Genomic DNA, 57,671 nt, shown 5'->3' on the forward strand with positions numbered 1-57,671 from the left:
AAAAGTATAATCTATTTGGTCAAAGCTAAGCGATTTTGTACCCGCCCAGATTCTATTTAATTTTTTCTACTTTCCCCTTGCAAATTGCAATTGCGAGTGTTGCATAGTAGTTATATGTAATATTTATACCTCTTCCTGTTTTATTTTGAGTGGTTATCGCCTCCTCTTTTATTGGCTATGACCAAATAATGTTTCCAGCAACGCGAGCAGTGCCATAGATAATTGGAATTGCTTTGCCATAAGTTGAGGTTTGAACTTGCAGATTTTTCAGCCTCGCCTCATGCGTTATCTTTTGCTCGGCATCAAGACCAAATATTGCATTATCAAGCTGTGCACCAAGCAGAGCACCGAGTTCTGAGCCGACAATCTGGCCAATTGGACCAAAAATACTGCCCGCTTTACTTAAAATTGATGATAAAATTATTGTAGACATAATATTCTCCTTTTTGATAGATTATTTTGAATTTTTGAAAGAAGATCCCAGACTGGGATGAAATTGGGACCTACTATATAGTAGTGTCATGCGACTGGTATCCAGGAAAAAAAGGATGTCATCCGAGTAGCTGACACTGGGATCAATTGTTCTTTATTTCTGGATTCCAGAGTCACGCGCTGGAATGACATTAAATGATTTTTCTTTGAATTTGAGTTATGCAAGCAGCCCCTTTGTTGTCATGCAAGTAGCCCCTTCGATGTCACCCGAGTAGCCCTCTTTCTGTCATCCCAGTGCTTGTGACACTGGGATCCAGCCTTTCTTACCAACAAAAAACTTGGCATAACTTGCGTGCTCAAAAAATTCCTGGATTCCAGCAGGCTTTGTTGCATCACTCTTCGGATAATAGGTAACGTGGAATAAATTCATGAAGCTATCTCAAATTTAGCCATGCCTATATCAGTAAATTTGTTAAGCAAATAACACTTGAGTAGCAGTTCTCTCTCACGATTAACCTCAGATTTGTTTCTAAAACTAAACCCAAATGTTTGCTTCAGTCGCGAGAAAAAACTTTCTATATAAGATCTCTTCCCATAATTTATCTCTTTTTTCCACCTCTTCATACCATCTTCATCATATGACTTTATGAGCTTGATTGTAGAATTTCTCTCATCCATATAATCCAACTTTGGATGCTCTATTGCATTATTTTGCGGAGGAATCCTTGTCTTTATGTCAAGCTCATCGCACAGTTTGTATAACTTCTTTCGATTATATGCCCTGTCTGCATATAGTGTACTTATATTATATTTAACATCAATCCTTGCAATAAGATCACATGCTCCATAGTGGTCAGAATAAACTCCGCCACTGTATTTTGCTGCTATAACTTTTTTGCTACCTATCTCTAGCATTACATGCAGTTTTCTTGTTTGCTCATAGCAGCGATACTTTCTATCTGTACCATTTGCCTTGCTATGACCTGGAATATTATTGTAGATCAGTACTATCTATGGCAATCTCAATATCTTCTGTATTATTTTTATCATGTCTTCGATCATTAATTTTGATGTTAAGTTTTTTAAGCCTTCTTGAGGCCTGGGAATAGCTAATAACTTGCAAGTTTTTCCTTACTTGCTCAAGGTACCCTGCTATAAATCCCGCTGTTTGTCTCAGATCTATTCTAAATAAATAAGTTATTATGTGAACCAGAATCACGACCTTATCGCTATAAATATAGTTGCCACCAGCCATTTTTGGACCTTTTTCGTACCAATTTTCTATGGCATCATTGACGTAATAAAAAATATTTCCCCTCTCTTGGAGAAATTTGTTATATTCATGGCAGTTACTGACTCTCATTTTTTGTGGCATATTTTTCTTTAGTAGGTTAAATGCTTGTCTTATAGTGAATTTTGTCAGTAACTGCCAGTTCTTTTTATTTGACCTATGCAACAAAGCCATTCCAGTGTCACGCACTGGAATGACATGATTCGAATTGTGTCACTTGCATGGCGTCATCCCAGACTGTGTAGTAATTCTCTTTATTCCTCGATTTGCCGCTTACTTCCTCGAGAAGATACATCACTCAATGAAGAGCTTACTGATGAACTTCTAGATAAGCTTCCAGATGATAGCCTTATATCCTTGTTTTTAGTTTTTCCGTTACTATGTTTCTTATCTAGCTCATCTTTTATGTTATGCTCCTTTTTGAAATTTTTACAGAAAGTGCGAAGATATTTTATTTCGCCTTCCTTTTCTGTAGTTTCGTTTATTTTATTGATTAAGCAAATCAGATTTGCCATTGCGAATCCCTTACTAGCCTGTACAAGAATTTTCATATCGCTATCTTTTAATTTTTCGAGCCGTTCTTGTAATATTTTTTGACGTGTATCGTCTTTATCCAGCCCAGGAACCTCAATACACTCCAAACGATCACCCCTAATAAGCGCAGGATCTAAATGATTCTTATGATTAGTTGCAGCAACTACCGTTATATTTTTTGAGGATAAAAACTCTCCATCCAATTTAGTGAGTAAATGAGTTAAAGGTCCTGCATTTTCAATGGAAGTGCGCTTTTTGCCAATGCCGTCAATCTCATCTATAAAAATTATACACGGACTGTTTGCCTCTGCTTTCTCAAAAACCTGATCTATATTTGATTGATTAGACAAGCAAGATGCAGAAACAGACATAAACGCAAACAGAGATTTAGTTTGATTTGCAATTGCCTTACTAATACTAGTCTTACCAGTTCCTGGTGGACCGTACAAGAGATATCCTCTGCCTTGTAACTTACAAATCCCTTTCAATTTTTCTTTTATGTTATTTGGTAATATAATATCACTAAATGTTGTATTCCACCCTCTTTCTTCACCTTTTGCATAAAATTCCATACTCAACTTTTCTTCTACTTCATCTATTGCAGTACTATTAATTAACTGTGCAGAAAGGTCACCAACCACTTTTTCTAACCCCTCCACTTTATCTTTCGTTACAAAACTATCTGAAATTCTCTCGACTTTTTTTTCTAGATCACTAAGCTTCTTTTTATTTTCTTTAGCCTCTTCATTCTCTAATTCTTCTTTACTTGACTCTTTATTTAGCTCTTTGACTTCAGCTTTCGAGTTTTCTTGAGATTTTTTACTTTGCTCAATCATTTTATATGAAAACACAATTACTACTGCAGAAAGCGCAAACAAAATAAAAATAACAGGGGGAGCTATATTTAAAGCTGCAACTGAAGATAAAAATGCAACGTAAGGAGCTACAGCAAAAACTCCAGATGTAATTAATGTAAGAGAAGCAATAGCACCAGCTATAAAAAAAGGTATATTAGCTCTACTAGACATATTTTAGCTTATAAACAGTGAATTTATAAATAATACATTTAAAGAGTACAAGCTTTTCATAGTAAAGCAAGACTAACTAAAGAGATAACTCAAGGTGTCCTTAATCAATCTATAATCGAGGTATTATGCAGTATTAAGATATAAGATGGTATGTTGTATTTTTAATTCAGTGTTCTTTTTCTTTCATTCCAGGGTACTGGAATGATAGATGCTATGATAAGAAATTCAATAACTTAAAGTAGGTAATTAAAGCCTCTAATTAAGATCTAAATCTATAGTTATTATAAGCAACACTAAAGAAGTGCGGAAGTAAAAAGTTACGAAAGAGCATTATGTATACGTATGCTTTGTAGATCTACACTTTGCCACCCTTCTGTTAAGCTTTGCCTCCCTTCCATTACGTTTTGTCGCTCTTTTATTTCTTTTATTTCGTTATCGAATTTTGACATTAGATATTTAGCATAACCAGATGTTAATGCTGTTGATGCAGATACAGCTATTGCTGCCGTAACAGATGTTAATGTAATTTCCATTGTCTCGGTTATAAAAAGCGTCGATGTTACAAAATTCCCTAACATGGCAACTAAGCCACCAACAACTACACTACCTTGAACTACTTTATTTTTTAAAAACCCTTTTATACTCTCTACCGTATCTTCTTGGTGATTTATAATGGCATAATACAAAGGAGTTTTCTGCAAACTATCTTTTTCATAAACATCTGCACCTCTGTCTAGTAGAGCATCTACTATCTCTAAATAGCCATTTTTAGCAGCATAATGCAAAGGAGTACTACCATTTCTATCTTTTACATGAACACTTGCGCCTTCAGCTAACAGAGCATCTACTACCTCTACATGGTTACTTAAAGTAGCATAATGCAAAGGAGTACTACCATTTTCATCTTTTACATTAATATCTGCACCTGTTTTTAGTAGAACATTTACTACATCTATGAGTTCATATATAGTAGCATAATGCAAAGGAGTACTACCACCTCTGTCTTTTACATTAACATCAGCACCTTTTTTTAGTAGAGCATTTACTACACCTACACATCGACTATAAACGGCATGATGCAAAGCAGTCTCTCTATTTTCACCTTCTACATGAACATCCGCATGCCTATCTAATAAAACATTCACTAAATCCTTACAGCCAGCTGCTGCAGCTGCAATTAATAATGTAAATTCGGCATCAGGATCACTTTGGATGAATCTATGATTTATACTAAAATTTTTATTTTCCCACTCTTGATACGCTATTGTATCTTCCCTTCGCAATACTTCTTTTATTTTATTAATTACGTTATCTTTATTTACACTTGCATCTTTATCAATTGCACTTAATATCTTTTTCAGATTTTCAAAATCCATCTTTACCTCCTATAACTTTACGTTGCAGTTACTACACAATTACAAACAAAAGTAAACACATTTTTGGAAATTATTTAGAAAAAGAATCCATTAAAAAAGTCAGTGATTTGCAATAAATAACTTCTAAGAAACTTCCCCTATCAGCTCATCTTTTTTTATCAGGATATAACCAAATTCATTGGCTTTTTTACCCAGATTCTTTACTACTCTTTCCTTATATAACTTTTCATAATAATCCATTCCTTTTTCTACATATTCTTGTCCACATTTCAGCATTTGATAAAAAATACATGCTAATTTTCTTGCTGTAGCAGTTATTGCTTTTGGTGCTCCCAATCGATTTTTCAATCTTCTACAGTACGCACCTAATGCACTTTTACTGTGCAACATAGAATAACCAGCAAGTCGAAAAGCATTTGCAGCACGGTTAATTACTTTACGAGTTCCACTTCTAATCACTCTTTCTCCTGTAATCCTATTAAATGGACATAATCCCAACCAAGAAGTAAAATGTTTTTCTGATGGCCATTTATTAGCATTAAGACCAACTTCTGAGAGGATGGTCTGTATATTTGATGTATTAAGCCCTGGAACTTTGGTGAAATCCATGCCAGTTATTCGATACAATTCTTCGTGTGCAGCAAAGTTTGGTTTGTTTCCTGCAGACCTCTTTACTTTACTGCATTGCTTATTTTCATTTGATCTTGTTTCAAGTGTTTTATAATAGTTTTCCATACTTTTATCACATTCTTTTATTTGCTCTTGAAAAAAAGTATATGCTTCGTATTCTTGCTTTAATGTAAACAAATGCTCTTCTCTATAGTCACCTGTTAGTGCTTTTGCTATGGTTGATCTGTCATTTTTTATTCGTCTATCACTCAATTCAGCCAATCTATTAGAGTTTCTTTCACCCGCAATTATTGCTTTAATGATTCGCATACCAGTTACACCTGTAATATCACTAATAACCTTGTGTAATTGAATGTTCATTTGAATTAATGCTTTTTGCATACGTTGAGTGTGTACAGCTGCACTTTTTATCAGGTTGTCATGTTGTCTATTATAACCACGTAGTACACAAATTTGGTTATCAGGCCTAAATGATCCTTGAAGTAACCCATAGCTATGTAATTGCTGTAACCACTGGCAATCTTGAACGTCTGATTTTCTTCCAGGTACATTTTTTACATGTCGTGCATTTACCAGTTTAACTTCGAATCCATATGATTCAAGTATTTGAAACAAAGGAATCCAATATACTCCTGTTGATTCCATGGCTATCGTTCTAACTTCACACTTTTTCAACCACTTTGCTAGGTTATGAAGATCTACTGTAAAGCACCCAAATTTTTGAACGCGTTGTTTATCTCTCCCTTCTGGTACGCATGCATAATGTACAGATGAACCAATATCAATCCCTGCTGCATTAGGATTCACTACTTCTAATTTACTTTTTGCTTTTGCCATATAAAATCCCTTATATATACCTTATAATGAAGAAGTGCTTTAGCTTGGGGCGGTTATATTACACAATCTTCTAAACGAGGTAGCTAAGAAGCTCCATCAATGGTTTGACCGTCCCTTCCAAAATCATACTGATCCACGGGCATTTATTGCACCATTGCGAACTCGATTATAACTGCAGAAGCACTTCTTCATAAAATTATATCCAAAAATTACTGCAATGTGCATTAGGACGTTTCTTTCTGGTTTAACAGATTTTGTCTGTTCCGGTGCTGATCCACTTGCTTTTGACTATTTTCTTTGATTTTTTGCTTTCTGGTTTTTCACTTAAACTATTCCATTTACTCTCTGGCCAACGATCAATTCCAAGCGCAATAGATGCTGCTCTCGCATAAATTCGGCAATCCAGTACTTCATTTCTTTCTCTTACCTTCTGCCACTCTTGTTTGGTGTATCCTTTTACCACTTTGCTGACTAATTGCTCTGCTGTTAGCTGCTTAAAATATTCAGGTGCATATTCGGGAAAATGACAATATCCTGCTGGAGCTTCTTCACCTTCTTTTAAAACATTAAGTAATTGAAAAAGCTCTGACTTTAATATCGATACTCCTACTGGCCATAGCTTTATTCCTCTCTTTAGCTTTTGACCACCAACTGTTATATCTACTCTACTTGGGCTGCTAAGTGGCACTAGTGCTTTATTTACACCTTTTACTGCCATTACTCTTCCAGAGCCTTGATGACTCCTTACCCAATTATACACTTCCTGCGTTGCATACCCTGCATCAACCGCCATCATACTTATCATATATTCAAGACCATTTTCACCAATAAAATGATGATTGAGGAGCTCCGAAAGCTTTCCCCATACTTCTCCTCCTCCTGTATCTCCTTCAAATACTCGGTAGTCTATTGACCAACTTTCACGGCTTTTTCCCCATGCTACAACTTCTACTTCTAAACGATCTTTTTGAACATCAACACCTGCAGTAAGTACCACTTCTCTCTTAGGTACTGTGCCTACGGGAAAAAATTCTCTTCTGTTGAATAATTGCTTCCAGTCTGGTACTTCTCCCTTATCTACCCAGGTTTCTCCAAGCGTTGTGTTGATCCAAACTTTCAGTAATTGTTCACTTTCTTTGGCATGGAGAAAATCTTCTACTGCTTGAGTCCAGCTATACCAGCCAACTGGACTATAAAGACTTGAAAGATGAAATCCTTTTTTCTCACCTTTCATTGGATTTGTAGCTCTCCATTCTCCACGCTCAAGCATCTCTGTCTTTTGATGATTTTCTATCTTTTCACCACATTCTATACATATATAGTGTGCTGTACTTGGATTTTTATCTTCCCATTTTATTTGTGACCATTTTAGAACTTGATAGTAATTACAATGCGGACATGGTACAAAAAAATATCTCTTATCTGTTGCTTCAAACTCCTTCTCAATTCTGCTTATTCCATGAATCGTTGGTGTCGATACTAAAAAAATCTTTCGCCTTGCAAATGTATTAGTTCGAGCAATACTGAGCAGTACTGGATCTCCTTCTCCTCCTGAATCTCCTGGATACGCGTCTATCTCATCAAGAAAGAGATACTTTACTGGCATAGATCTCAGTGCTACACTGCTATTTGCTCCAGTTATTACTACTATTCCACCTGGAAATTCCTTACTTTGTACAGTATTGCCTGAATCTCTTGATCTTGGGTCTTTTACTTTACTTTTTAAACATGGTGTACTTTCAATCAGTGGCGCAAATCTTCCTTTTGACCAACGCTTTCCCATTTCAACTGTTGGCTGTACTACTAGCATTGGTCCTGGTGTTTGATCGATGATATAGCCAATCCAATTGTTGCCAGCTTCTGTTCCCCCAATCTGCGCTCCTTTCATGAATACTACTTTTTCTGCAGGTGAAGATGGAGAAAGTGAATCCATGATCTCTTTAAGGTATGGTGTTCTCTCTGTTCTCCATTTACCTGGCTCTGATGCTGCAGTTGGCGCTAAAACTCGATACTCATTCGCCCACTCTGATACTTTAAGGTGCGGATCTGGCCTTAAACCTTCAGAAAAAGATGTAGCGTATATCATATTGCTAGCTCTTCACCATCATTAGATGATACTTCAACATCACTTAAAATAGAACTGCACTCACTTGTTTTCTCACTTTCGAGTTCAATAAACATTTTCTTTTCAAGTGCTTCTTCTATATACTTCTGAATTAAATTACTCATTATTATTGCAGCTATGAGCGCAACTATTCCCACCATTACCGCAGCTATAATGTTAGGGTAAATTCCTACTATCGCTATTGCGCATATTGTTATAGTGACACAGATGATATTGGTATATTTCTTTATTTTTTTGTCTGCTATTTTCCTTTCTTCAAAATATTTATTGCTCAATAAATGAAATGTTGGAAAGTTCTTCTGTCTTCCAAATAACACTATTTCTTTCTCTTTACTCAGTAGTTCTATTAATTTTGCATTGTTCGTTATTATTGCATACTGAAAAACATCCGTGGCATCTGCTCCTCTCTTTAGCAACAACTTTACTACGTTAAAGTGACCATGCTTTGCAGCAACATAAATTCCCGTTTTTCCACTCTCATCTACAGCATCTATTTCAACTCCTTCACCAAGAATACCGTCTATTAGGTCTTCATATCCTTTTCTGGCAGCTAAATCTTGCTAAAATCTTTACTATATCTAATCTATTTGCTTCTTTTGCATAACAAAATGGTGTCTTGCCATTATCATCCTTAATTAAAGGATCTATATCTTCTCGCGTTAGTAAGACCTCTATTGTTTTAAGTCTTTCAGCGTAATGTAGTGGTGTTTTATTTTCATAGTCTTGTAAATTAACTCCAGCATTAGGAACATTTATTAAGCATCTTACAATATCTAAACATAAGTCTCTTTCGTCGTAATTACTGCCACTTATAGCTACGTGCAAAGGAGATAATTTCATTGCATTTCTGCCGCTACCAGCTATATTGACATTCGCACCAAGATTTGAAAGTAATTTTACTACTTCTAGCTTCTTGTTGTTTACTGCATAATGCATTGCTGCATGATTTCTCACGTCAAGAACATCTTTATCCGCATTTCCTTCTCTAATTAAAATTTCTACTATTTCTTCATGTCCAGCTCCTGCTGCTAAGTGTAATGGGGTATGTAGTAGAGCATTCTGTTCATTAACATTAACCCCTTTGTCGAGTAAAAACCTTACAGCATTTGCTTCATTCAACATCGCAGCTAAATGAAGTAAGCTATCTTTCTCTGATCCGTATTTGTGATTGATTAGTGCTTGTAATATTTCTTCTCTTGCACAAGAGAGCGCACTTTTACCATCATCATCAGTAATTAGTGGATTAATATTTTTCCTGTTCAGTAAGAGCGCAACCATGCTAAGCTCGTTAATTTCTACTGCATAATGTAATGGTGTTTTTCCGTTTAACCCTCTGACATTAACATCCACTCCAGGTTGATTAATGAGACACTTTATTAATTCTAAAACAGACATTATAAAAATTTAGCGTTAGATAATTCTTGGAGTGAGTTTGTAATCTCTTCAGTTAGCGTCTTATGAATCTTTTCAGTGTCACTCAGTGATGCAAGTAGTGCTGAAACTCTATTTGGAATATTAAGCAAATTATTACGGACAACTCTTGCTACATTAAATGCTTCGTTTTTCACTTCCTCTACTGCTACAAGTTCTCCTATCTCAGCCTTAGCTTTTGCCTCAAGCAGTTTACCACGTTCCATTTCATTTTTTATTCGCGTTTTTAGCAACATCGTGGAAAGGTTACTTGTATTTTCGTTTTCTGGATTTTTCCTCCTCAGTGGCTGACTTGGATCTCTTATTGCTGCTACCGCTTCATTTGCTTGTTCTCTATTGATCAAACCATCCTCCAACTCAACTATTCCTTTTTTTACTAAATAACAGACATATTGCTTTGAAACTCCTATCTCTCTTGCCCATTCCGTTTGTGTGATTTTTTCCACTCTTTTCCTCCTCTCTTTTTGCTCCTTTTTACGAATTTTCTTCTTGAATTTCTGCAAAAGTTTTACCAGTACCAGAAAGAATTGCCTCCCTACCTGTGTATATTTGCCAACGTTTTATGGTGACATCTACAAATTTTGAATCTAGCTCTATTGTTCTGCAAATTCTTCCTGTTCTCTCACATGCAATTAGTGTGCTGCCAGAACCACTAAATGGATCAAGTACTATGTCTCCTGATCTGCTGCTGTTTACTATTGCTTTTTCCATTAGCTCTACTAGCTTCATCGTTGGATGTAGTGTATTGTGTGTTGGCTTATCATAAAACCACAGATCACTTTGATTTCTACCTCCATGCCACTCACGTTTATTGCCGCTTTTCCATCCATAGAGCATTGCTTCGTATTGTCTTTGATAATCAGACCTGCCTAGCGTAAAGTGATTCTTTGCCCAAATGATAAATGTTGACCATTTTCCTCCTGCTTCCTCAAATGCTCTTTGCAGCGTTGAAAACTCTGATGATGATATGCAGATGTAAATTGCTCCTTTCGTATATGCTAAAATATGGGAACAGATGTCATAGAGAAAAAGCTCATACTTTTCACCTTGATTATCATTTAATATCTTTTTGTCTTGGCTATTACCATAATCAACGTTATATGGAGGATCACAAACAGTAATGTCTGCCATTTTATCATCTAACAGCGCTTTATATGATTCAACTACAGAGCTATCACCACAATAGATTCGATGATCACCTAAAATCCAAAGATCACCTGGCTTTGTTATTTCTACCTTTTTGTCATCAACAACTAATTCAGAAAGATCTTCTTTTTCACCATCTAAATCATCAAGAAAGTTTTGAACTTTTTCTAATTCAAATCCAGTCATTTTAAGATCAAACTGCAAATCTTCTAACTCTTGAATTTCTACCTTTAAAAGATCATCATCCCACTTTGCCCAATTAGCTGATTGATTTGCCAGTAATCGAAAAGCTTTGGTTTGTGGTTCATTTAAATTATCACTTAAAACAACTGGAATACTCTCCATACCAAGTTTTCTTGCTGCTTTAAGTCTTAAATGACCATCAACCACAGTTCCATCGCTTTTTGCAACTATTGGAATACGAAAACCGAATTCCCTGATTGAAGCACACATTCTATTTACTACGTCATCATTCTTACGTGGATTACGCTCATATTCGACTAGATTTTCAACAGGATAGTAGTGGATTGCTAAATTCATATCTTAATAATTAAAAAGTTAATATTCAAAATATATCTGACGCTAGAGAAGACCTGGGGTCGAACCCACTAAATCCGCCAATATGGCCGAAAGGACCCACTTTTTATGGATTTTTCTTCTTATTAATATCTTTACTAATATAGAACATTAATGCCAAAGCATCGGCCTCATTATCATCTCTAGGTAAAAAACTTTTTTCACGTATCGCTTCAATAACTTCACTCTTACTTGCATTGCCTTTGCCTGTTATAAAGCGTTTTATAGTTTTAACATTAACACCTTGGTAGGGAATATTGTTCTCTTCACACCAAGCAGACAGAACTGCGAGAAAACCACCGTAGCAATGCGCTGCATCAGTTCCTAGGTGTCTTCTCACTTCTTCAAAATACACTGCTTCAATGTTTGAGAACTTTTCCTTCATTTCATTTAGCCAGCTACGAAAATTTAAGAACACCTCCGCTAAAACGGCTACCATGAAAACTTTTGCTTCCACTTTCAATTACTCCATCTGTAAGAATTGCCCAGCCCGTTTGTTTGCCGAGGTCCAGTGTTAGGATTGACATTTATTTGAAACTTTTGTGTTGAAGCGCATGGAGGTAAACTAACCTCGTTGAAACAATGCCCTTCTATTATATATATACCTGATTTCTTACTACTTTTTCCGGGATTTTCTCAAAAAAAGTTAAAATAATTTTAAGACAGCTAAGGAATTAAAGAGCTTTGAAGACCAGCTATATCTTTTACAGCAGCTTCTTTGCTATTTGAGTTAAGAGGAGATTACACGAGCTTTTGATTTAAAACCCCTATCTAGATAACGCTATAATAGCCCTCTAAAACGTTTTTAAGAATGGTGCTACAATGGAGACAATTGAAATGGGCTATGTAAAACTTTATTTTTTAATTTCAAGGGGGGTGAAAAATTGTGTGCGCCAAGAAGTGCGTAAGGAACAGTTGGTGAAAATCCAACACGGGTAAAGCTTAGCCAGCAACCTGGAACAAACCATTATGCTGCGTAAGGTAACGAGCGTAGTAAAGCTAATGGAATGGACAACATAGGGTGCAACGAAAGTGAAGGTATTGAGTCCCGTAATTCACGCGTCATGGGGGCCGACACTTTACATTTGGTGGAAGGCAACATGGGTAATAACGCTAAGGAAAGATATTACTCACCCCATCGGGATCGAAGGCTGCGTCATGTGTTGAGATGGACCTTACGTGAACTTGGGAGATCCTTTGTATTCCTGTAAGGGTACTCTGGAACAAGTCAATAAAGGCAAGGACTGGAGGAAGATGCAAAGGAAGTCGGACTAACTGATAGTACTCGGAGTGTGGGAAAGCCACATACAAGGGGAAGCGGTTAGCAATATAGTGACTGGTATAGGGATTGCTATACCAATACAACAGAGATTGGAGGAGTATGCAAGGAAAACTAAACCAGATAGCAGTAAGGGCTAAGCAAGATAAGCGAGTAAAATTTACATCGCTAGTTCATTTGATTAATGAAGAGAATCTTGCAGAGTGTTACAAGGAACTAAAACGCAACAAGGCTTGCGGTATAGATCGTGTGACAGTGGAAGCTTATGGAGAAAATCTAGAAGAGAAACTTAGAACGCTAGTGGATAGTATGAAGAGAAAGCAATACCGACCGCAACCAGTGAAAAGGGTATACATACCCAAAATTGGAAGCAAGGAAAAACGCGGTCTCGGAATACCATCAACAAAAGAAAAGTTGGTACAGGTAATGCTAAAGAAGATATTAGAAAATATTTATGAAGCAAACTTTATGGACAGCTCGTATGGATTTCGACCAGGAAGAAATTGTCATCAGGCGATAAACGCTCTAGATAAAGCAGTTATGCACAAACCAATTAACTATATTGTAGAAGTGGATATCAAGAAGTTCTTTGATAATGTTCAACATAAATGGCTAATGAATTGTCTAAGGGAACGAATAGCTGACCCAAATTTATTGTGGTTAATAAAACGATTTCTAAAGGCAGGAATAGTCGAAGTTGGATGTTACAAAGCAACCGATCAAGGCACACCACAAGGTGGTATAGTAAGCCCTGTATTAGCTAATATATACTTACACTATGTGCTGGACTTATGGTTTGAAAAGAAATTTAAGCCAAAAGCCAGAGGATATATACAGCTAATAAGGTTTTGCGACGATTTTGTAGTTGGCTGCGAGAGGGAAGAAGACGCAAAAGAATTTCTAGAATTACTGAAACAAAGACTAAGTAAATTTGGATTGGAAATAGCTGAAAATAAAACAAAAATAGTAAAGTTTGGTAAGAAAGAATGGTATCAAGCAGAAAGAGAGAAACGTAGGACGGCTAGATTCAACTTTCTAGGATTTACACATTATTGTGGAAAAAGTCGTAATGGTAAACTTATGATGAAGCAGAAAACTTCAAAAATAAGCCTAGCTAGAAAGATTAAAGAAATCAAAGAGTGGTTGAAGATGGTACGAAGTCGTATCTGTCTCAAAGATTGGTGGCAGAAACTTAAAGCCAAACTAACAGGACACTATAGCTACTTCGGAGTTAGCGGAAATTATCGGTGTTTGATTCAATTCAATCGACTGGCAACAAAGTTAGCATTTAAGTGGATAAACCGACGTAGTCAAAAGAAAAGTATCGATTGGGAACAATTTATACACTATTTAAAAGTAAATCCATTACCAAAACCAAAGGTATATGTTTCTTTATACACAGGAGCACTAGTGTGAACGCTGTATTGTGGAGCCGTGTGCGGGAAATCCGCAAGCACGGTTCTTTTGGGGAGACTATGGTTATGAGACCAAATCGCTGATTTCAAGGTCATAAGTCTCTACCAGACCCCCCCACCCTTTAGAAAGCCCTATATCTCTGCTTTTCATCTACCAATAATATAGTGGAAATATAAATCTTTGTCTCTGCCATACACGATAAAATTAGAGACGTAAATAAATAAATTTGTCTCCACTTCAAGCGGTTTTTGTAGCTTCTGTTTCTTCTTTTATAGCAACAATTTCAAACTTTTTTCTTTATCTTCATCTACAATTTGTTTATAGAGATTATTTAAAATATTTCCTTAAGAGTTTTAAATAAAAGTCGTTATATTTCAATAAGACCTCCAAAATAACCAGCTCTTGTTATATATATTTACCTAAATTACAAAAGCTGTTCACTTTTTTGAAAAAATATTTTACAACAAATAAAAAACGTGATAGACTAGGGTAAGGTTTTTTTATAGCAAGTAAAAGTTTAAGGTAAAAGATAATTTAGAAGTGCCTCATAATCGAGTTTTAAGCTACCTTACATAAGTAACTTAGGTCTTAGTAGTATAATTGTACCCTGGAGTCGTAGAATCTTTTTAAAACGATATTATTAGCCATCTTGTTTTTTGTAAGCATTTATCTTTCATCTTTTTTTAGGTTATCCAAAATGCAATAGCAGGTTTTTCATATTTTTGTCTCTGTGTTGTATTTTTATTTAGGGCGATCTGATTCATTAAGTCTTTTGGAAATGGAAAAGTAATATTTTCACACACTAAGTGGCTAAAAGCATAGAAATTCAGTGAGTTAAGTATAGTATGTTTTTGTTCCTAATTTTTCAATTTTACTGGAAATCACAAAACTCAGAACAGCTTCTTATTCCTTAAAACCTTACTTTGAAGAATAGGCCACACATTTATCTTCCTTTGAGTGATGCCTTTAATTATCTTACAATAACTAGGTTTATGTCTACTAATATCATGAAATGCAGCTGGTCCACCTGTATGCGTAAGTAGTTAGAGTAGGTTATAGGCGACTTTAAAAAACCGGTTAATTGCCACTTGAGTTTATTTTTTAAATGACTTTTATATTTCGGTTAAAAATTAAAATGGACGGTATATTAGCCTTTTTGAAAACCATTTCAGTTGAGCAGATGGCCACCGCGGAACTTCTCTTAAGGTTTATATTATAATAAACTTATTACAGTTCATGTTTTTTTGCTTAACTTGTTATTAAAAAAGTAACAAATTAAACATTTAAGCGCGTTAATAATATTTAGGTAGGTATTATGAAAGGTACATATCCTATATGTTCTATTATTATATATTATTATTTATTATATATATAATATATAAGGTTTTACCTGAAACTGGGCTACACTCAAAAACCCTCTATAATCCTAGCTTTTAAAGCAATTAAGAAGTTTTTTTGAATTTCAAACTTAAATTACTCTTAACCCTTTAATATAGCCGGGTTTTTTCCTTTTTGGAGATTTCATTTTTCAATCTAAAATGGCTTAAACTGCCAAAAATCTATGTAATCTCGAATCTAAAGCACTTAATTCACAAATAATTATTATGAATAACTTTACTAATATAGCATTTTGTGGCTACTTCTTATAGACGGAAAATCTCTCCCCTGAGTATATTGTAAATGTGTTAAGCTCTATTAAAGTTTAATAGAAAAATCGTAATGAAAAAAATTTTAGAGCAATTCATATTTCGGACTGCATTTCTAGTATATATCGTTTAGAAAAGAAGTCATTTAGTGGAGTATGAAAGCTAATAGAAAGCGGAGTTGTGCAAAATTTTTTAAAAAAGTGAACAGTTTTTATAATTTTGGTGAACATATATAGTAAGGGAACAGTGTAAGTTTAAAGTTAGATGTTTTTATAATAAGGAGTAAAAGTGTTTTGGAAAAATTTCCCTCACTTCCGGAAAGATCGATAAGGGATCCGGTTCTCTAATTGCATACAAGTCAATAATAATTTTTTTTGTATCATGAAAAATATTTTCTGATGTAAAATTCAGCTCTAATACAACCTTTTATTTACTATCATGTTGTTTTGTTCAATCAAAGAGTGCCTTATCGGCAACTAAAAACTAGTACTAAATTTCTAATTAACCCCTTTTAAATTAGTGTAGCCAATGAATATGTGGATAAATACGCCTACACACATTTAAAGTATTTATCCACATATTCATTAAGCTTATAAAAACTAAGGTATCATTTTTTCCCCCATAGCCTTAATGATTTTATATAAGTTAAAATAGCACGCTTCCATGGTTCTCTCCGCGGTCTGATATGGCTAGTTTATATTTTAGCCAAGCCGCACTATACTTGTTAGGCGGAAGTGGACGGCAACATGTAAACTACGAAGTCTATGCTTCAACCGGAGCTCTTGCTTATCCCTTCCATCGGCATTGCTATCTTTACTTTACATAAAATTATCTACTTTTTTGCATTTATTAGTAACAAAATTCTGTTTTGTTAACCAACATTTTATGCATGATTACAGACAACTTACGTGCTACAGCAACAATTGCTTTTTTCATACCCTTCTTTTTTGCAATCCTTAATCCCCAACTCCTCAATTTAAATGTCCTTTTACATTTTACTAGTAAGACTTGTGCAGCTTCGTACAGCATATTCCTACATTCTACTGGTCCCATTTTTGATATACTTCCATGCCTATCAATCTCTCCAGAAGCGTATTGTCTTGGGCTCAACCCCATATAGGCTCCAACTGTATAAGATGTTTCAAACCTATACGGATCATCTATTGCAGCTTTATATGTCATTGCTACTATAATACCAACTCCTGGTACAGTAGTTAATAATTTACAATCCTCGTCTTTTTTGCCTTGCTCTGAAAGTATTTTATCAAGCTTTCCTATTGATTCTTCTATTGTTTCTAAGCTATGTACTAATGCTTCAATTGAATTCTTGCTAATTTCATCTAGCTCATTAATTATTTCCTGCACTTTTAAAGCGAAACTTGCAGATCTGGAACGCTGATCAACTTTTATCCCGTGTATTTTCAATAACCCTCTTATTGTTCCCTCAATTTTCTTTCTGCTACATATTAATTGTCTTCTGCTCCCAAGCACCACTTTAATCTGGCAAGCTTCGTCTGATTTTACTAATACCTCTTTAAATAGCCCAGCTCTCATCATCTGTGCTATACCTCTTGCATCATTTTTATCATTCTTATTGATTCTTGCAGATAATGCTGCTGCCATATGCCTTGCATCCACACAAGTTACTGGTAATCCAAAATTTCTCAGCTCTTTGCACATTGATATTGATAGTTGTCCACTTTCTATTCCTATGGATTCGTATCCTTTGCTTTGGTCAAGCAGGTACTTAGCTATTGCGTCACTTTTGCTTGCAACAACTTCTTCTTTAACAATTTTTCCTTTCTCATCAACGATACTAATAAAAGTTTCTTTGAGTGAGACATCTAATCCGCTATAATACTTCATGAGACTGCTCCTACTGTAAAAGTTTAAATTATCTTTGAAGAACCAATTCATTGAATTTGTTACTTCGTGCTAAAATAATGGAGTATGTCTCTCCACCATTCAATAGCAATTACAGTATGTAGACTCACCCATACTTACCCCTCTAAACACAAATAATACATTATATGCAATATATAACATTAAATCAATAACCATAATCTTTTTACTACTTATATTTTTGTTAAGTTTTTATGGTGAGTAACAATGGAGTATGTAGATAGGTTAAAAGTTGCTTATGACTGCAAATTTGAGCTAATTTTACTATAAATTAACATGGTTAAGACCTATATTTGATATCACTACTATAAGAGCATGATGAATTATGCTTTAAAGGAGTACGGAAACTGCTGAAGTTTTTTTACAACAAACTTGTAAGGAGCAACTTCAGCAAAATGAATAAACACATGCCAATACTAATAGAGAATTATTTATAAGTCAACTAACTTTTTCAAAAAATATTTTAGTGAAGATACCATGCTAGCTAGTGTTATAAAGAATTGAATTATTTACTCTTCCTAAGATTGCAAAAAAGGTCGTATATTTGTGAGAACAAGCCGCGTAAAAATAAGGTTATAAAAATAGAAGATTTAAATTATTTCAATAAGCTTAGGCAAAACAGTTCGTATATAGATATGGATGAAATGGGCTAATATGGCTAGTTTTAGCGTATAGCAAAATCATTATATTGAAAAGTTCGTATGTTACAGATGGTAGACCATGCCATCCCAAAACAAACTCTTCTCTCACTGGCTAATTTTGGTTGTTAAAAATGGCTATCTTACTTGAGATCTTAATAATATATCTTCCTAAATTAATAAAGATTTATCTAAAAATAATTTAGGTAAATTTATAATGAAAAGAGATCTTAATTTAATAAAAGATCATAAAATGAGTCTGTTAATGGCTTTTTATCAAAAGTTGTTTTGGGTTAGAAATTTTCTACAATAGTGATTGACAGGCTACAAAGGTGGAGTATGATATTGAAATTAGTATAGAGTCTATAAATTATTATAGCTCTGTATCTTACGTATGGTTTTGTTTATGAGGTAAGAATTATGGACTGTGATAAGCTAAGAAAAGCTGTTTTCTCTATTGTTAAGGATGATGATCCTTATAAAGAATCTAAACAACTTCAATTGAAAAATTGGTGTGGTGCATTTTTGGAAATATTTGACAGTTGGGGTGAAAAAAAACTTCCGTTCTTTTTGGATATATTATCAAATGAAGAATGTTGGGAAAAAACCGATACAATACATGGTATCAAACTCAATAGAAGAGTAGTTGCTAAAAAGATGATAGAACCAAAAAATTCTAAGGGTATAAGTAATCCACTAGATGACTTTGATCGTTACCAGGTTGCATGTTGGTGTTGCTTAGAAGAAGACATAATCTCTATATTTGAACATTTTAAACAGGAAGATGAAATAAATGAGGGAGATTCAGACGCATTAAAAAAGTTAGTTAAATCAGTAAGTGGGAGTTGGTATACGGACACAATGATGCAATTTTGGTCGCATTTCATTAGTGGATACATTTCAGAGCTAGATCTAAAAGGCCAGCATCCTTATGTCTTTGGTTTACATCGTGCAGTAATAAGCTCAAATAGAAGACGTGTAGAAGCAGTAGAATTCTTTTGGAATAAGATAAAATCATTACCTGAAAGTGAGTTAAGTGCTCAGGAAAAGCATGAAGTTTTTATGAAAATTGCAGTGCATGCAGCACACGATAATGGCTATCCTGATGTGTTTGAATTTTGTTTAAGTCAGATAGATCCTGACAAATATCCAGAGCTTTTGAAAAGAGATTTTGAGAAAAATGGTTATTATGGTTCTGTAAGTAGGATGATGGATGTGCTCAGTTTTGGTAAAGTTCAGGAATTGTTTGATTGCTTAAAGCTAAGTGAAATTTCAGAGGACTATTACCACCTCTGCCTAGAACGTATAAAAATACAAGATTATCCAGTATATTATGTGGATTCAGCTAAAAAGCTTTTTATTCACATATGGGGAAAAGAAGGTTTTGATAGTCATCGTGCTCTTGTAATAAGTAAGGAGATAATCGATCCGTCTACTTATTTTTATTCAAATCTATTAGTACCTTGGGTGAAGAAGGGTATTATGGAACCGGTATGGGCAGTGCTAGATAAGCTGGACTCTAACCAAATAAAAGAATTCATGACTTACAAACAAGCAGATTACATACGTTCCATATTAGAGCAAAGAGATCATGATTTATTAAATAGATTTTTAGCTTATGGTAAGTCCATAGAGAAAAATCTTGCTCAGAATAGTGTAAGTGCTAATTTGGCTGAAGTTAAGTTAAGTAAACAATCTTATGTGGGGTTAGGTGATCATTAAAAAGTATTATATTATAATTTAGGGGGTTATATGTTAGGTCAAGAAAAGCCACAAGATTTTGAGTTAGTAGAACTATTAATTCGAGAAGCAGGTTCAAATGTAGCAAGTACTTCAACTCAGCAAGGAAGTGATTTTGAATCTTTCAAAGCAAGGTTTCAATCGTATGTTGACCAGGTTCCATCGTATTTGCATTCAGTAGCTAAGCAAGGATTTTTCCCTCATTTCTTTTTAGGCAGTTTTTCTACTTTCATAGACACAGAGATTGCAGCAAAGCTAGATATTGAAAAAATATGTTTCTGTTTTGATGGTCCACAAACTTTGAAGGTGGCTATCATAAGGAAAGGTGACATTAAAGGTAAAAAAGATGTGATAGATAAGATAAGGTTATTTGTAATCTCAGAGAAAGGTGCCCCTTCTGCAACTCAAAAGTTCAGTTATGGTGAATTAAGGGATGCATTAGGAAGATCTCAGCCTGCAAGGTTTCAACCTGTTTTTGATAGTAAGGGTGAGTTAAGGGTTAAATCAGTAACAATTGATAAAGGTAATACTAATCGACAAGGAGTACTTGTTGTAGTGGAAGATAAAAAATTGCATGAAGATGATGCTTCAAAAGATAAGTTTAAAGAAATAAAAAAGGGGGTATGGAATAATCCAGAAAGTGATATAGCAAAGCTGACTAATTCAAATGTAGGAGAAGTTGAAAAATCTTCAAAGGAGATTCTCAAAAAAGTTAGTGGAATCCACTCTGAACATGAGAATTCAATTGTTTACGCTGATCAAGCAAGAGAAGCAGCACATCATGGATTTATAGCAGGAGCTTTAGTGAATTTCCGCTATAGGTATAATCTCAGGGTTTACTTAGAGCAATTTGCAGGAAGAGGTTACGCTGATATTGTTCTAGTGCCTCGTGGTAAGGATAGATCATTAAATGCTGTTCCAATTATTATTGAATTGAAAGCAGGAACGGGTACTGGTACAACACCAGGTAATGCATTAGAGCAAGCAAAGGATTATGCGAAAGGCTTTCAGCCAAATACAATGCGTGTTTTAACCGTTTCAGATAATGTGCTTTGTGTAGGGTTAAATTTAGATTCAACTGAAAAGTTTTCAATGCATATATCTCCACCTGATGACAGGAAGCCTGCTCGACCTACGATACAGAAACTTCTAGAAGTAACTTCAAGTTGGAGTGGTGAAGAAAGTGTGATCGCTGATCTTAAAAAGGAAGTAAAACAGCCACTAGAACGTATTTATCATACATTTCCTGGTACGCCGGAGAAAGGAGGTAATTACTTTAGTAGATTCATGTTAGGGCAACTTCTTCTTGCTGATAAATTTAAAAAAGTGGACCTAAAAAATTTATATTTTTATACGATGAATATTCTCTTGCTTCTACTACAAGATCCGGAAAGCCTGTAACAACTTTTGCGTTGATTAGAGAAGGTCGTAGTAAAGAGGTATTTATTTTTCATATTAGAGAAGGGGGAAGAGGAGATCGTAGCAGTAAAAAGATACCTATACCTGATAATCTATCGGAGCAAAGCAAAATTACAGAGGTATACGTAAGTTTACAAGAAGGGAAGAAGTCTGATTTTTTTAACATAGAGGAAGTTAATAGATATAATTCCTTAAATGAATACAAAGAAGGAAAAGAGTTTTTCAAAGGAGAATTAAAAGATGTTCCTTACCCTAATGGACTAAGAGAGGCATTTGATGAGGCACTTAAGTCTCAAGTTACTCCTGCAGTAGGGCAGTCTCTACCAGTAGATAAATATAATTCATTACTAAAGAAGGTTGGAGAAGGAATGTTTCCTTTTAGGGATTTTATTAATGAAGAGGCTCATTTTCAAGGAGCGTTACATGGAGCATTTAGTTACTATAGTGATTTAAAATTAGGAGAATCTTCCAGAGCATTAATATTAACGGAGTTTCAAACTGGAAGGGGAAAACGTATTGATATGCTAGTTCATGGTATTAAGTTTGCAGATCAAGCTAGCAGTGCGAAAGAATACGATCCAGTAGGGTTAGAACTTAAAGGACCAAGGGAAGGTAAAACGGCTACTGCGTTAAAAGACGAGGCAAATGAACAAATAAGTGATGAGTATACGAAAGGTGTAACTTATAAAACGCTTACAGATGGAACTGAAGTGGCTTTTATGGGTGTTGTGTTTGATAAGAAAGCTAAAGATGCAAGCTCTCTCATCTTAATGAGCAAAAATGAGTTTACTCCTGTGAAAGTAGTTCACAGTTCTATTCATATGATACACCCTGATACAGTAGCGCAACCTATTGATAAACCCAAGGAAAAGCCTTTAGGATCAGTAGAAGAAGTAATACGTGGAATCAAATATTCATCTATACAAGAAGAAGATCGGCGAACTTTAGAATCTGCAACAGCGGAAAAGAATTATCGTTACTGGCTTCAACAACACGATATAGCTGATATTGCAAGAATAAAATATCGTTATGGAGCTGAAGGTGCTAACACAATATTTTCAATAGTGGGATCACTAGACCATATATCCAGTCAATTGCAGCAGTTTCAAAATAGTGTAAGAGATGGTGAACAAAGGCCATTAACTTTAATTGTTAATTTAAATAATAATCATTGGGTTACGTTAGTTGTCTCGCATCAAGATGGGCAGTACAATGGTTACTATGCAGACTCGCTTGGTAATAATGTTCCAGATGGTATTCGTCAAGTTTTGCAGCAGAATCGAATTATTAATCTTCATGATGTTTCTGTCCTTCAGCAAACAGATGGTCATAATTGCGGCTTATGGTCATTAGAAAATGCTAGAGATATTAATGCTGTGTTGCAAGTAGGTGGAAGTAACATTCCTGATGAAATACGTAGCCGTTTACGAGTTCAAGAAAGAGATGAAAGTCATTTTATAAGTAGTAGAAGAGAGCTTTCAGAAGAATTGAGGGCAGATCAACAACGCATAGATAACCTACAAAATATTCTTGCTGAAACACAACAATCTAGAAGGGAATTCGATCCAAACAGTTGTATGGGGCAAAGTAGTAGAAGCAAAAGAAGTGTTAATTCTTGTCTATTTTCAAAGGATGATGTAGAAAAGTTCAGTAAAGGAAAAGTAGATGAAAATAATGTAGATAAGGTTATAATTGATAGTGAAAAGTTTCTAACTTATGTTAAGAGCAGTAAAGATGAAGGGAAAAATGCTCAGTTAATAGAGTTTATCGGAAATAAAAATATTGAAGGTGACTATAAATATTTAGTTGATAAGGTAATTGGAGATCAAGGGTATGAGCGCTATGTCCAGAATGAACGTATCAAGGATTTGCACGGTGATATTGTACATCAAGAGAGTAGTTTAACAAAAAATCCAAAGCTAAAAAGCAGGTTAATGAATGCTGCAGGTGGGATACAATTAATAAGAGGAATCCATGGTGCCATTGTGTCTTGTAAGGATGGAACAGCAACGGATTGTGGATTAAATCTAGGCGGAATAGGATGGTCTTTTGCATCTCAACCAATTGAGAATGTAATGGTTAAAATTACTCCAAGAGTTGTAACATCAGCTGAAAAGGTTGTAGGAAAAGTTATACCAGGTGCTTTAGGTAAACAGACAAAATTTGCTATTCGAGTTGCAGGAGTAAAGTTTGGAAGTACAATAGCGAAAGGTACAGCAGGAGCTTTAACTGGTGTCTTTGATATTGTTGATATAGGCATGTCAGCAAGTAATCTTGTAGATTGTAAAAAAAGAGAGAATAGTGATAATCCATGTGGAGAGAAGGAAATAAGAGATAATATAGCATCTATATCTTTTTCTGGTGTGTCATTTGTTTCTGGTGTTGCTCTTACAGCAGCAAGTATGCCGGTAGTTGGTATTGCAGTTGGGTTTGGGCTCATGATAGGTTATGGAATTTATAGTGGTGTTAGCAATATCGTAGAGTACAAGAAAAAGTATGATACAACCCATGGAGAGAACTGGAGTATTTTTTGGCGTACACTTCTTTTTCAACCTATGGCAGCTGATGTGCAGCATCTTGCAGCTAGGAAAGATACAGTTAATAGTTTAGCTAAACAAGTTTGGAAAGCTTTAAATAATGGTCCTAATAGTACTGTTGCTTATGGTATTGGTCTTGGAAAAGTAAGCGGTAATACCCTTCGTCCAGATTATGCAAAGATTATTATGGATAAAGAACATGCTGATACAAGAAGTATTTCTCGTGTAATACCTGATTTAATCAAAAATGCTAAGATGATTTGTTTGCCCCGTATCACTAACGCAGACTATGAGAAAGGTCTGAAGAAATCAGTTTCAACAGCTGTACACTATTGTGATAATGCAATGGTTATTGCTGATGGAAGAAAAAGTATGCAAAACGGCAAAACAATTGTTTATGATTTAAGAAATGTAAATTCTGGTAATATCATTGGAAGCAATGTATTGGATAACAGTTTTCTAATTTTTGAAGGCTCGGAAAAAATAATTGGTGGTGATAACACAGTCAATAGATTTGTTCTTACAAATTCTAGATTTGCAGGTCGGATTATTGTAGGTACCAATTCTACCAATGTGTTTGATTTGAGTCAAATAGCAGATAGTATTGTAAAAGTAAATATTGGACATAGTATTGGCTCTACAACCTCTAAGACACTACATTCTGGAGTATTGGAAATAAAAATGAATGATCGTTCATTAATCAATGAGTGTGTTACTAACGATGTCAATATTCTTGGATATCATTACATTGGAAGACAGAATAAGACAGATGAGGTTTCATGTACTAGTAGTACCGGAGACTTTATAGATTATGATACTATCATAGATAGTAAAGGTGGTTATAATAACGATAAAAGAGATATAATTGAAAATTGCGATAGAGCAATAATCTTACCATATACTGATGTTCGTGGTACAGAAGGTAATTATGTGTTTTATATAAAAGCTGCAGGATACAAAGGTAAAGATTTGCATTCGGAAATTAATGTAAAGGGGACAGGAACTGTAATCTTTCCGGAAACTGACTTACTGAACGATTGCGATGAAATAACCTATTCTTCAAATAATAATACTTTGTCTTTGAAAATAGGATTAGGTCAAAATAATCGATATACCCTTGATATTAAAAATTATATAAAACAAAGCACCAGTAAGCCTAATTTTATATTAATAGATAAAAATGGCAGCAATATTGTTCCTAAGATTAAAGAATTGGGTGCTATAAAGATTAATTCATTTGAATTACATTCAGAATATGCTCTAGATAACTTTGATGACGTAGAAAATCATTACAAAAAAATTCTAAACAATAATAAGGATTACAAAGTCTTTAGTGTCATCAGAGGTAAAACACAAAATCAAGATAATAATGCAGTTCCACACATGGTTTTTGGTTCTTTGGGGGATGATATAGTAAACTTCGATCAAGGAACCACATTTGCCAGGGGAGGAGAAGGAAATGATGTGTACCTTATTAGTGGTGATATAAATAGTAGAGAAGTAAAAATTGATAATAATTCAAATGATAAAAAATTGGATATACTATTTATGCCAATGGTTGAAAAAGATTTTTCAGTCCAGCAATGTGACTTACATTTAAATTATAATAATACTAGTATTCAAGTAAAAAATTATCTTCAAGATCGTAATTGCAGACATCTTATAATTATGAATAAAAAAGGAGAAACTTTTATCCCTAATATACAGTCAATATCATGTTCTCCCTCTTCTTCGAGAAATGGTAAATTAGTTCCTTTTTTCCACGCTACACAAGCTCAAAACATGTTTGTGTTACCTAAAGATTTTCAAGATGATCATGTAGTGATAGATTCCCGTCTTGAAGATATTGAGCGATATAGAAACAAAGATCATCTTTTACTGATAAGGAATAACGAGGTTCCTTTTATAATAAAAGTAGAAAATTTTTATGATAATCAAAGTAAATGGAGAAACGTTAATTTTTTTCTGTGGAATGATGGTAATTTTTCCTCATATCTTGGCTTACAGCAAGAAGTTAATGGAATAATGGACTATCAAGATAAACTTAAGAGTGATTATGAGAAAACTGTAAAAGAATACACTATAGACTTCAATGAGTCTGTTGATATTACACATAATCAAAATGGTACTTTAAATTCCGGTAGAGGAAGATGAAAAGCATATAGGAGTAATGATACTAAAAGATATTACTCCAGATCGGATTAAAGTTTCTAGTATCAATACAGATCTGGTGTTTTCCGACGAAGTATCTAACCATGTAATCAATGTAAAAAATTGGAATAATTCTGAGTCTTATAGGATTTCTACATTGGAATTCGATTTAGGGTTAGAACCAATAATAATCCGGAGATTAGACAGGTTTAGTTTGTCTGATATAGCAGAAATACAAGGTCTGATTAATAAAGCTTCAGAGATTTGCCAAAAGAAGGCTGGATGCGAAGCTAACATTGAAGCTAAAAATAACGATGGCCAAACACTTTTTCATGTTGCTGCTCAAGAAGGCAAATTGCGTTCTATTAGGTTTCTTATAGGTAAAATTGAAAGTATGAATTTTGAAGATAATTTGTATTCAGAACCTGATGAACTAATAAAAGCAGTTCGCCAAAGAGAAAGATTAAAGTCTCTCATAAATGAAAAAGATAAGTTCGGTTATACACCGCTGCAATATGCTGCTAAAAATGGTAATTGGGGTATGGTAAATCTCTTCCTTGATAAAACTGCTGAAAGAAATCCAGATGATGTTGCAAACAAGGATCAATTCTCAATAAGCTGGACCACTGTCCACTATACTGTTTACAATGGTGATTTGAATCTACTTAATGACATATTTCAATTTCTTTCAGATAAAGAGACTATTATTAATACTAAAGACAATAGTGATTGGACACCTCTACACTATGCTGTATATTACAATGCTCTAGATGTGGTAAAATTTCTTGTGAACAAAGGAGCTGATATCAGTGTTAAAGATAAGGATAGTAAAACACCTTTAGACTTAGCTGCTCAAGAGAATGACACAAGTGTAGCAGAGTTTCTAAAGCAAACGGAATTAGATAAAAAATTGTTAGCTGCAGTGCAAGATGCAGGTCTTAATGAAGTTAAAGATCTTATTAATCAGAAGGCTAATATTAATGCTAAAGACATGTACGGTTGGACGCCTTTACACTTTGCTGCTTCTCGTGATAAACTTAGTGTAGTTGAGTTTCTCTTCAATAACAATGCTAATATTAATGCTAAAGATGTGTATGGTAATACACCATTACATGTAGCTGCCCAGTACAGTAGTAGTCTTGAAATAGTTAAGTTTCTTTTAGACAAGGATATTAGCGGTATTAATAATATAACCAATAATGGTTGGACACCATTGCATGTAGCTATACAAGGAAACAAATTAAATACAGTCGAACTTCTTCTTGGCAGAGGTGCTGACATTGAAGTTAGAGATATTTATAACCAAACATCTTTAGATTTGGCTACTCGAAAAGGTTACCTAGATATAGCAGGAATTTTGAAGCAAGTACAATTAGATAGAAAATTGTTGACTATTGTGGAAAGCGGTGGTTTTAATGAAGCTAAAGGTCTTATTGCTCAGGGTGCTAACATTGATACCAATGACAAGAACGGTAATACACTACTGTATTCAGCTGCTGAAATCGGTGATTTAAACCTAGTTAAACTTCTTCTTGATAACGGTGCTAATATTGAAGCTAAAAACGGAGAATATCAAGCAACTCCATTGCATGGAGCGGTTGAAAACTACAGGATAGATGTAGTCAAATTACTCCTTAATCGTGGTGCAAATGTTAACGCTGAAGACAAAGACAATTGGACACCTTTACATTATGGTGCTGATACCAACAGTCTTGATATAGTAAAAGTTCTTGTCGATGCTCATGCTAATCTTGGTGCTAAAGGTAATTACGGTAAAACACCGCTAGATATTGCGAAAGACAAGGGGCACAATAATATTGTGGAATACTTAGAAAAAAAGCTTAGGGAAGAAAGAGGAGAACGCAAACGCCGTCATCACCATGGAGATCACAATTCTCATAACTTATCACGTAAACCCCTTGCTATAGACCAACCTCAGATAGCAACAAGCAGTGGCGCAAAACCATCTTCATGGATAAATGATTTATTTAGTCGGGTGAAAAGCTCTGTAGGTAGATTATTGAGTTCTAAATCTGAGGGGACTGCAAGTTCATTATCACAAGTTGATGGGCAATTTGCCAAAGCGTTGATAAGTAATAGTAGTTTCACAGGTACCACACTACCATCTGATGGTACAGATAAAAGACAAGAAAATGGAGGTTTCTTTCGAGACAACGTCGATTATGTAAATGCAAATCTAAAACGAATGTGTGAAAGGCAAGCACCTGTTAAATTTAAGCCTAAGGATAGAAATACAATATTAGAAATGGGAGATCACTATCTATCACAGGTTGACTTTAATGGTACAATAACTTTATTTGACTTATTGATTAGAAGGGTTACAGGTCAAAAGTATATTTCTACAATAGATCAGTCTATATCTCCACTAGAGGCACAGGAATATACACTCAATATTACAAAGGGATTTGAGAAAGTAGTAGAGCAAGCTGGATTAAAAAGTGGTGTATCAATGCATCGATTAAATATTGATTATATGGGAATGCAAAAAGAGATTACTAGAAAAGTCATGAGTGGTAAATTTAATGAGATTTCAGGGGTTTTAAGCTCATATATAGAGAAGGCATGTCCTAGTAGAGAAGCTGGTAAATTAAGTCCGAAGAAATTTGACAAGTTTATGATTGAATTTAATAAGGGGCTAGATATAACATTAAATCAATCAATACAACAAATATTAAATAATAGGAATAGTACATTAGAAGTTAATGATGTAAAAGAACAACAAATAAGTTTAGAGCCTCAAAGTTATTTAAGTAATGCTTCCGTTCAAGGCCATTTGACTCGGAATAAGGTTAAATTAATTTCTTAATCTCATCTAAAGAAAGGCCAGTGATTTCAGCGATAACATCAATAGAGACACCGGCCTTGAGTGAGTTTTTTGCAACTTCAATTTTACCTTCAATTTTACCTTTTTGATGGCCGATTTGGATGCCTTCTTGTCTACCTTTTTCTTGACCAACTTTAAGACCCTCATCAAATTTTTGAGCAAAAGCAGCAATCTCATCCATTATGCGTTTTTTCATTTGTTCATATGCTAGTAACTCTTCTTCTGACCAATTAAACTTATTCATCTCTTCATAAGCTCGTTTTATTATTACGTCACTACCAACTATTTTATCTAGGTCCTCTTCGCTTGTTTCTGCTGCATATCGGAAAAAATAACACCATTTTTCTACTATATTTTCTAATTGATCTTCCTTCGTCTTTGTAAATTTTGGTAATTCTATGAATACGAAGTAAAAATCCTTTAAGTCATGTTCAAAGCTATTTTGATCTAAAATGACATGATTAGATTTGTACTCAGACTTATCTGGAAAAATAATACAATCAGCAACAGCAATAAAGATAATTTCCTTGAGATTATGATAATTATCACCTTGATCAGCTTGACTTGAGTAGGCTTTGGCAGCATAATATTGAGCACGTTTTTCGAAGCCTTTGGTCTTGGTAAACTGCATTTCTATGATGTATCTTGAACCTTGAGAGTCTTTACAAAGAACATCGACAATACTCTGCTTTTTAGCGGCAATTTCAGGGTCCAAAATGGTAGCTAAGAATTCAACATCGTGAATAGCAGCTAAGCCAGTGAAGCCCAAAATATCGTTTAGGAAATGAATGAGGATATCTTTATTCTTCTCAGTACCGAATATTCTTTTGAAGGCATAATCATTACGCGCATCAAGAAATTTAGAAAAAGCCATGACGAATTAACCTAGAAAGCATTAATAATTATACACAATTGTGAAGAAATATTCAACTAAAATGCAAACATTTTGTATATCTTTATTTGGTAGTATTAACCTATATAGTATTTATGACAAATATTTCCACAAGATACCAGATAGCACAAAAAGTAAGAAATCTTAGATTAACAAAGGGATATACTCAAAAAGATTTAGCGGGAAAAATTGGCGTAACGTATCAAATAGTACTACAATATGAAAAAGGAACACGAAAAATTTCGATTGAAAAGTTGTACTCTATAGCAAAGGTGTTATCAATTGGTATTGTAGACCTCATTCCTGTATCAAATGAGAAAATTTGCCTTAAAACTGAAGAAGAAGAGATATTAAATCTAATAAGAAAGTATAGGAAGATTAACGATCAGGAGTTACGTAGGATGTTTTGTTTATTAACCAAATTTGTTCAAGTTAGTGAGAAAAGTAGTAAAAAAACAGAGAGAATAAAAATTGCAAAAGGTCTGGTTAAAGCAGGAGTTTCTGTTGATACTGTTTCAAAAACAATTGGTCTGTCTGCTGATGAATGTGTTGAAGAAAAAACGGGTTCTATCTACTACCAAATAGGAAAAAAGATAAAAGAATGGAAGAGAGTATACTCAAAAGGATTTGGCTGAGAAAATGGATACAACACGTGATGAAATAAGCAACTATGAGCAAGGACGTGTGGCCATTCCACTGGAAAAATTATATGCAATAGCAGAAACATTATCAATTAGCATTACAGATCTGCTCATAGAGGAAGATGAGATAGTAGAAAGTGAGCTAACTGATTTAATAAAAGAATACAAAAAAATTGAGAGTCAAGAATTACGCTATGCGCTAATAAAATCTCTGTTTGAAAGCATACAAATTTGCGAAGAAAAAGTGAAAAGAGCAGAAAAGATAAAGGATTTAGTGAAAGGAGGAATTTCTACCGATATTATTTTGCAAATAACAGGCCTCTCTTTAGGCGAAATTCAACAGATTTAAAATAAAAAATCAGTATCTATTAACATCTTTACTTTTTGATGAAAAAATAAGTAAAAAAGATTGAAAAATTGATTTGACTTCACTCGAAAGCTATGGCTCTATGCCAATGCTGATAAAAAACAGCAGTAAATATTTAAAAAAAGTTTGTTGTTAGTGAAGGGTAAATTATATGAATAAAAGTAAAGAAGAAATCGAATTCAGAATATTAGAAAGCAAAGGCAAAGCACTACTTGATCGTGAAATAATGGAAACGTTTTTAAGTGCAGTACATGAAAGACCACAAGCTCAAGAAATTGCTAAAAATCTGGTGAACACTTATACGGGAGTAGGAAGGATTTTAGGCCGAGAAATGGATGACCTGAAAGTTATAGAAGGAGTAACTGATTCTGCAGTAGCAATGATTATGTGTGTTAAGGAAACACTAGAAAGGGTACTGAAAGAAAAGCTTAAGAGTGAGCCAATAATGGACTTACAAGGGCTAGTAGAGTACTTAAACGTAAGTATAGGTCATGCAGAGAGGGAATGTGTAAAAATACTGTACTTGAATAAAAGGCGTCAACTAATTGGAGAAGAATCCTATATTGGTGAAATGGAAAAAGCACCAGTATACATAAAGGAAATTATCAGAAAAGCATTAATAAAGAATGCAACATTAGTAATAATGTCACACAACCATCCTGGGGGACGCTTAGAACCATCAGAAGAAGATCAAGAAGTAACGAAGAGCTTAGCAGCAGCATGTAGTACTGTAAGCGTTAGATTATTTGATCATATTATCATTACAAGTGGGGGCTATTTTAGTTTTAGAGAAAGTGGATTGTTATAGCAGAAAGTATTTGCAAATCTACTCACTATGATTTATTATAAGTAATAAAGTGTATAATAACTGTACACTTAGAAAGTATATTTAATAGCGGAGGCTAATATGGGTAATAAAATAATTGTACCTTTTGGTGACAAAAAAGGAGGTACTTACGAATTAAACGTTGACCTTGATAAGTTATCAAAAGGTGAGATGTTAAATGCTATTATAGGAATTGGTCGTACTAAAGAGCAGTCTACCTTTGTAAGCAAAATTAATAAGGCTAAAAAGCCTGGAGATAAAGAAATAGTACCTTTCCCTGGTAGAGAAGTTCGCGAAAACAAAATCAACTATGGGAAAGGATTTGACTATATTTATGGCACAAAACCTTTGAGTAATCAAGCAGATTATCCAGAAGGGTTAAATCCATTTGCTTCAGCTTTGCAAAAAATAAAGCCAAATACAGAAAAGTTGAGCTGGTTTAAAAGTGCTGTAGTAAGAGCAAAAAGTCCAAGTGAACTGCACAAGGCTGTAGACGAAGCACTAGCTGCTGGAGCAAGGCTAAATGCATGTAATGATGGCGAATGGAGCTTCGCAGAATATGTAGTATTAGGTACACATTTTCACAGATTAGAAAAAAGTGATCGAAAAAAGCTAATACGTAAATTAATGCTAAGTGGTGCAGAGTTTCATGATACTCTACTACAGAATAAACTGATAGGTGAAATCTGTAATGAGCTACAGCCAGAAGTTCAGCCACAGATAGATAAGCAACTAGAAGAGCTAGAGAAAGCTGGCGAAAGTGCTGTGCAAGAAGGAGAATTAATAGATATCGAGATAGACAATACAACATCGTATATAGAATTTTCTGATGATAGTAAGGTAGAGGTAGCCAAAATACTGGAAGCAAACAGAGGTTTAATTTTAAGAATGGGCAATAATGCAGTAGAGGTTAAAAGCGAGAAAGGAGATATAAGAAACTATACTGATATGTCAGATGGAAGCTCTATTGTATTAGAATTTCCTACGAGCATTGGTAAGCTTAATATCATATTGTGCCATGATGTAAAAAAATATGATCAAGTACAAGTCAGAGTAGAAAACAAGGAAATGTGGGCTGATTTACAACAAAGAGGAGAAGAAATAGGAAAAAATTGCCTCTTTGGGGGAGTAAAACTTAAAGAAGCAGTAGAGAGAGGTAGTTTCACTAGATGTGGCATATGGAGTGAAAAGTATGCTATAAAAGAGATTAGCAATGATGAAGTATTGTCTTCATGGGTAAATAGGGTATGTGGAGGTAGTAGAGAAACCTTTAGGGAACTTTAATTCATTTATTTTAAGGTTCCAGAGTTTACATACTGTAATTGCTATTGAATGGTGGAGAGACATACTCCATTATTTTAGCACGAAGTAACAAATTCAATGAATTGGTTCTTCAAAGATAATTTAAACTTTTACAGTAGGAGCAGTCTCATGAAGTATTATAGCGGATTAGATGTCTCACTCAAAGAAACTTTTATTAGTATCGTTGATGAGAAAGGAAAAATTGTTAAAGAAGAAGTTGTTGCAAGCAAAAGTGACGCAATAGCTAAGTACCTGCTTGACCAAAGCAAAGGATACGAATCCATAGGAATAGAAAGTGGACAACTATCAATATCAATGTGCAAAGAGCTGAGAAATTTTGGATTACCAGTAACTTGTGTGGATGCAAGGCATATGGCAGCAGCATTATCTGCAAGAATCAATAAGAATGATAAAAATGATGCAAGAGGTATAGCACAGATGATGAGAGCTGGGCTATTTAAAGAGGTATTAGTAAAATCAGACGAAGCTTGCCAGATTAAAGTGGTGCTTGGGAGCAGAAGACAATTAATATGTAGCAGAAAGAAAATTGAGGGAACAATAAGAGGGTTATTGAAAATACACGGGATAAAAGTTGATCAGCGTTCCAGATCTGCAAGTTTCGCTTTAAAAGTGCAGGAAATAATTAATGAGCTAGATGAAATTAGCAAGAATTCAATTGAAGCATTAGTACATAGCTTAGAAACAATAGAAGAATCAATAGGAAAGCTTGATAAAATACTTTCAGAGCAAGGCAAAAAAGACGAGGATTGTAAATTATTAACTACTGTACCAGGAGTTGGTATTATAGTAGCAATGACATATAAAGCTGCAATAGATGATCCGTATAGGTTTGAAACATCTTATACAGTTGGAGCCTATATGGGGTTGAGCCCAAGACAATACGCTTCTGGAGAGATTGATAGGCATGGAAGTATATCAAAAATGGGACCAGTAGAATGTAGGAATATGCTGTACGAAGCTGCACAAGTCTTACTAGTAAAATGTAAAAGGACATTTAAATTGAGGAGTTGGGGATTAAGGATTGCAAAAAAGAAGGGTATGAAAAAAGCAATTGTTGCTGTAGCACGTAAGTTGTCTGTAATCATGCATAAAATGTTGGTTAACAAAACAGAATTTTGTTACTAATAAATGCAAAAAAGTAGATAATTTTATGTAAAGTAAAGATAGCAATGCCGATGGAAGGGATAAGCAAGAGCTCCGGTTGAAGCATAGACTTCGTAGTTTACATGTTGCCGTCCACTTCCGCCTAACAAGTATAGTGCGGCTTGGCTAAAATATAAACTAGCCATATCAGACCGCGGAGAGAACCATGGAAGCGTGCTATTTTAACTTATATAAAATCATTAAGGCTATGGGGGAAAAAATGATACCTTAGTTTTTATAAGCTTAATGAATATGTGGATAAATACTTTAAATGTGTGTAGGCGTATTTATCCACATATTCATTGGCTACACTAATTTAAAAGGGGTTAATTAGAAATTTAGTACTAGTTTTTAGTTGCCGATAAGGCACTCTTTGATTGAACAAAACAACATGATAGTAAATAAAAGGTTGTATTAGAGCTGAATTTTACATCAGAAAATATTTTTCATGATACAAAAAAAATTATTATTGACTTGTATGCAATTAGAGAACTGGAGCCTTTGAGCTATAGTAGAAAATATTATATATATGGTTTTTTGCGTGGAAAAAAGTCTAGACTATGAAGTAGGGCAAAAATTGAAAAGTTGGAGGTTAGAGCGAGGGTATACTCAAAAGGATTTAGCGGAGAAAATTGGTGTAAAGTACTGGGTAATACTGCAATATGAGAAAGGGAATCGTAGAGTTCCAATTGAAAGGTTATATGCTATAGCTGAGGCACTATCAATCAGTATTACGGATCTTATTCCTGTATCAAAAATCTGTCTTGAAGATGAGGGAGAAGAGATATTAAATCTAGTAAGAGAATATAAAAAGATTAATGACCAAGAGTTACGTAAAATATTTTGTTTACTAACCAAATTTGTCCAAGTTAGTGAGAAAAGTAGTAGAAAATCGGAAAAAATAAAAATTGCAAAGGGCTTGATTAAAGCAGGAGTTTCTGTTGATATCGTTGCAAAAACAATTGGTCTGTCTGCTGATGAATGCGTTGAAGAAAAAGGAGGTTCTATTTACTGCCAAATAGGAAAAAAGATAAAAGAATGGAGGCTAGTGAGGGAGTATATTCAAAAAGATTTAGGAGAGAAAATGAGTACAACCCGTCACGAAATAAGCAACTATGAGCAAGGAAGGACTGCTGTTCCACTTGATAAATTATATGAAATGGCAGAAGCGTTATCGATTAATATTACAGATCTACTAATAGAGAAAGATGAAGGTAGTACAGTAGAAAATGAGCTACCTGATTTAATTAAAGAATACAAAGAAATTGAGAGCCAAGAACTACGTAATGCATTAATCAAATCTCTGTTTGAAGGTATAAGGATTTGTGAAGAAAAAGTGAGAAAAGCGGAAAGGATCAAAGTTGCAAGAGATCTAGTAAAAGGGGGAATTTCTATTGATATTATTTTGCAAATAGTTGGTTTATCCGCTGATCAAATTGCATGAAAATTTATTTCTAAATAAGGTATATATGTTTGTTTCTGTAAGAGATATTAGTTCTATAAGTTATAAAATAGGGCAAAAAATAGAAGATTGTAGATTAATGCAAAGGTGTACTCAAGCAGAGTTAGCAAGTAAAATCGGATTAGCATATAAAGAAGTAACCAATTATGAAAATGGGTATATTCCTATTACGATTGAAGTACTATATGTAATAGCAAGAGTACTGTCAGTTAATGTTGTAGATCTATTACCTAAACCAATAACAGTAAGAGAGTATGAAGATGAAGACGAAGAAATACTCTATCTAACAAAAATATACGAGAATCAAAAGTTAGGCAAAATAGTACCTTCATTAGTCAGGTTTGTTCATATTAGCGAAAAAATTAATCAAGAAGAAGCAAGGTTGGAAATAGCAAAAAATCTAGTCAAAGAAGGAGTTTCAGTTGACATAATTTCCCAAGCAACCGGCTTATCTATTTACGAGTATGATAATACAGAGAGAGAAATCTGCACTGATTCTATATATTACAGAGTAGGGCAAAGAATAAGAGAATGGAGGTTGATAAGAAGGTATACTCAGAAAGATTTAGCGGATAAAGTTGGTGTAACACTCAAGGAAATACACGAATATGAAAAGGGTATACTGCAATATCATTTGATAAATTATATGAAATAGCAGGGGAATTATCAGTGAATATTAAAGTTTTGCTACCTAAAACAAGAGAAAGCAAAAAGCTATTGAGTTTAATGGATGAGTACAGAGAAGATGAGACTCAAGAATCACTAGTCAAATCTCTATCTGAAAGTATGAAAAGTGGCAAGAAAAAAGTTAAAAAAATAGAAAAGATCAAAGTTGCGAAAAATCTAGCAAAGGCAGGTGTTGCTCTTGATATTATTGTGCGAGCAAGTGGCCTAACTGCTGATGAGTTGAGTGATTGTGAAAATTGAATTGTATTTTAGATATAAGTAAGAATAGTTAATATATTATCTATTCCAAACCCTTGTTTAGCTCTGCAGAATTTGCTAACCAACTTTTTTGGCTCAGTTGAATTTTGCTTGGTATAAATTAAGATATGAAATCGCAAAGTTTATCTATTAATTTCTGGTTGTCCTCTATCATTGCCTTTGCCTCTTGCTGAAGAGATTTGATATTTTTTGATGTAATGTTATCCATCTCAGTCGATGCTACTTTCAATTGCGATTGTATTCTTATATATTTATCGTCTATTACTTGTTCTAGTTGATAATCAACGCAATCCAATCCAGAGGCAAACATCACATTCAGTAGTGGCTTGACCCACCCTATTTTGCCAAATTTCCTTGAGTTAGCATACTTTATACTTCTATCTGTTCCACCAGTGCCTATTGATAGCAGTATAATCTCATCATTTGGAAATAACCTCTTAGCACTTGCATATGCACAAGCCGCTGGATTATTAGCAAACACTCCGCCATCTATCAACACTCTCTCTGTTTGGCTAATTTTTAGACGTTTTGGTGTAAAGTACGTTGGGGCAGCTGTTGTAGCTCTGAGTGCATCTTTCAACTTAATGTTTTCTTCTTTCCAACTTTTGAAGAAAAACTCACAACTATTGTGAATGTCATAACTTGTATCTTGTAAAAAGCATCTAGTGTTTTAAGCTTAAGCATTAGGTGGAGAAGGGAAGAACTCTGAGTCATAACTTAGATATAAAATCTGTTGACCAGATAAGAGTCCCCTTCTCAAAAGTATAGGCTGGACGGTATCGTAGAAAGACCTCAATGGTTCTAATTCTGTATTCACAAGGTAAGCCTTACTTTTCATTTTAAAATAGTAACGTATGGAGTTATATATGATCAACAACTTTCTTGGTATAGATGTTTCAAAAGAACGCTTTGACGTTTTTCTTTCGTTTATAAGTAAAAAAGGAAAACGTGAAACTAGAAAAAGGAAATTTAAAAACGATGATTCTCGATTTCAAGGCCTGGCAAACTTTCTACAAAAACATAACATAGAAGAGGTAAAAGCCTGTATGGAAGCTACTGGTTGCTATAGTGAAGCTTTGGCTGAATTTCTCCACAATGCCGGATATTTCGTTAGTGTTGTAAATCCTTATTGCATAAAATCTTATGCAAGGAGTAAGCTGAAACGACAAAAGAATGACCAGTATGATGCAGAGATTATTGCAGATTATTGTCAAAGACAGGAACCTTCTCGTTGGACACCACCTTCTCCTGAAAAGAAAAAATTAAAACATCTTTATCGTTGCTCAGATGCATTAAAAGATGAGTTAACACTAGCAAATAATCATTTAGAAAAAAAAGAGAGACTTCCTGAAGAAGTTGTAAATGCTTGGGAAAGCCTTGCAATGAACATAGAACAATCAACAGAAACAATAAAAAACTCCGTACGTGAACTATTAAATCAACACAAAGAATTGTTGGAAAATTTTCAACTTCTATTGACTATTCCAGGCATAGGAGAAGAATCAGCAATAGCTATTTTAGCTGAAATTCCTGATATAAAAACTTTTATAAATGCCAGGCAATTGGCAGCATATGCTGGAACTATACCACAAAATATAACATCAGGCTCATCTGTACATGCCAAGCCCAGATTAAGTAAAACCGGTTCACGCATATTACGTAAGGCAACGTACTTTCCTGCTATAGTAGCTAAAAATCACAATCCTATCATTATGACTTTTTGTGAGAAGTTAAAAGAGAAAGGCAAGCATAATATGGCCATTGTGGGAGCTGCAATGCGTAAATTACTCCATATAGTTTTTGGTGTTTTAAGTTCAAGGAAGGCTTTTAATCCAGATCATATCAAGAACTATAGAGTTAGGAGGTTTACTGAAGCTTAAAAGGAAACGTCCAAAAATGCGAGTTCTAGATTAAAAGGTTAAAGTTTATGATACTACTGTACAGAATTTATCTATTGCTTTTTGATTACATTCAATCATCATTTGTGCTTCTTTTTTTAAACACTTGATATTTTCGTATGTTGTATTGTCCATCTCCGTTGATGCTACTTTTAGCTGCGATTGAATTCTGATATAGCTATTGTTAATAATCTGGTCTAGCTGATAATTTACACAATCTAGTCCAGAGGCAAACATTACGTTTATCAATGGCTTAATCCAGGATATTTTGCCAAGTCTTTTCGATCTGAGGTATTTAATGGAATGAGACGATCTGCCAGTGCCGATGGACAGAAGTACTACATCATCGTTAGGAAATAGCTTTCTGCTGCTTGCATAGCTACATGCTGCTGGATTATTGGCAAAAACTCCTCCATCTATTAATACCATTTCCTTTTGGTTGATTTTTAAATATTTAGGTGCAAAGTAAGTAGGTGCTGCAGTTGCTGCTCTTAATACATCCCTTAATTTAATAAAATTTCTATCCTCTTTCCAGCTTTTGAAGAAAAATGGGCAATTATTGTGAATATCGTAACTCGTAATCAACACATTACTTAAAGTGTTTTTAAGGATATCATCGCCAAAATATTTATGAAGTACATGTTCAATATTTTTACTGGGGTATTGTGCACCGTTAATCCAAGAAAATATTGATCTTCTTAGAAATGAAGACTTAAAAATATAAGGTCCGTACTCCTGATAAAGATTAACCAAGTCATCAGCTGAATATTGTAGCTTTCCTTTGCTATCTTTTTTACATAATCCTGCTACAATAGTACCACCAGTTGAAGTACCCACCAATAAATCAAAAATTTGAGAAATAGGTTTACCCGTTTTTTGCTCTATTCCGGATAATATCATTGCTGGAATAATTCCTCTTATTCCACCACCATCAATTGAGAGAATATATTTTGTCATTTGTACTAAACTTTAGATGTTCTTGAGTATCTTTATTACCTGGTTACAATTGCTGCTTGTTTTATAAGAGACAGATTCGCTGAACGTATAACTGATGCACTGCCTCTCACATTGACTTTAACAGAGTTGCTTAGTAACTTTGTAAAACAATTCTCATAAAACTAAGAAGGCACAGTAAAAAATTAGTGTAACTATTTATAAGTACGCCACACAAACTGAAAGTACTTATAAATAGTTACACTAGTTTATAGAAGGTATCAGCCTAAATTAAAACTTTTTGTTATTTTTTATTCTTTTTAGCTAAATAATTTGTTGACAATAAAGACGGTATCTGGTGAGTAGTAGATTACTCGCAACATCGGCCATAGTACTTTCACCAAAGTATTTGTTGAGAATAAATTCCATATTTCTATATGAGTACTGAGAACCACTCAGCCAAGAAGCAATTGATTTTCTCCAAAATGATGATTGAAAGATATATGCTCCATACTCTTGGTAAAGTTCAACCAAATCATTGGCAGAGTATTGAAGTTTATTGCTTTTACAAAGTCCAGCAACAATAATCCCACCGGTTGAGGTTCCTGCCATTAAATCAAAAATCTGGGAAATTGGCTTTTTTGTCCTAGATTCAATTTCTGCTAGAATAATGGCAGGTATTATCCCTCTAATGCCACCTCCATCTACAGATAAAATGTACTTTGTCACTGTAAAATTTATTTGTGTTTGTGAATAGCTTCAAGTTCGTTGACTTCTTCAGTGAGGTTTTTCACTCTCTCTTCAAGTCGATAGACTATTTCGATTAGTCCTTGGTTTTTTTCTATAAATTTATCATGGATGTGTACACGTAAGTCAAGTTTTGCCAACCACCATATGAATCCTACAGTCTGTAGAACTATTGTTATTATTACCGCTATTGGGATTTTTTGCTTTTTCATGTGAAAATATTAACTTGTTATGGATAGTTTTGGAAATTTATATGCAGATTATAGAAAACTTACAGCTTTAGTGATTACTTTTTGTTGATTCGTATTGATCTTCTGCTTTAGCAAGTAGCTTTATGATTTCCTTGTAAGGTTTATCTTTATTGTGCCTTGACCTTAATACAGCTACATCTCTTGGATTTTTTCCATCTGTGTCTCTAATGGTAGGGTCTGAACCTTTGTCTAATAAAAATCTAATTATCTCCAATTTGCCTTCATATGTAGCTGCATGTAAAGGTGTCCATCTTTCATATTTCGTAGCATTTATATCAACTCCTTTTTCTACTAGGAATTTTACAACCTCTGCACATCCCTCTTCTGCAGCATAATGTAGTGCTGTTAATTTAGGGATCTGCACATTAATATCTAATAGATTTTCTACTAAGAATTTTATAGTCTCTAAGTTACAATTTTGAGAAGCAATGCGTAACATCGTTTTATAATTATCTGCAGCTCTTGCCTTCATGTAGGAATAGGTAGCAATAATACATACTATTACTGTTATAAGCCACCAAAAATGCAGCTTGTTTTTTGTATCTTGACCCAATTTATCCATATTCAACATCTTTTTAATATTAAATAGATCATTTACTCATTTTTTATTAACATTACTTACTCAAAGATGCTGACAACATAGTAAGGTAACCTGAGCTATTTAAAGTATGCTCCGCTCTGTTAACTATCCATTCACCATCCACCGCTTGATTAAAAGCTATAAGATTAAGTTTCGCTTCTGCAAATAACTCTGGATTACCAGGTATAGTGATATCCAATACTGCATTATTTCGCTTTAGTTGTTTTAACTTAGCATTTGCTGCACTTAGTGCTGATTCTGCATTTGAGTACATTTCTAACATAATATAACTTGGCTCGCCGCTACCAACTGTTTCTTTAATAGTTTCACCCTTTTCATAGCTATGCCACTTTGCCACTACTGAATTATACTTATCACGTACGGTAAAATGCACTTTCCAGTTAATTGTATCTTGAGGTCTAATAGTCGTTGTTCCTAAAGCTTTTCCTGTGGCTGATTTTGCCATATTCTTTGAAATAAACAATATATACCCACCAGCTAATTTTGCCATTGCTTCACGCTCTGTTGCGATCTTTGTTAACAGACTTATATCACTTTCATCTGCCTGATTAATATGGGGTATTAATACATTCTTAAATTCCTCAGCGACTTTGTATCCATATCCATGTTTTTGGGCTATTTCTTTTACTAAGTTTTCTATGGTAATTTGGCGCCATTCTTTTGATACTTTTGCCTTCAAAGATATTCTTAAATTTGTTGCATGAGCTTTGATTAGTAGAGTCTTAGGTGGAGCCTGTATAGTCACTTCGTTGACTGTATACATACCCATTGGAAAGATTCCAAATTCCTTATAACCTAGTGCTATGTTCAATTCATTCGGAATATCTATGTCTTCATCCCTGTAATCAACACACACTTCAACTACATCATCTATTATTCCTGATTCATCTGTAAGGTGCAATGATATAACTCTATCTTTAATTGATTCACATTTATCTATTATAAAATCTGGCTGCATTTATTCCCAGACCTTTAATTTTGACTTTTGTACTATTTTCTTAATAGTAGGAAGCTTTATCTTTAATCCTGCAGGCAAAAAGCTTCCGTATTCTGCCAAACCTAAGTTCTCTGCTAGTACTAATTCCACTACTCCATCAGTAAATCCGTAATGTTTCCAGCAAATCAGATCTAGCATCTCATTTTCTTTACTCACATAGTATACAGTCATCTATAGCTTTTTAAACTCAAACTAAATTCAACTTTTCTTGGTAGTCCATTAGGTAAAAAATACATCTGCTTTTCTTCTAACCTAGTAATTACGAATTGTCCTAAAATATTACCTAAACTATCTACTAAAATATGTGGTTTTTCAGCTTCTTTCACACTCTTTAATTGATTTAGCCCGTTGAGATTATGCAGATAAATCATTCCTTCTAAATCTATATTTTCTACACCTTGACCGATATTTTGTAATAGTGGCATATTTTCAATACACTCAATCGTGCTCCAACGATTTTCTCTGCTATACTTTAAACTTGTGGGAGCAAACTTATACGGACCAAGAGATAGCATCAATAAAATGTCTCTACCGTATCAAATAAAACATCACGTGACTTTTCTCTTATCCTTTTTATTACTTCATCTGCAAGACTACGAACATCTTGGTTAGGTTCTGCTTTAATGCTGATAGTGTAATTATTAGTGATGTTCTGAGTTTTATTTTGTTCTTTATTTTCAAACTTACTCCTTGCAAATATCTTATCGCTCTCTGTCTCCTCAATAAGGCTTTTGACTCTGAAGCTATTTTTATTTCTCTTTAAAAATTCTTTAATTATACTGTTACCTAGCACAGGATTTCCACTGTTGAGAATATTACTCTTTATGGGAGTATGGACTGCTTTTATTTCAGTTTTTCTTTTTTCAAATTCTTTCAGTGGGCTATTTTCCAATACTTTTCCAAATACACTTTCCCCTATCCATGAAAAAGCTTTTCCTATAGGTTCAATGAGTGATTTCCACAGGCTAGAGAAAAAGTCTTTCACCTTTTGCCAGTTAGCTATAACAAGAGCTGCACCAGTAATAAGTCCAGCAACTAAAAGTCCTATAGGGTTAGCGAGTGTTATTGCTCTTAGTCCTGTTACTACTGCAGGAAAAACTGTAGCTGATAAAAATGAAAATACTCCAAGTAGGTTTGCTTTCAGACTAAAAATCGTACTTCCTAGCAATGTAAATCCGTATCCTAGTCCCACTGCTACAACTTTTAAACTTATCAAGGCTGCTACAGTACCCATGATTGCTTTGGTTAAAGTTGGATATTTTCTGCAAATAACGCTATGCTTCTAGTTTTTTCTTGTAAAAATTCAGCTATAGATTTTAAAGTAGGCAGCATCACTGAACCCAGGTTCATACCAACTTCAGCTATTGCGTTGCGAAGAAGTCGTAATTTACTGGCTGTGGTGTCTACACGGTTTTGAAATTCTTTCTGCAACGAGCTCTTGTACTCTTCTGTGTCAGATAGTAACCTTATAGCATCTTCGTATTTGTTAAAACTTCCAGCTAATAATGCAATATCATCTTGATATTCCTGACCGAAAAGGTTGTTTACCTAAACTAACGAAGGCATTTACTAAACTACTTGTTTCCTTGATGTCAAGACCAAATTGTTTTGCAGTACCACCAACTATTGCTAGAGCTTCAACCATATCTTTTGCTTTGGCAGCAGTGTTATCTGATAAGTGATTGATTACATTACCAACGTATTCCATTTTACTAACATCAATTCCATAAACGTTAGAGAGTTTAGCTATAGAATCACCTGCTTGCTCTGCAGACATATCAAATGCTGTAGACATTTTTGCCACTGTTTCTGTAAACTTAAAAAGATCTTCTTTCTTGATACCAAGTTGACCACCACTTGCAGCTATTTGTGCCAGTTCTGCGGCTGATAATGGTATAGTACGTGACATCTCTTTTAACTTCTTTGCAAATTTAGTTGCTTCATCCGTTCCTTTTTTAAAATCTACCACTTTTGTAACATCAGCCATAGCACTTTCAAAGTCAATTGCAACTTTAACTGGAGCTGCAAGCGTTAGCCCTAGCCCAATAGTCTCTATAATTTGTGACTTAAAATGTGCTTTGCTTGCTAAAAAACTTTGGTGACTACGTATTGCAGATCCAAGCTTACCATACTTACCTTTTAATACTTCAATAGAAGAGCCAAGTTTATGTTGGTCACTTACTAAGTACTTAATATTTCTTCCACTTTTTCTTACTTCTTCATTGAATGAATGCAAAGCATCTCTCTTCCTTAAGTATGCCTCTTTTGCTTTTGTTGCAGAAAATTTAGCTTTATCAAACTCAGCTTTTAAAGTTTTGCTTGGTTTCTCTATCGCTTTCATTTGTTTAGCTAAAGATTTTACTTGATCCTCAAAACCTTTCCATGACCTTCTGCTAGTTAAAACATCACTACCCAACTGCTTAAACTTTGATACTGATTTTAAAGATGAATCAAGCTTTCTTATATTCTCACCAAGACGGGTAAGTTGACTACTGCTTCCCTTTATTATAGTATTAAAACTGTCATCAAGTACCGCACCTATTTTTATCGATAATACTGACATTTGAACTCCCTAGCTAATTTGCTCCATGAAATAAACTCACTAATCTCCATATCAAGAATGTGCTCAACTCCACCACCTATGATAGAGCCAAGCACTAGTATTTCTAATCTCAAGTTTTTTGGATAATCGGTGAAAAAAAATCCTTTAATACCTCTTGAATTTTCACATAATCAGCAATATCTAACTCTTCAATCGCTTCTTTTGCAACTGATGTCAAATTGGCAGTCAAAGTTACTTCTTTACTAAGGTCACTACCATTTAAGCGTTCAATTGCAAGATAGTCTCTAACTTTTGGACGTCTAACAGTAAGTTCTGAGACAGAAATTCCATCAACTGTTATTGGGTTATTAAGTGTTATAGCTTGCATGTTCCTCCTTAAAAAGTTAATTAAATAAAAGTCTATATCGGCTTTTACATAACTAATTTCTTTGTATGGTGCTATAAATAGGATTAGCTTTGATAAGAATCTTTTCTGTGTTCAATTGAAGTAATAACTACTGTATGTTCTGGTACATCTATATAATAAAGTATACGATAGGTACTCACCCGTAGACTACGTTGTCCACTTAAGTTATGCTTTAATGGCTTTCCAAGTCCAATTGGATCAACTGTTAGACGCTCCATTATTGCCTTCTTAATCATTAATTTTACTTTTGCTGGAAGAGCCGGAATGTCTTTCTTTATAACAGATTCTGAATAGTCTATATTGTAAGGCTTAATCCCAGAAGGCATCTTGATGTTTAACCCTCTTTTCTTTATAGCGTTCGTCAGCAATCTTAGATAACTCCATATCTTCAATTTCTTCTTCCATTAATTCAGTTAATAACTTTAAAACGGACTTGTCTTGAGATTGTGCTACACTAACAAGTAAACCAGTTAGCTGCTCTATGGAATTTGTATGAGCTTTAGAATCCATATTAACTATATACCTACAACTTCTTATATTTTAACATTTTTATGTAATTTTGTCAACCATATTAAATCCCTAGAATCGTTTGCAGCAAGGCCATTTGATCAACGCCATTTATCTTTCTAATCATATTTTCAGCATCGATCTCTATTAATTCATTACCACCTATAGTAAGTTTATAGTAATGAGCAGCTATAGTACACTTCAGCGTTGCTTTTTCAGCAGGTTTCCAGCTACCAAAATCAAATTCTTTGAATATGCCTCTTAGATTGATTACTACAGCTTCAATATCGTTACTACCACTCCCTTGCATTCCACCTCTGAGCGTCAAAGATACTGAATTTCCATTTATCAACCCAAATAACCGAAAGAGCTCTGTATCGTATTCAGAAAAAGTGAAATCTGCTTCAAGCTTTTCCATGCCCATATCAATATTTATTGGAATATCCATACCACCAGCTCGATATTCTTCTGTTTTTATGGTAAGTTTTGGTAGGGTCATTTCATCTATTTTTCCTGCATAACCACGACCATCTACAAATACGTTAAAATTTCTCAGTATTTTGGGTAACACTTCGCTTTCTCCTAACTTATTACACTATTATTTACAAGATGGGATCTGAATATTATTTGCTCAGCCGGATATGGTGGTGTAAACTCAAAGTCAAAGTATACTTTTCCGCTTGCAATATTCGCCGGTGTATTGAGTTCGGGAGTTGCATAGCATTTTCCACTGATAATCGCTCCTTGGGCTTTTAAATTGGCCAAATAGGAATTCACCCCCTCAATCACATCATCTATATAAGTTTTAGTGATATTGCGATCAACTGCCCATAAATGAGCCCTAAGTAAACTATCGTTAATTAAATCAGCCGTTCTTCTCACTGACAGAAAAGCCCATTTCGAGTCATTTGAACATGTTCTATTGCCCCAAAGCCTATAGCCATTTTGATGAATTATCGTTGTTACTTCATTTTCATTTAAATGGTTTGCTCTACAATTTGTATTACCGAGCGTAAAATCAATAGGCCTGCTTGTTCCAACAATACCATTTATCTCTTTATTTGAAGGTGAGTGCCAAAATCCTTGTTCGCTATCTACTTTTGCTATTAAACCAGCTACAAATGGGCTTGCTGGCAAAATTTCTTCTTTTCCTTCAATAAATACCTTAATCCATGGATCAACTACGTAAACTCTTGAGCTGCCTACACTTTTTCTCCACTTGATTGCTTCTTCATCATTGGTATTTGGTCCATCTGCTACTATTATGCTTCTCAGCTTTTCTGCTATAGGAATTAATGCTGCAACCACTGCATCTTCTGGTAGTTGGTAAGTAAACTGAGGTGCAATTAATATTCTTGGAGCAACATGAACTATACTTTCACTACTGAGGGATGCCTCTATCCCTTGATACTCTCCAGTCTCTTTATCAACTCCTCCAATTATATTCTTCAGCGTCTCTTCTTCTTTTAATTTTGGATCGCTGTTTTCACTTTCTTCAACTCGAATAACTACTACTGTTGCACCGATTTGGGAAAATATTCCATTTACTGCAGAAGGTAAACTGCCACTCTTTCCGAGCTTTGCTGCTTCCTTTAAGCTTCCTGCAACTAACACTGGTTTATTTAGCGGAAATTTTTGCTCATCAGCTTCAGGTGCAGTACCGATTACACCTATCACTGATGATTTAGCTGCACGTACTGTTTTTGCCCCTGAGGTTACCTCAATAACATTTACTCCGTGCAAAAATTCTTCAGCCATTTCTTTGCATCTTTTGTTTAAAATCGTTTAGTAAGTTCTCTAGCTCTCGTTCACTCTTGGCTTCTTCAATTTTCCTCTTCGCCATGTCTTCCAACTCCTCGCATTTCACTATCGCTTTTACTGCTTTTTTCACTTTTTCCTCAATTATTCTTGCCATTTCAATAACCGTAATACCACGGACTTTTGCTAAAGGTTCTATAATTTCTTTATCCTTTGCATTCATAGATTCTGGTGCTGCTAAGATGTTCTCTGCGGCTTTCGCTTGAATCTCATAAGATTTAGACTTCTGGTAAGAATGTCCTGCGTATTGGTGAGTATGATTATCATAATAAAAACGCATACTATCAAGTGCAGAAAGCTTTGCATTATCCAGTAACTCCAACTCAATATCTTCTTGATTTCGCTGAGCAATTTCTCCTCCTTCTGTTAAACAATAACTTTTTTGCCAATCAAAATTCTTTGGCGCTTCATACCAATCATTTCCTGTTGGCTTGTTTTCAAGTATTGTTGTTTCAATCTGCTTGTGGTTTTCAAAACGTATATAAATAGTCACAAATTCCTCCTCATTGCCATATTTGATCAGTTCGTTCTAACCCTGGACATTGCCAACCCCTGAGCGTCCTTTCCACATCTACCTCAAGCCCTGTGGTGAGAAAATTGCTACGTATGTTATAAATCCCCCACTGAATAAATTGACCATAGTTGTGTACATAATTTGATGCAAGCATACCTTGACTAACTTGTGTTCTGGAATACAGGTAAGATGATGTGTAAAGTAATATTGCAACTGTTTTTCCTGCTGGAATCTCCACATTACCAGATCCAGCTAATTTGCTATCAGAACTCGTGTATTGGTAAACATTTTTCCATATTATTCTTGAAATTCTTGATTTATTAGAATTGGTATTATCTGGTGTTCCCACAAATAATCCTGCACCTCCATACTCCGTACTCGAATACGATGATCCAACAAATTCTATTGCTTTATTTATGTTCACATTGGTTGTATTTTTTACAAATACTACTCCAAGTGCAGCATATGGGTAATAGTATATCTCATCATAACTACCCGAAAAGCTTTTTGTGCATAACTCTCCGTAAATAAATGTTCCCTTGCTTCCCTCTATAAAACTTAGTTGTCTTGGCCGATAAAAACTAACGTAATCTGTATTGTACGTATGGCTACCTGCTAGTAGTTGTAACATATAGTCAGTTTTTGTTATATCACTACTCCACTTTCCAAGCTCTGTCGTAAAAGTTCCGTGGCCAAAATAATTATTTTTTCTGCCAAGTACACCAAATAAGAAAGGTAATGACCCTGGTTCAACCATGTTGCGCTTTCTTATTTCTTGTGTAAGCGACACTTTCAGCTCATCATCTCTAGTTTTTATCTCGTTTATAAGGGATGTTTTTAATTGGTTATCACGAGTTTCTATTTCCCTAATAATTGATGAGCCAGTGGTAACAGCACGAAAATCTTCTACTAAACCTTTAAGACCATCTTTATGACTATTACTAATGCTATTTATTGCTGCAATATTGGCATTCTTTCTCGTATCAAGTAGCGATAAATTTGTTGTTCCTTTTTCATCAATTCTCTTTAATAACTGCTTCTCTGATTCAGAGATCACTGCTAAAGAACTAGCTTTTTTATTATCCAGATCAGTTAAGTGTTTTTTTGCACTATCAAGAAGTTCTTTTAGCTTACCATCAGTCATCTGTACAATTTCAGAAACTGCACTTTTGTCGACTATTGATTCCAATGCTTTAGCAAGATATGCTAATTGATCTGGTGTACTGTTTGCTGCTAAATCCTTAAGCCTCTTTTGTAGTGCATCAATTATCTCTTTTACCTCAGTCATCTGCACAATGTCAGCAATAGCTTTTTTATCTGCTATCAATTCCAGCGATTTTGCAAGATATGCCAGTTGATCAGGTGTGCTATTTGCTGCTAAATCCTTTATCCTTTGGTATATTGCTTCTTTCATTTCCAAAAATTTAAAAAAGTCTCAAAATTAAACCGCTCAAAATTACTCTTAAGTTGATTATGCTCATCTTCTCTTTCGGTAATATCTTCATCTATTTTCTCAATTGTGGTACGGATACGAGCAACATCCTGCACAGCAATATTTTCTGGATGTGGTAGTGTATATCCTCGTTTGCTTTGGTCATTTGGCATTGATTCAAGTAATAATCACTCGCAAATTTTTGACTTTAGGACGATAGACAACTGTTCCACTTAAAACCAATTTTATCTTTGTCTCATTGCCATTAAAGTTTGTCAGTATGTGGACTCTCTCTACCCAATTTTCTCCAATTGGTTTTCCTGATGTTAAATTTACTAATTGCCAATCCACGTTTTTTTGTACATATGCTTTAACATCTGCAGTGCCAGGTATTAGCGCATCATATGTTATGGTAATCTTAGTGTTAGCCCCTGCTGTAATGCTTCTCGTTACATAATCTCCGGACTCTGAAAGATTACCTAGAACTAGCTGTAACCCAGGATAGAGAACAGGACTTTTTTCTCGCCCTCCTTTTAGGCTTGCTTTTACCGTTAATTCCCCATTTATTCTTTCGCGCAGTGCAAGCGGCAAATTATCAGACAAAAAGTTCTCTTTTCCCTCTTCATCTGTTAAGATAAATTCTACATTGGTATCAAATGCTACTTTTTCGACGTTCGTCAAAACAATTAAATCTGATACGTTATTTGCAGTAACTTTGCCCAGATCAATAACGTGAGAACTTTCGCTAAATTTTGCAGCTAGTAATCGAAACGTTAAATCTAAATTTTGATGTGGAGTCCACGTACTTGCATTGCTAGACGACAGTAATACTCCTACTTGATATGGCTGGCTTGTTACCCAACGGCTATTTACTGCATCATATTTGCCAAGTTCTGCTATTTTTACTGCAGTATCTGCATCATCAGTAAGTAGTACTATTGCATATTCCTCTCCTGCATGGCAAAACACTGGTGACCACTCTATACGTGTTGCTGTGCCATCTATCTTTATATCTTTTGGCTCAATACAACTTTCAGCAATGACAGTCTGCGAGGGCATTCCCACTGCTGTTTCTCTAATCTGCACAACAACACGTTTTTTGCCGCTATTTGTGAACCATAAATCTAGACCCCCTATGTGTCTGCTCTCATTTAAAGTAAATGTTTGTGCTAAAGGATCAACTCTTCTTGCTGCGATAACTCTTCTTCTTTCCTCTATGATAATAGTTTTTTTACCAGTATAAGTTGCTTCTCCATAACTTCCTTTATCCCCGTAAAATTGCACTAATTTAGTACCGGCTGGAATATTTGCTGGTACTTTCACCTTTCCCTTTAATTTTCCCTGATTGTTAGCTGTTAACATTTGGTTTTCCAGTTTTAAGTTATAGGTTGAATGTTTATTCCGTCAAATTTTATCTCTTTAAGCTTCTCATTTGGCTCAAAACCTTCAATTTCAAAATTCTGTATTGCTTCTCTCATAAATTCAGTTTCGTATGAAGTACTTGACAGCAGCTCTGTCGTTTCTTTAACATTAAATACTCTTGTTACTGAACTTTTCCAATTTGTTTTTACCTCCGTCCAGTGATCTATATTTTTATTTAGAGTAATTTGTGCCGGTACTAGATCAAAAGCTTGGTATGGATTGATCTTTTCTCCTTTAGTCTGAGCTCTCTATTTACTATTGCTGCAGACTGCGAAATTCCTTGATCGCGCATATCATCATCAAAGAATGAATCAACAAATACTCCTTTTTTGGTGGTAGGTTCTCTTGAATTTGCATCATTGCGTAGACGTTCCTCTGCAACCAGCGCATAAAGATCATTTATTCCTTTTTTCATTGCTTCAAGCTCATTCATCGGTACAGCATGAATAGCATTATTCACTATTTTTACCCCTTCGCCTTTTTTCCACGTCTGATGAATGTAGCAGAGTAAAAGTTGTCCACTAGGCGCTCTAGGCATCGATGGTCGCCAAGGGTGAGCTATACCTTTTATTCTCCTTACCACCCCTTTGCTATCGATAGTAATTAAATCAAAGCGTGGCATTTTCCAGGTGTAATCAATCAAAACCAGACTGTTATCAACTGCTCCTTTTACTTTACACCCCTCTTCACTTATATCTTCAGGAATTACATGAGTGCGGCAGCGGTAAGTTATTTGATAACTACTTCCAGGAGCTGGTTCTTTACCTGGTAATGACCAATCAACGTTTCCTGCGTTTAATTTGTAATCTATACTATTTTCATAAATAACATTGCCTTGTTTAACTTGAATAATCTCAAGTACTGCAGAGTCAGGTATCGGATCAATAGCTCCAGAATATGAACCATGAGTAATGGTAATGGTTTTTTGAACAGTGATATCTACTTTTTTAATTTCACTGATTGGAAAATCATTAACTTTAAGTTCCATTACTCTTTGGCTATTTGGCTGAAAAGTGTGTGGTTCTGATTCAACTGATTTTATATTCGGATCTTCATCAAAAGAAACACGAATGCTGTGAGGAAGTTCAATCTCATAACCATCAACATGAGCTTTGCCCTCATTAATCACAAATATTTTTTTTCCTCCTTCTCCCTCTTCCTTTTGCAGGAACATTACTTCAAGACCATTTACGACGTAGGAACCATTTGCTTCTTTATCATAACGAGCAAGAGCAGTAGTTACTATGTTTGCTTGTGGTGGCGGTGAATGTTCTATTAATACTCCATTTTCAATATTGTAAATTGGATAAAACTCTCCTTCAGAAAAACGTGGAGAAAGACCTTCATATTGATAACCCCAAATGGTGGAAACTTTAAGCCTTGCTGCCCCTACTTCTTGATAATTTCTTGTACCAACAGCAGGATCACGAAGATTTTCATCCTCAAGTTCTGTAATCGTAGATTCTAGATAATAAACACCGATACGCACTGTGGTACTCAGTGGAATAACAAATTCTTCTTTTTCGACTTTTCTAACTGCACCACGCAGATAGATTTTTCCTGATTCAAGCGTAACTTTACCAGTTTCTCTATCTATAATACAATTGCTTCCTGTTATAACATCACCATCGCGAAATATTGCATCACCTATACCTTTAAGCTTAGAAAGAGCATACTCCTGAGTCTCATTTAATTCTGCAGACTGTAGACCTCTTCCAGCAAGAAATAAGCTTTTCTCATATTCTTTGTCAGGATTAAAGCGGTTATAATAGGCGTTTAAAGTCATTTAATGCTAGAAAAATTCAAAAAGTTACAACAAATGAAAAAGTTTCCCTGGTTGCTGCAGTTCTGATAAGTGGTACGGTGTGTTCTAAAACTAACAAAATTCCCGGATTTTCCACGTCTTTTGGCTCGAAATATCTCTGTCCTTCAGGTAATTCTTCTTTTACTTTAGTACCAACCATAACCCCTAATTCCCGTATAACTTGATTTGCTGCATCCGTGAAATCGAAAGTGAATTTGAGAAAAAGATTGTTGGTTGGTACATTTGAGGGCCTAAACCTTCCAGAAAGAGTCAAAAGCTCTCCATTTTCATCACCTGTGCAGAATAGCACTTCATCTGCAGTACGTCTGCCAAGTTCATTGAGTAGTTTTTGAGAAGTAATAGGCTCCGGTGGGGTGCTTTCAACTATACTCTACAGTAACTGCACTATTTGCCCTGATAGAGCTATTTTCCGTACGTTTTATTACACCACTACTGCTATCAACTATATAATCTATACCTGGCTGATAAGTTGTTTGTCCTGTAAAAACCCTTACATCTTTAATAGTATGGTGATCTAGAGCTATTTCACCCTCAACAAAAACTTTTTCGACCTGATGGCTACTTTCCCAATTTGAGTCACCACTGCCCCAGGCAAGATGTAGAGATTGCTCTTTTATGCTTGCTGCTATTGCTGCTCTTCCTGACTGTGTAAGAATTGACATTTGAAAATTTGACTCCTGTATATATATTCACCAAAATTACAAAAACTGTTCAGTTTTTTTAGGAAAATTCTTCTTTTTTTCATAATAAATTTTTGTTGACTAATCTTTAATCTATTTTAGACATAACATATTTGCTTTTAGATATATGATAGCTAGTGAGGAATTTTGGGAAAGTAATTTAGAAATGCCAGTATCCTTTTTGCTTAAGGATTTTCAAAATCCAAGTTTACGTGAAAGTTGGCTTAATTCTCTTTCTGGTAGACAATTAAGTGTGATCTTTAACCATTACTTTCAGAATAAACAAAACAGGCAATTATTTAAAGACTACGAAAAATGCGATGATATTTCAACTCAGCAAAAACGCAAGATGCTTATTAAAATTTCTGGATCTCTGTTTGATTATTACTTAGTCAATCGTTTTAGTCGTGCAAAATCAGAAACAACTATAGCTGAAGTAGCACAGTCTGTATTAAGCCAAGATCTTCTGAAATCATTTCTGTTGCAAAATAACAAATATAACAAAAAGTCCTTGTTGTTTACTCTCTTTATAACTAATCGTAACTTACTAAAACAAATTTTCTGCTTTAATCAAGTACAGAAAAAAGGGTTTTTACCTTTCGTATTAAAAAATCCTCCAAGACAAAAGTCCACTTCATTTAAGAATTTTTTATCAGAAAGTACAATACAGGAAATATTAAAACAGCATGATCTCTCGGAAAATGATAGTTTTGAAAGTCAGTTTCAAGAACTCTTTTACTACCAAAATAGTATTTACTTATTTATACGACGTGCTAGTAAAGATGAGGATTTATTAATCAGTTCAAATAAGGTAATACACGGTTATAAACCTAGTAGAATTATTATTGACTTTGCTTTAAACGCTAACCAAGTAAACCTATCTATTCAAAGTTTTGATCAAGGATTAAAAATAGCAAATAGAATAGTAAGCTGTTATTTTCAGCGAGAATGTTCATTTACTAACATGCGCCACCAAAATACAACAGCACAAGTGAGGACTTTTTTGAATGACTGTGTAAAACAACATGTACCTGATATTCGCCTATTTGAATTGAAATTTGGTCCATCTAAATCTAAAACTAATCTTACGTTAAACACGGATAATATTGAAGAGTGGTTGCAGAAGATAGAGCCTTCGGTTGGTAGTGTACTGCATGATGTTTCGCTTGTTCAGCATATCAAAGTATTGTTCAAAAGTAAAAAAGTTACTTTATCCTTTCAGACAGACACGCAATACGCAAATTATATAGAAATTGATTACTCAGAATATGTTCTCAATATAAAAGAACGAGATGATTTTAAGTCTTTAATTAGAGATAGCTATGGAATTACCGTTTTGTCGAAAACACTCTCAAGATATTGATAATATGTTAGTAAATAGGTCCTGGGTAAATCCTGACGAAAACTATATAGAGGCTGCAGAGTATCTCAGTCAGCTTGATTTTGTTAAACTTGAGAAGTATTACTTCGTTATTTGTGCTAATGATTTAGATCTTGATTTTCCAAATATACAAAATCCTTATTGCAAAAATGAGGTTATCATTTCTCATGGTTTTGATGAAGATTGCGATGATCTAGCTTGCGAGGATTGTGGTCGTGATATTTTTCCTGATACTTATAAAAAACAGCGTTATCTTGTGCTTTCAATTAAACTCAATACGGAAAAAATTATAAGTTGGTTTGAAAAACTATTAATAGGACTCATATGGGAAAAGGCGGCAAATGGGATATATCATATAAGTTTTAAAAGTAAAATAGTAAGCGTTATCATACCAACTTTATGTACTGATAAGTCATATTTAACTGTAGATAGGTTAAGAACTAATGTTGCTGTTCTTATAACTTTTGGAAAAGAAGACTTAAAAATATTGTTAAGCCTATACACTATTCCCATGGCTGATTTAATCTGTGAACATCAAACTCTAAATCAAATACTAAGCGAAGCAGTTGAAAAAGGAGTACCAGAATTATTACCTAACGTTTCTTTTCAAGCATTCCCTTATGTTCCACTGCAAGAAACAACTCTCCCAGAAAAAAAGATACTGCGATTAAAAGTTGAAGATAATACTATTTATGTTAATAACGTTGAAATTATAGGCAAACAAGCAACTTCAAGCATCCGCATTTTTAGAGTATTACTTAAACAATTTTTGCGTGACTTGGAAGCAGCTAAAGAATATAAATTTCTTAGTATCATTCAAATAGCAGATAGTTTAGGTATTGAAGACCCAGAACAGCAGGTGCGCAGACCTCTTAACAGAATGCAAAAAACAATAGCAGAAAAGCTAGCTAGCACCTTGGGACTAAATATAAGACGAGATGATGTGATACAAGCATGTAACTGGTCAGGCTACCGGCTTAATCCATCTACCATTAACTTAAGTGCTAGCTAAGCTCCTTAGTCAATGTTGGACAGAAAACGCAGAAGGATACTTCTCTAAAATATACCGATACAATTCTTCAGCGCTTTTTTTGTCACCTGCAATGAAAGTAAAAAATTCAACTACGTCTCCTTTAATTTTGGCTAGTTTATACCAATCTCCTGCTCTTTCTCCTGTTGTCTCAACTATTATTTTATCTCCACGTGAATCTCCAATGTAAAACTTACTTTTATAAAACTCGCCACCAGGTAGTAAATGGAGTAGGTATTCTTCAATTCTATCAATTACTAACGCTTTTATTTCTTCTAGAGATTTATTCATAAAAGGTGCCCTCCAATAATTTATGATAAAAAAATGATTCTTTTATTCGCTTAGAAAGGTATCCAATCAAGCTCAGTATTTTCTGGAGTAATAACCGTAGCAATCTTGTTTTTTTCTCCGTATCGATCAGCTTCAATACCAACTTTTGCAGTAAACTCTAACCCATTAAAATCAGCTATAGAGTTGACTTTTCTAGCAATAACTGCTTTTTCTGAAGTGTCATTTGAATGAATGTTCTGTGCTGACTCTAAAATACTTCTAAGCATAGAACGTCCAGATTCTCCCCAAACATCTTCTCCTTCAACGCTTGCTTTGCCACTTTTGACACCTATAATCTGAAAAATCTTGCGTTTTGCATATGGACCTTCAGTGACAGTAAATTCAGCGTTTAAATAGATGCTGCTAGTAGTGTAGCTTTTCGTGAACCAATTTTCATAACCTCCAGGCTTTATTGCCATTTTTACCTTGACTGTTGTACCTTTCGGTATTAAACTGCTTTGCAGTTTCGCGTTATTAAAATCAGTTAAAAAATCTGTTAGCATATTGTTCCCTATAAATTAAGTAAAAAAAAGAATCAACTCCATTGGTCTACAAGTTTCCAACGACCATTTATCTTATCGACGAGCTTACTTGCTACACGTTCACCATTTCGCAACTCAAATACTACTTGACGGGTAGTGCTTTCCTCATCATGAGCAAACATCACCATACCAGTACTGTAAAATCCACGTAAAGATCCAGCACCGCTTAGGCCTTGAAATGGATCTTCTTCCAGCATCTTTTTGGACAGTTTTTTTGTGTGGTGGGTGAGTATTATGCCCGAATCTGGATTAATAATATTTCTCAATCTCTCAAGTGTTTTTTGCAAGAAGAATAACATAGCGCTATTGTCGTTTTCATTGCCATATTCACTTGAGTTAAAAATGTTACGAAGAGGATCAATCGCAATAATATCAGGCTTAAAACGTTCTTTGACAGTATTTTTAATTTCATCTATTTCTTCACTGCTGAAAGATAATTGTACTCTTGGCGTGATAATTAAGTTGTTAGCAGCTACATCTAAGAGTTCTTTATCAAGTTGAAGTTGTTGCAAACGTTCTTTCATATATTCATATTCAATTTCAGTTTGCATGTAGAAGATTTTCAAAGGTCTATTTGGTGTCATACCAAGAAATGATCTACCTACCCCTACAACAACATTGCAAGCATTGATTTTTCTCCATATGAAAAGAGTCTGGAAGCTCTTTTACTCTAAACACGATGTTTACATCCTCAAAATTAATCTCAATTCGCTTAACTAACGTTCTAATAATATCACGTTTAGTTAGCCAGTCTGCATTATTAAGACTTGAGTTAATACTAGAGGAAAACCCCTCTAAATTTGTTACTACTAGAGTTAACTCTTGTGTGAGTTTTTTCTGATCAAATATCTTTTTCTTTTGTTCTTCAACCATTTTTAAGTTTTGTTTCATTGCTTTAATTCTTGGCTCAAATTCTTCTTGATCAATATATTCTTGAGCATAACTATCAATTAACCTTGCAATACCTCGTTTTAATTTATCTTCTTGTGTTTCAAGCAAAGCACTTTTTTGATCTAGTGGTGATTTTTTAAGTTCTGAAAGTCTACGTTTATACTCCTCTAATATTCTATTTGGATTTTTTAATAGATGTTTTACCTCTTCCCACACAGCCATGTCTAATGTATCTGTACGAATTAATTTGTTGTTACACATTTTATTACCGCCAAAACGGTATGAATCCGTGCCAACACAACGATAATATACCTGATTATTAGTT

Annotated in this window: 40 protein-coding genes and 11 pseudogenes (1 of these 51 running past the window's edge); 14 read left to right on the forward strand and 37 right to left on the reverse strand. The window is 34.5% G+C overall.

Annotation, left to right across the window (positions count from 1 at the left end; genetic code table 11):
- Positions 1–175 precede the first annotated feature (175 nt).
- The 11 genes and pseudogenes from OM967_RS00865 to OM967_RS00920 form a co-directional block, all read right to left on the reverse strand.
- Positions 176–433 (reverse strand): hypothetical protein, encoded by a 258-nt coding sequence (locus OM967_RS00865; protein WP_250120408.1) that lies wholly within the window; start codon positions 431–433, stop codon positions 176–178.
- A 285-nt stretch (positions 434–718) separates the two neighbouring features.
- The gene (locus OM967_RS00870; RefSeq protein ID WP_211907985.1) at positions 719–862 is read right to left on the reverse strand and encodes a hypothetical protein; all 144 of its coding nucleotides are present in this window, start codon (positions 860–862) and stop codon (positions 719–721) included.
- A pseudogene (locus OM967_RS08165) lies at positions 859–1,807 on the reverse strand (IS5 family transposase). Before OM967_RS08165 ends, OM967_RS00870 begins: the two are co-directional and overlap by 4 nt.
- A 170-nt stretch (positions 1,808–1,977) precedes the next feature.
- Positions 1,978–3,285 (reverse strand): AAA family ATPase, encoded by a 1,308-nt coding sequence (locus OM967_RS00885; RefSeq protein WP_264337362.1) that lies wholly within the window; start codon positions 3,283–3,285, stop codon positions 1,978–1,980.
- A 317-nt stretch (positions 3,286–3,602) separates the two neighbouring features.
- Positions 3,603–4,661, reverse strand: coding sequence for an ankyrin repeat domain-containing protein (locus OM967_RS00890; protein WP_264337363.1), 1,059 nt, complete (start codon positions 4,659–4,661; stop codon positions 3,603–3,605).
- A gap of 123 nt (positions 4,662–4,784) precedes the next feature.
- On the reverse strand, positions 4,785–6,128 hold the full coding sequence (locus tag OM967_RS00895) for an IS110 family RNA-guided transposase (protein WP_262986668.1): 1,344 nt from the start codon (positions 6,126–6,128) through the stop codon (positions 4,785–4,787).
- A gap of 244 nt (positions 6,129–6,372) precedes the next feature.
- Entirely contained in the window at positions 6,373–8,214 is a 1,842-nt protein-coding gene (locus OM967_RS00900; RefSeq protein WP_264337364.1) for a phage terminase large subunit family protein, read from the reverse strand.
- Positions 8,211–9,648 (reverse strand): annotated as a pseudogene (locus OM967_RS00905) (ankyrin repeat domain-containing protein). The gene OM967_RS00900 and the pseudogene OM967_RS00905 overlap by 4 nt, the downstream one beginning before the upstream one ends.
- On the reverse strand, positions 9,648–10,130 hold the full coding sequence (locus tag OM967_RS00910; RefSeq protein ID WP_264337365.1) for a hypothetical protein: 483 nt from the start codon (positions 10,128–10,130) through the stop codon (positions 9,648–9,650). The pseudogene OM967_RS00905 and the gene OM967_RS00910 overlap by 1 nt, the downstream one beginning before the upstream one ends.
- Positions 10,131–10,158: 28 nt before the next feature.
- Positions 10,159–11,370 (reverse strand): DNA modification methylase, encoded by a 1,212-nt coding sequence (locus tag OM967_RS00915; RefSeq protein WP_264337366.1) that lies wholly within the window; start codon positions 11,368–11,370, stop codon positions 10,159–10,161.
- Between the two features lie 103 nt (positions 11,371–11,473).
- Positions 11,474–11,933, reverse strand: a pseudogene (locus tag OM967_RS00920) (crossover junction endodeoxyribonuclease RuvC).
- Between the two features lie 854 nt (positions 11,934–12,787).
- Between OM967_RS00920 and ltrA the strand changes: the two are divergent.
- Positions 12,788–14,101: a group II intron reverse transcriptase/maturase gene (gene ltrA, locus OM967_RS00925; RefSeq protein ID WP_264337367.1), complete on the forward strand. Its 1,314-nt coding sequence runs from the start codon at positions 12,788–12,790 to the stop codon at positions 14,099–14,101.
- A gap of 2,495 nt (positions 14,102–16,596) precedes the next feature.
- Here ltrA and OM967_RS00930 read toward each other — a convergent pair.
- Positions 16,597–17,664: an IS110 family RNA-guided transposase gene (locus OM967_RS00930; RefSeq protein WP_264337368.1), complete on the reverse strand. Its 1,068-nt coding sequence runs from the start codon at positions 17,662–17,664 to the stop codon at positions 16,597–16,599.
- A 1,043-nt stretch (positions 17,665–18,707) separates the two neighbouring features.
- Between OM967_RS00930 and OM967_RS00935 the strand changes: the two genes are divergently transcribed.
- The 4 genes from OM967_RS00935 to OM967_RS00950 are packed head-to-tail and all read left to right on the forward strand — an operon-like array spanning position 18,708 to position 28,961.
- A complete protein-coding gene (locus OM967_RS00935; protein ID WP_264337369.1) occupies positions 18,708–20,009 on the forward strand; it encodes a hypothetical protein in 1,302 nt (433 codons plus the stop codon).
- 30 nt (positions 20,010–20,039) lie between these two features.
- Positions 20,040–21,428: a hypothetical protein gene (locus OM967_RS00940; protein ID WP_264337370.1), complete on the forward strand. Its 1,389-nt coding sequence runs from the start codon at positions 20,040–20,042 to the stop codon at positions 21,426–21,428.
- A gap of 11 nt (positions 21,429–21,439) precedes the next feature.
- Positions 21,440–26,137 carry a hypothetical protein gene (locus OM967_RS00945; RefSeq protein WP_264337371.1) on the forward strand — a complete coding sequence of 1,566 codons (4,698 nt, stop codon included), beginning with the start codon at positions 21,440–21,442 and terminating at the stop codon, positions 26,135–26,137.
- A gap of 16 nt (positions 26,138–26,153) precedes the next feature.
- Complete coding sequence (locus tag OM967_RS00950) at positions 26,154–28,961, forward strand: ankyrin repeat domain-containing protein (protein WP_264337372.1); 2,808 nt, start codon at positions 26,154–26,156, stop codon at positions 28,959–28,961.
- Here OM967_RS00950 and OM967_RS00955 read toward each other — a convergent pair.
- Positions 28,945–29,853 (reverse strand): Rpn family recombination-promoting nuclease/putative transposase, encoded by a 909-nt coding sequence (locus OM967_RS00955; protein WP_264337373.1) that lies wholly within the window; start codon positions 29,851–29,853, stop codon positions 28,945–28,947. The two genes, OM967_RS00950 and OM967_RS00955, sit on opposite strands and share 17 nt — an antisense overlap.
- 113 nt (positions 29,854–29,966) lie before the next feature.
- On the opposite strand from OM967_RS00955, the pseudogene wmk (OM967_RS00960) reads away from it, so the two are divergent.
- The 6 genes and pseudogenes from wmk (OM967_RS00960) to wmk (OM967_RS00985) all read left to right on the forward strand — a co-directional run bounded on the left by wmk (OM967_RS00960) (position 29,967) and on the right by wmk (OM967_RS00985) (position 36,560).
- Positions 29,967–30,861: pseudogene (wmk, locus tag OM967_RS00960) on the forward strand (WO male-killing family protein Wmk).
- Between the two features lie 169 nt (positions 30,862–31,030).
- Positions 31,031–31,687, forward strand: coding sequence for a JAB domain-containing protein (locus tag OM967_RS00965; protein WP_264337374.1), 657 nt, complete (start codon positions 31,031–31,033; stop codon positions 31,685–31,687).
- 99 nt (positions 31,688–31,786) lie between these two features.
- Positions 31,787–32,989, forward strand: a complete 1,203-nt coding sequence (locus tag OM967_RS00970; protein ID WP_264337375.1) for a hypothetical protein — start codon at positions 31,787–31,789, stop codon at positions 32,987–32,989.
- A gap of 96 nt (positions 32,990–33,085) precedes the next feature.
- A complete protein-coding gene (locus OM967_RS00975; protein WP_264337368.1) occupies positions 33,086–34,153 on the forward strand; it encodes an IS110 family RNA-guided transposase in 1,068 nt (355 codons plus the stop codon).
- 547 nt (positions 34,154–34,700) lie between these two features.
- Positions 34,701–35,615, forward strand: a complete 915-nt coding sequence (gene wmk / locus OM967_RS00980; protein WP_264337376.1) for a WO male-killing family protein Wmk — start codon at positions 34,701–34,703, stop codon at positions 35,613–35,615.
- Between the two features lie 25 nt (positions 35,616–35,640).
- Positions 35,641–36,560 (forward strand): annotated as a pseudogene (gene wmk / locus OM967_RS00985) (WO male-killing family protein Wmk).
- Positions 36,561–36,678: 118 nt separating this feature from the next.
- Here the strand turns inward: wmk (OM967_RS00985) and OM967_RS00990 are convergent.
- A pseudogene (locus OM967_RS00990) lies at positions 36,679–37,224 on the reverse strand (patatin-like phospholipase family protein); the annotation flags it as partial.
- Positions 37,225–37,444: 220 nt separating this feature from the next.
- On the opposite strand from OM967_RS00990, the gene OM967_RS00995 reads away from it, so the two are divergent.
- On the forward strand, positions 37,445–38,458 hold the full coding sequence (locus tag OM967_RS00995) for an IS110 family RNA-guided transposase (RefSeq protein ID WP_264337377.1): 1,014 nt from the start codon (positions 37,445–37,447) through the stop codon (positions 38,456–38,458).
- A gap of 45 nt (positions 38,459–38,503) precedes the next feature.
- Here the strand turns inward: OM967_RS00995 and OM967_RS01000 are convergent, their stop codons facing one another.
- From OM967_RS01000 to OM967_RS08045, 19 genes and pseudogenes are all read right to left on the reverse strand, one after another.
- The gene (locus OM967_RS01000) at positions 38,504–39,433 is read right to left on the reverse strand and encodes a patatin-like phospholipase family protein (protein WP_264337378.1); all 930 of its coding nucleotides are present in this window, start codon (positions 39,431–39,433) and stop codon (positions 38,504–38,506) included.
- A 318-nt stretch (positions 39,434–39,751) separates the two neighbouring features.
- A pseudogene (locus OM967_RS01005) lies at positions 39,752–40,138 on the reverse strand (patatin-like phospholipase family protein); the annotation flags it as partial.
- Positions 40,139–40,146: 8 nt separating this feature from the next.
- Entirely contained in the window at positions 40,147–40,368 is a 222-nt protein-coding gene (locus tag OM967_RS01010) for a hypothetical protein (protein WP_015589022.1), read from the reverse strand.
- A 67-nt stretch (positions 40,369–40,435) separates the two neighbouring features.
- The gene (locus OM967_RS01015) at positions 40,436–40,969 is read right to left on the reverse strand and encodes an ankyrin repeat domain-containing protein (protein ID WP_264337380.1); all 534 of its coding nucleotides are present in this window, start codon (positions 40,967–40,969) and stop codon (positions 40,436–40,438) included.
- A 52-nt stretch (positions 40,970–41,021) separates the two neighbouring features.
- On the reverse strand, positions 41,022–41,966 hold the full coding sequence (locus OM967_RS01020) for a contractile injection system protein, VgrG/Pvc8 family (RefSeq protein WP_264337381.1): 945 nt from the start codon (positions 41,964–41,966) through the stop codon (positions 41,022–41,024).
- The gene (locus tag OM967_RS01025; RefSeq protein WP_006015620.1) at positions 41,967–42,176 is read right to left on the reverse strand and encodes a tail protein X; all 210 of its coding nucleotides are present in this window, start codon (positions 42,174–42,176) and stop codon (positions 41,967–41,969) included. It lies immediately after the preceding gene.
- The gene (locus OM967_RS01030) at positions 42,173–42,520 is read right to left on the reverse strand and encodes a phage tail protein (RefSeq protein ID WP_015589018.1); all 348 of its coding nucleotides are present in this window, start codon (positions 42,518–42,520) and stop codon (positions 42,173–42,175) included. Before OM967_RS01030 ends, OM967_RS01025 begins: the two co-directional genes overlap by 4 nt.
- A pseudogene (locus OM967_RS01035) lies at positions 42,520–44,568 on the reverse strand (phage tail tape measure protein). Before OM967_RS01035 ends, OM967_RS01030 begins: the two are co-directional and overlap by 1 nt.
- Positions 44,569–44,677: 109 nt before the next feature.
- Positions 44,678–44,935, reverse strand: a complete 258-nt coding sequence (locus OM967_RS01040; RefSeq protein WP_010405430.1) for a phage tail assembly protein — start codon at positions 44,933–44,935, stop codon at positions 44,678–44,680.
- Between the two features lie 83 nt (positions 44,936–45,018).
- Positions 45,019–45,300, reverse strand: a complete 282-nt coding sequence (locus OM967_RS01045; RefSeq protein WP_010082215.1) for a type II toxin-antitoxin system RelE family toxin — start codon at positions 45,298–45,300, stop codon at positions 45,019–45,021.
- Positions 45,284–45,484, reverse strand: a complete 201-nt coding sequence (locus tag OM967_RS01050) for a hypothetical protein (protein WP_007303020.1) — start codon at positions 45,482–45,484, stop codon at positions 45,284–45,286. Before OM967_RS01050 ends, OM967_RS01045 begins: the two co-directional genes overlap by 17 nt.
- Before the next feature lie 61 nt (positions 45,485–45,545).
- Entirely contained in the window at positions 45,546–46,052 is a 507-nt protein-coding gene (locus OM967_RS01055) for a phage major tail tube protein (protein WP_264337382.1), read from the reverse strand.
- A gap of 11 nt (positions 46,053–46,063) precedes the next feature.
- Positions 46,064–47,239, reverse strand: a complete 1,176-nt coding sequence (locus tag OM967_RS01060) for a phage tail sheath subtilisin-like domain-containing protein (protein WP_264337383.1) — start codon at positions 47,237–47,239, stop codon at positions 46,064–46,066.
- Positions 47,232–47,792, reverse strand: a complete 561-nt coding sequence (locus OM967_RS01065; protein ID WP_264337384.1) for a hypothetical protein — start codon at positions 47,790–47,792, stop codon at positions 47,232–47,234. The genes OM967_RS01060 and OM967_RS01065 overlap by 8 nt, the downstream gene beginning before the upstream one ends.
- A 10-nt stretch (positions 47,793–47,802) precedes the next feature.
- Positions 47,803–49,227 carry a hypothetical protein gene (locus OM967_RS01070; RefSeq protein ID WP_264337385.1) on the reverse strand — a complete coding sequence of 475 codons (1,425 nt, stop codon included), beginning with the start codon at positions 49,225–49,227 and terminating at the stop codon, positions 47,803–47,805.
- Positions 49,224–49,418 carry a hypothetical protein gene (locus OM967_RS01075; RefSeq protein ID WP_264337386.1) on the reverse strand — a complete coding sequence of 65 codons (195 nt, stop codon included), beginning with the start codon at positions 49,416–49,418 and terminating at the stop codon, positions 49,224–49,226. Before OM967_RS01075 ends, OM967_RS01070 begins: the two co-directional genes overlap by 4 nt.
- A gap of 4 nt (positions 49,419–49,422) precedes the next feature.
- Positions 49,423–50,607, reverse strand: coding sequence for a hypothetical protein (locus OM967_RS01080; protein ID WP_264337387.1), 1,185 nt, complete (start codon positions 50,605–50,607; stop codon positions 49,423–49,425).
- Between the two features lie 14 nt (positions 50,608–50,621).
- A pseudogene (locus tag OM967_RS01085) lies at positions 50,622–52,453 on the reverse strand (DUF4815 domain-containing protein).
- Positions 52,454–52,469: 16 nt separating this feature from the next.
- Positions 52,470–53,154 (reverse strand): annotated as a pseudogene (locus tag OM967_RS08045) (hypothetical protein).
- A 145-nt stretch (positions 53,155–53,299) separates the two neighbouring features.
- Between OM967_RS08045 and OM967_RS01100 the strand changes: the two are divergent.
- Entirely contained in the window at positions 53,300–54,535 is a 1,236-nt protein-coding gene (locus tag OM967_RS01100; protein WP_264337390.1) for a hypothetical protein, read from the forward strand.
- Positions 54,495–55,565: a hypothetical protein gene (locus OM967_RS01105; RefSeq protein ID WP_264337391.1), complete on the forward strand. Its 1,071-nt coding sequence runs from the start codon at positions 54,495–54,497 to the stop codon at positions 55,563–55,565. Before OM967_RS01100 ends, OM967_RS01105 begins: the two co-directional genes overlap by 41 nt.
- A 9-nt stretch (positions 55,566–55,574) precedes the next feature.
- On the opposite strand, the gene OM967_RS01110 is transcribed toward OM967_RS01105, so the two are convergent.
- The 4 genes and pseudogenes from OM967_RS01110 to OM967_RS01125 form a co-directional block, all read right to left on the reverse strand.
- Positions 55,575–55,874 (reverse strand): hypothetical protein, encoded by a 300-nt coding sequence (locus OM967_RS01110; RefSeq protein WP_264337392.1) that lies wholly within the window; start codon positions 55,872–55,874, stop codon positions 55,575–55,577.
- Between the two features lie 50 nt (positions 55,875–55,924).
- Positions 55,925–56,416: a hypothetical protein gene (locus tag OM967_RS01115; RefSeq protein WP_264337393.1), complete on the reverse strand. Its 492-nt coding sequence runs from the start codon at positions 56,414–56,416 to the stop codon at positions 55,925–55,927.
- 32 nt (positions 56,417–56,448) lie between these two features.
- A pseudogene (locus OM967_RS01120) lies at positions 56,449–57,057 on the reverse strand (AAA family ATPase); the annotation flags it as partial.
- Positions 57,053–57,671, reverse strand: partial view of a recombinase family protein gene (locus tag OM967_RS01125; RefSeq protein WP_264337395.1) — the 3' end only. It continues 1,025 nt past the right edge of the window; the window shows 619 of its 1,644 coding nt (coding positions 1,026–1,644); the start codon falls outside the window, past its right edge; the stop codon is at positions 57,053–57,055. The gene OM967_RS01125 and the pseudogene OM967_RS01120, both read right to left, overlap by 5 nt.

The organism is Wolbachia endosymbiont (group B) of Dolichovespula media (assembly GCF_947179505.1).
Lineage (GTDB): Bacteria > Pseudomonadota > Alphaproteobacteria > Rickettsiales > Anaplasmataceae > Wolbachia.

What these genes read in the sequence shown, in the direction of transcription:
- OM967_RS00865 (WP_250120408.1), bottom strand. Translation starts at nt 433, where the DNA reads ATGTCTACAATAATTTTATCATCAATTTTAAGTAAAGCGGGCAGTATT.
- OM967_RS00870 (WP_211907985.1), bottom strand. Translation starts at nt 862, where the DNA reads ATGAATTTATTCCACGTTACCTATTATCCGAAGAGTGATGCAACAAAG.
- OM967_RS00885 (WP_264337362.1), bottom strand. Translation starts at nt 3,285, where the DNA reads ATGTCTAGTAGAGCTAATATACCTTTTTTTATAGCTGGTGCTATTGCT.
- OM967_RS00890 (WP_264337363.1), bottom strand. Translation starts at nt 4,661, where the DNA reads ATGGATTTTGAAAATCTGAAAAAGATATTAAGTGCAATTGATAAAGAT.
- OM967_RS00895 (WP_262986668.1), bottom strand. Translation starts at nt 6,128, where the DNA reads ATGGCAAAAGCAAAAAGTAAATTAGAAGTAGTGAATCCTAATGCAGCA.
- OM967_RS00900 (WP_264337364.1), bottom strand. Translation starts at nt 8,214, where the DNA reads ATGATATACGCTACATCTTTTTCTGAAGGTTTAAGGCCAGATCCGCAC.
- OM967_RS00915 (WP_264337366.1), bottom strand. Translation starts at nt 11,370, where the DNA reads ATGAATTTAGCAATCCACTACTATCCTGTTGAAAATCTAGTCGAATAT.
- ltrA (WP_264337367.1), top strand. Translation starts at nt 12,788, where the DNA reads ATGCAAGGAAAACTAAACCAGATAGCAGTAAGGGCTAAGCAAGATAAG.
- OM967_RS00930 (WP_264337368.1), bottom strand. Translation starts at nt 17,664, where the DNA reads ATGAATTGGTTCTTCAAAGATAATTTAAACTTTTACAGTAGGAGCAGT.
- OM967_RS00935 (WP_264337369.1), top strand. Translation starts at nt 18,708, where the DNA reads ATGGACTGTGATAAGCTAAGAAAAGCTGTTTTCTCTATTGTTAAGGAT.
- OM967_RS00940 (WP_264337370.1), top strand. Translation starts at nt 20,040, where the DNA reads ATGTTAGGTCAAGAAAAGCCACAAGATTTTGAGTTAGTAGAACTATTA.
- OM967_RS00950 (WP_264337372.1), top strand. Translation starts at nt 26,154, where the DNA reads ATGATACTAAAAGATATTACTCCAGATCGGATTAAAGTTTCTAGTATC.
- OM967_RS00955 (WP_264337373.1), bottom strand. Translation starts at nt 29,853, where the DNA reads ATGGCTTTTTCTAAATTTCTTGATGCGCGTAATGATTATGCCTTCAAA.
- OM967_RS00965 (WP_264337374.1), top strand. Translation starts at nt 31,031, where the DNA reads ATGAATAAAAGTAAAGAAGAAATCGAATTCAGAATATTAGAAAGCAAA.
- OM967_RS00970 (WP_264337375.1), top strand. Translation starts at nt 31,787, where the DNA reads ATGGGTAATAAAATAATTGTACCTTTTGGTGACAAAAAAGGAGGTACT.
- OM967_RS00975 (WP_264337368.1), top strand. Translation starts at nt 33,086, where the DNA reads ATGAATTGGTTCTTCAAAGATAATTTAAACTTTTACAGTAGGAGCAGT.
- wmk (WP_264337376.1), top strand. Translation starts at nt 34,701, where the DNA reads ATGGTTTTTTGCGTGGAAAAAAGTCTAGACTATGAAGTAGGGCAAAAA.
- OM967_RS00995 (WP_264337377.1), top strand. Translation starts at nt 37,445, where the DNA reads ATGATCAACAACTTTCTTGGTATAGATGTTTCAAAAGAACGCTTTGAC.
- OM967_RS01000 (WP_264337378.1), bottom strand. Translation starts at nt 39,433, where the DNA reads ATGACAAAATATATTCTCTCAATTGATGGTGGTGGAATAAGAGGAATT.
- OM967_RS01010 (WP_015589022.1), bottom strand. Translation starts at nt 40,368, where the DNA reads ATGAAAAAGCAAAAAATCCCAATAGCGGTAATAATAACAATAGTTCTA.
- OM967_RS01015 (WP_264337380.1), bottom strand. Translation starts at nt 40,969, where the DNA reads ATGGATAAATTGGGTCAAGATACAAAAAACAAGCTGCATTTTTGGTGG.
- OM967_RS01020 (WP_264337381.1), bottom strand. Translation starts at nt 41,966, where the DNA reads ATGCAGCCAGATTTTATAATAGATAAATGTGAATCAATTAAAGATAGA.
- OM967_RS01025 (WP_006015620.1), bottom strand. Translation starts at nt 42,176, where the DNA reads ATGACTGTATACTATGTGAGTAAAGAAAATGAGATGCTAGATCTGATT.
- OM967_RS01030 (WP_015589018.1), bottom strand. Translation starts at nt 42,520, where the DNA reads ATGCTATCTCTTGGTCCGTATAAGTTTGCTCCCACAAGTTTAAAGTAT.
- OM967_RS01040 (WP_010405430.1), bottom strand. Translation starts at nt 44,935, where the DNA reads ATGCAAGCTATAACACTTAATAACCCAATAACAGTTGATGGAATTTCT.
- OM967_RS01045 (WP_010082215.1), bottom strand. Translation starts at nt 45,300, where the DNA reads ATGCCTTCTGGGATTAAGCCTTACAATATAGACTATTCAGAATCTGTT.
- OM967_RS01050 (WP_007303020.1), bottom strand. Translation starts at nt 45,484, where the DNA reads ATGGATTCTAAAGCTCATACAAATTCCATAGAGCAGCTAACTGGTTTA.
- OM967_RS01060 (WP_264337383.1), bottom strand. Translation starts at nt 47,239, where the DNA reads ATGGCTGAAGAATTTTTGCACGGAGTAAATGTTATTGAGGTAACCTCA.
- OM967_RS01070 (WP_264337385.1), bottom strand. Translation starts at nt 49,227, where the DNA reads ATGAAAGAAGCAATATACCAAAGGATAAAGGATTTAGCAGCAAATAGC.
- OM967_RS01075 (WP_264337386.1), bottom strand. Translation starts at nt 49,418, where the DNA reads ATGCCAAATGACCAAAGCAAACGAGGATATACACTACCACATCCAGAA.
- OM967_RS01080 (WP_264337387.1), bottom strand. Translation starts at nt 50,607, where the DNA reads ATGTTAACAGCTAACAATCAGGGAAAATTAAAGGGAAAGGTGAAAGTA.
- OM967_RS01100 (WP_264337390.1), top strand. Translation starts at nt 53,300, where the DNA reads ATGATAGCTAGTGAGGAATTTTGGGAAAGTAATTTAGAAATGCCAGTA.
- OM967_RS01105 (WP_264337391.1), top strand. Translation starts at nt 54,495, where the DNA reads ATGGAATTACCGTTTTGTCGAAAACACTCTCAAGATATTGATAATATG.
- OM967_RS01110 (WP_264337392.1), bottom strand. Translation starts at nt 55,874, where the DNA reads ATGAATAAATCTCTAGAAGAAATAAAAGCGTTAGTAATTGATAGAATT.
- OM967_RS01115 (WP_264337393.1), bottom strand. Translation starts at nt 56,416, where the DNA reads ATGCTAACAGATTTTTTAACTGATTTTAATAACGCGAAACTGCAAAGC.